Genomic DNA, 57671 nt, shown 5'->3' on the forward strand with positions numbered 1-57671 from the left:
GTCTACAATCTGCGGTCAAGCGTTAATTACGCTTTTGTTGCAGTGGGTGCTTTTTTAGTAATAAGTCGGGGGATTCGGCGCGCCACTGGCGGTACACGCAGTACCAGAAGCAACGCACCTATAGAAGCATAGATAGCCCATTCCTTCAGATCAGCTCGCACGATCCACAGCATGTGCAACAGACCAAGCCCAAGAATCACATACACCAGCCGATGCAGCTTCTTCCAGCGACTACCCAGTCGGCGTTGGCTATAGCGATTAGAAGTCACCGCCAACACAAACAAAGACAAGAACCCCAGCGCCCCCACAATAATGTAGGGCCGCTTACGCAGCTCCACACCCAATTGCGACCAATCCAGCCCCAGGACAAACACACAGTAAGCCGCTAAATGCGCCACTACATAAGCAAAGCACCACAATCCAAGCTGCCGGCGCACCGCGATCCACCCCGCCCAACCGCTCAGTTTCTGCAGCGGCGTCATTCCAAGGGTAATCAGCAAGAGGATCAGGGTACCCAGGCCAAGCCGATCAACCAGCACCTTGCCCGGATCCGGCCCCAAGGCAAAACTCCATGCCTCATACAGCCATAATAACGGCCACACTGCCGCAGCTATAAAAACGCCAATGCGCCAGATGGGGTAACGCATCAGTAGTTCTTCCGCAGATCGAGGCCTGTATATAAAGAGGCAACCTCATCCGAGTAGCCATTGAACATCTGCGTCTCACGCACATTGGGACTGAACAGCCCACTTGGCAGACGACGCTCCCGCGCCTGGGTCCAGCGGGGATGATCCACCGTAGGGTTCACATTCGCATAGAAGCCATATTCATCCGCCGCAATACTCTGCCAAGTGGTTTTGGGCTGCTCGCTTACAAGACTGATACGCACGATGGATTTCACGCTCTTGAAACCGTACTTCCAAGGTACGACCAGACGTAACGGTGCACCGTTCTGATTGGGCAACTCGCGCCCATACATGCCAACGGCCAGAATCGCCAAAGGGTTCATCGCTTCATCCAGACGCAGCCCTTCTACATAAGGCCAGTCGATCAAGCCAAAACTCGAACGCTGCCCAGGCATGCTCTTGGCATCCTGGAGGGTTTCAAAGCGGATGTATTTGGCCTTGGAGGTCGGCTCAACCTGCTTGAGTAAGGCAGAGATCGGAAAACCCATCCACGGGATGACCATCGACCACGCCTCGACACAGCGTAAACGGTAGATCCGCTCTTCTAATTGATAGGGCTTCATGAAGTCTTCAAGGGCGTAACGCCCCGGCTTTGCGACCTCACCATCGATCACCACACTCCAGGGCTCGGTCTTGAGCGAGCCCGCATTTTTCGCAGGATCGCCCTTGTCTGTACCGAACTCGTAGAAGTTGTTGTAGTGGGTTGCGTCCTTGAACGGGGTGATGGGCTCATCCTTGACCGTCACCGCCTGCCATTTCGTTGCCGGCAATTTTTCGGCAAACCAATTGGGCGCCTTGCCAGGCTCAACATCGGGATAACGCGCGGCCTCGTCAGCACTGGCCCAACGCGGCAGGCTGCTGGCAGCAATGCTGGCAAGCGCACCACCGAGCAAGCTACGGCGAGAAAGGTAGAAGGATTCAGGCGTGACATCCGATTCTTGGCAATCGGACGCTTTGGGCAATTTGATTAACATGGCAACTCCGCAGCATTGGAGAACTGATGCACCAATAGACTGCGGAGTATGGGGGAAATTACATTAAGGCAACGTTTTGTCCCGACGCATATGCAGCAAGTACTGAATCGGCCCCGAAGCGGCGTAGACCAGGAAGGCCAATAGCAGGATCCGAGGAGGATCACTGAAGACCACCGCGAACACCAATACCACTGCCAGGATCGCCACGAAAGGCACACGCCCTTTGAGATCAAGCTCCTTGAAGCTGTTGTACTTGATGTTGCTGACCATCAGCATACCGGCCGCAGCAACCATCAACGCCACCAGGAACGACATTTTTGAACCCTGGATGCCGTAGTCACTGAACGCCCAGACGATACCCGCGACCACGCCCGCTGCCGCCGGACTGGCCAGACCAATGAAGTAACGCTTGTCAGCAGTACCCACCTGGGTATTGAAGCGCGCCAGACGCAACGCCGCACCCGCGACATAGATGAAGGCGACCATCCAACCAACCTTGCCCATGTCCCCCAGCGCCCAGGCGAAGGCCAGCAGTGCAGGCGCAACACCAAAGGCAACCATGTCCGATAGCGAGTCATACTCGGCACCGAAGGCGCTTTGGGTGTTGGTCATGCGCGCCACGCGACCATCAAGGCCGTCCAGCACCATGGCCACAAAGATTGCGATGGCAGCAAAGCCGAAATACTTGCTGGCGCTCGCCGCATCACCCGCCGCCAGGGCACTTTGGGCACTCATTGAGTTGATGATGGAATAGAACCCGGCAAACAGGTTTGCCGTAGTGAACAGATTGGGCAGCAAATAGATGCCACGATGCCGGACCTTACGGCCTTCAGCGTCATGCCCTTCTTCGACATGTTCATCGATCGGTAGCAGGCTTTCGGCGTCAGAAGCCTGGCTTGGCTCTTCGGGACGTTCGCTCATGGACTTTACCTTGCAACGGTGTGAAAAAAATTCGACCAATACTTGCGGCGAGTGTTCGCCCGCAAACGATGCAGCTTTATACCAGAACCCGCCCCTCAAACGAAAAAACGCGGCCTAAGCCGCGTTTTCTGTTGATACGTACGACTTAGTTTTTGGCTTTGTCGACGATCTTGTTGGCACCGATCCACGGCATCATGGAGCGCAGTTGCTCGCCGATGACTTCGATACCGTGAGCAGCGTTGTTACGACGCTTGGCGGTCATCGAAGGGTAGCCGGTAGCACCTTCGCTGATGAACATTTTGGCGTACTCGCCGTCCTGAATACGTTTCAGGGCGTTGCGCATAGCTTGGCGGGACTCGGCGTTGATCACTTCCGGGCCAGTCACGTACTCGCCGTATTCGGCGTTGTTGGAGATCGAGTAGTTCATGTTGGCGATACCGCCTTCGTACATGAGGTCAACGATCAGCTTCAGTTCGTGCAGGCATTCGAAGTAGGCCATTTCCGGCGCGTAGCCAGCTTCAACCAGGGTTTCGAAACCGGCTTTAACCAGCTCAACGGTACCGCCGCACAGAACGGCCTGCTCGCCGAACAGGTCGGTTTCGGTCTCGTCCTTGAAGGTGGTTTCGATGATGCCGGTACGACCGCCACCTACGCCGGCAGCGTAAGACAGCGCAACGTTCTTGGCATTGCCCGAAGCATCCTGGTAGATCGCGATCAGGTCAGGGATACCACCGCCTTTGACGAACTCGGAGCGTACGGTGTGGCCCGGTGCTTTCGGCGCAATCATGATCACGTCGAGGTCAGCGCGCGGTACAACCTGGTTGTAGTGGATCGCGAAGCCGTGGGAGAAGGCCAGGGTGGCGCCCTTTTTGATGTTCGGCTCGATTTCGTTCTTGTACAGCGCGGACTGGAACTCGTCCGGGGTCAGGATCATGACCAGGTCGGCTGCAGCAACGGCGGAAGCAACGTCAGTCACTTTCAGGCCGTGAGCTTCGGCTTTGGCAACGGTGGCCGAGCCTTTACGCAGGCCAACAGTCACGTCAACGCCGGAGTCTTTCAGGTTGCAAGCTTGCGCGTGCCCCTGGGAGCCGTAGCCGATGATGGCGACTTTCTTGCCCTGGATGATCGACAGGTCACAATCTTTATCGTAATAAACTTTCATGAGGTTCCTCTATATATCCAGGCCGTAAGGCCATTCGCTAATTTGGGTTAGATGCTGAGTACTTTGTCGCCACGGGCAATCCCGGTGACACCACTGCGTACCGTTTCCAGAATCGAGGCCGTCCCGATCGACTGGATGAAGCTGTCCAGCTTGTCGCTCGTACCGGTCAGTTGAACGGTATAAACACTGGCGCTCACATCGACGATCTGCCCGCGATAAATATCGGTAGTGCGCTTGATCTCGGCACGTTGAGCACCCGTGGCCTTGACCTTGACCAGCATCAGCTCGCGCTCGATGTGGGCGCTTTCCGACAGGTCGACCAACTTGACCACTTCGATCAGCTTGTTGAGGTTCTTGGTGATCTGCTCGATCACCTCATCGTGGCCCACGGTGGTCAACGTCAGGCGCGACAGGGTCGGGTCTTCGGTCGGTGCCACGGTCAGGCTTTCGATGTTGTAGTTGCGTTGCGAAAACAGGCCGACAACACGAGACAGAGCGCCGGGTTCGTTCTCCAGAAGCAGGGAGATAATGTGCCGCATGATTAAGTACGCTCCGTCTTGTTCAGCCACATATCGCGCATGGAGCCGTCTTTGATCTGCATCGGGTAGACGTGCTCGCTGGTATCCACTTGAATATCGAGGAACACCAGGCGGTCCTTCATGGCGAACGCCTCTTCCATCTTCGGCTTCAGATCTTTCAGATCAGTGATGCGAATGCCGACGTGGCCATAGGCTTCAACCAACTTGATGAAATCCGGAAGCGATTCCATGTAGGAATGGGAGTGACGGCTACCGTAGCTCATGTCCTGCCACTGACGAACCATACCCAGCACACCGTTGTTCAAGCACACGATTTTCACCGGAAGACCGTACTGCAGGCACGTCGACAGTTCCTGGATGTTCATCTGAATGCTGCCTTCACCGGTGACGCACGCGACGTCAGAGTCCGGGAAACTCAGTTTCACACCCATAGCTGCTGGGAAACCAAAGCCCATCGTGCCCAGGCCACCGGAGTTGATCCAGCGGTTAGGCTTGTCGAACTTGTAATACTGCGCGGCGAACATCTGGTGCTGGCCCACATCGGAGGTCACAAAGGCGTCGCCCTTGGTCACTTCGCAGAGGGTCTCGATCACGGTTTGTGGCTTGATGATGCTGCCGTCACCCTTGTCGTAAGGAAACAGGCCGCGGTCACCGCGCCATTCGTCGATCTGCTTCCACCAACTGGCAACGGATTCCTTGTTCGGCGTCTCACCGATGTCCTTGAGCGCAGCAACCATTTCGGTCAATACACTTTCAACAGGACCTACGATCGGCACGTCGGCCTTGATGGTCTTGGAGATGGACGCCGGGTCGATGTCGATATGGATGATCTTGGCATTCGGGCAGAACTTGCTCGCGCCATTGATCACGCGGTCATCGAAACGTGCGCCCACTGCCAGGATCACGTCGGCATGGTGCATGGTCAGGTTGGCGGTGTAGCTGCCGTGCATGCCCAGCATGCCCACGAACTGACGGTCCGTACCCGGGAATGCGCCGAGGCCCATCAGGGTGTTGGTGACCGGCAGGTTGAGCAGCTTGGCCAGTTCGGTCAGCGGTGCAGAACCGCCGCCCAGGATCACGCCACCACCTGAGTACAACACGGGACGCTTGGCCGCCAGGAGCATTTCTGCCGCCTTGCGGATTTGGCCCGAGTGCCCACGAACGGCCGGGCTATAGGAACGCAGCTTGGCTTTCTTCGGGAAAACGTATTCGAATTTTTCAGCCGGGTTGGTCATGTCTTTCGGGATATCGACCACGACAGGACCCGGGCGACCGGACTGCGCGAGGTAGAAGGCCTTTTTCATGACGTCCGGAATTTCCGAGGCATGCTTGATCATGAAGCTGTGTTTCACGATCGGCCGGGAGATACCGATCATGTCGGTTTCCTGGAACGCATCGGTCCCCACCATGGTGCTTGGCACCTGGCCGGAAATGATCACCATCGGGATGGAGTCCATATAAGCAGTCGCGATGCCAGTAATGGCATTGGTTGCGCCTGGACCGGACGTTACCAGTACCACACCGGCTTTACCGGTGGCACGGGCATAACCGTCAGCCATATGGGTCGCGGCCTGTTCGTGGCGAACCAGGATGTGGGTAACAGCCGGTTCCTTGAACAGTGCGTCGTAAACATGCAGCAGAGCACCACCTGGGTACCCGTAGATATAGTCGACGCCTTCGTCACGCAAAAAGCGGACGAGCATCTCACCGCCAGATAAAAGCTCCACGTTGTTCACCTCTAAAACGCCAGAATACCGTCCGTTTAAAACCGACGGGTCTTAATAGGTTTACTTCTCAACAGAGCATGAGCGACGGTGGTCGCCGACTACGTCAGCACTGACTGAGCAAGTATTGGGATCGTCCCAAGTGTTGCGGGCTTTTCCCACCCAGCGCGAGGTAACGCGTTGCGGGTGTAACAGGTCGGCGCGGATGTGCGCCTCATGATCTGCTGAGCGGGCCTGCTTCTGGCAGTCCCGATACAGCGGACTTTGGATTCTTCTGTTTCAGGCCTCTCAAGTCAAGCAATAATTGCGCTTTTTTCCAACTAAGCGCATGAGAACGTAGAAGAAAGGGCTTTGAGGAGGGATAAAACTCGCCTGAATGTCGTCAAGCGGTAGAAATGTGCGCAAGACTGCCGGAAAAACCGGCAGCCAGGCAATTAACGAGCGTCGACGATCAGTTGATCGAACTTTTTCAGCGCGTTACGTAAACCAAGACTCTCCTGAGGCCGATCGGCATAGACCATCTCGGCCATTTCGAGAATGCCTGACGCATTGGGCAACGGCAGGTCCTCTTCGAGAATCTGTTTCATGCGCACCAGAAAAATCCATTGCAACCACTGGTGGAAGTCCAGTGAGTCGACCGCAAACGGCTCGACGCTGCTGAGCGCCTCGGTGCTGGGGGACACTTCGTCCCACCAGCCCTGCACGCGCAATTCGCGCTCGATCAGCAATAACTGTTCGGCAATCGCTGGAAACCGAGCATCCATCAGAGGCTGACCTTGGCTTTTTGCCGAGCCTGGGCAGCGCCGGCGGCGTCACCTTGTGCCGCACGCGCATCGCCGATCAACGCCCACAGGCTGGCTTGCAGGTCGGGACGACCGTTGGCCAGCGTGAGACCACGACGAGCAAATTGTTCGGCCTGGGGCGCATCACCCTGGGCCATGCGCACCTGGGCAAGGCGATACAGCACTTGCGGCTCGCGCGGAGCAACACGTTGCGCACGCTCAAGGCTGGATGACGCACCATTCAAGTCACCACCCGCCTGCTGTTGCTGCGCGGTGGTCAGCAACGCCAGCACCGGGCCGTCCAATTGCTCGTCGGCTGACAAGCCGCCAGCGCTGGAGGACGATGGAATGCCGCTCGGCGTCGACGGCATGGTGTAGGTACCCTGGTTGATCGGCGCGGTCTGCATCGGCGCGGAATCGATCGGCCCGGAGGTGCTTGGCCCAGGCGTCCAAGGCTCGGCACTGATTGGCGCCGAGGTAGCTGCACCGCCGCCCGGCACCATCACGACCACACCCGAATCCTGCGGCACGGCCTGAGGCCTGGCCTGGGCCGGACGGTTGGTCACGGTTTGGCGGAAACCGCCATTGGCCGATATCCGGTCATTATTGGAGACAGCTGTACTCGAATCCACCACAGGAATAGAGCCGCGCTGCACGCTGGAGCAACCGCCGAGCAAAGCCAGAGCTGTAATAGCTGGAATCCACCACTTGTTCACTTGAAACCCTCTTTGCTTAATTCATCCAGCCCTTGACCCAATCCATCACCGATTCCGCATCTGCAGGGGCTCCGCCACCGCACGCAGCACCGGCTGGTGGTTCGCTGCCGCGAATATACGGCATCTGCACCGCGCCCGGACAGTTGGCATCGGAGCCCTGGCCGGTATGCGGATCAATCCAGGCCTGCACGATGTTATCCGGCTGCGGCATGTTCAGCGGCAGCGGGTCGGCCTTGCGCATGAAACTGGTCCAGACCTGCAATGCGCCAGTGGCGCCGGTGAATGGTGTCTTGCCATTATCGTCACGGCCCAGCCACACCACGGCGAGCACATCCTGGCCGAAACCGGCGAACCAGCTGTCACGGGAGTCGTTACTGGTACCGGTCTTGCCCGCCAGTGTCAGGTTGGAAGGCAAGACTTTATAGACCGAGCTGCCGGTACCTTCACGCATCACACGCTGCATGGCGTTCTGGATCAGATAGATGGAGCCCGCATCGAAACGCTGCTGAATCTGGAAAGGATAGCGCTTGAGCGGCTCCCCCTCCGCCGTCAGTACACTGCGGATCCCGCGCATCGGGGTGTTGAAGCCACCGTTGGCGAGGGTCTGGTACATGGTCGCCACTTCAATCGGCGTCATGGCACCGGCACCCAGCAGAATCGACGGGAAAGCCGGGAATTCGCGGGTGATGCCCAGGCGCGCGAGTGTCTTGAGGACATTCGGCACGCCAACCTCCAAGCCGAGCCGGGACGTGGAAATGTTGTAGGAATGGGCCAAGCCCTGGTACAGGAACACCGTGCCGTGGGAGCGGCGATCAAAGTTCTGCGGCGTCCAGACCTGGCCGTCCCCTCCTTTGACCGACAGTGGATCATCCGACAGCCAGCTGGTGAGGGTGTATTTGCTCGGTTTTTCCAGCGCCGTCAGATAGACCGCCGGCTTGACCAGCGAGCCGATCGGCCGCACGGCATCCAGTGCGCGGTTGAAACCGGCAAAGCTGGCCTGACGACTGCCGATCATGGCCTGGACTTCACCGGTTTCCGGGTTGGTCACCACCATGGCGGCTTCTACTTCGTCGGCGCCCTTACGGCCCGTCAGGCGCTTGAAGGTGTCGTTGACCGACGCTTCTGCCTTCATCTGCAGGATCGGGTCGAAACTGGTGAAGATCCGCAGGCCTTCTTCGGTCAAGTCTTCGTCGCGGTAGTCTTCACGCAACTGGCGCTTTACCAGATCGATAAAGCCTGGGAATGAACTGTCCGCCAACTTCCCGCGGGTTGTCACACCCAGTGGCATTTTCTTCGCCGCGGCCACTTGTTCCGCCGTGGCAACGCCTTGCTGTTCAAGCACATCGAGCACCAGGTTACGGCGCTCAAGCGCACGCTCCGGATTGCGACGCGGGTTGTAGTAGGAAGGCCCCTTGACCATGCCCACCAACAAGGCCACTTGATGCAGCTTCAACTCCGACAGCGGCTGACCGAAAAAGAACTGGCTGGCCAAACCGAAGCCGTGCACCGCGCGCTGACCATCCTGGCCGACGAATACCTCGTTGAGGTACGCCTCAAGGATCTCCTGCTTGCTGTAGTGCAGCTCGAGCAGCATCGCCATCATGGCTTCGGTGAGCTTACGGGTCAGGCTGCGCTCGTTGGTCAGGTAGAAGTTCTTCACCAACTGCTGGGTCAGCGTACTGCCGCCCTGGGTCATCCTGCCTCCGGATGTATTCACCCAGACAGCACGGGCAATCGACTTCGGCGAAACGCCCCAGTGACTATAAAAGTCGCGGTCCTCTACAGCCACCAACGTTTCCAGTAGATACGGCGGCACCTGATCAAGCTTGATCAGGATGCGATCTTCAAGGTTCTTCGGGTAAATCCCGCCGATCATCAGCGGTTCCAGGCGTACCACCGGCAACTTCGAACCGTTAAGGGAGGACAGTTCGGCCACGTAGTCGCCGGAGAAGCGCACGCGCACAGGCTGGGCTTTCTCCAGGCCTTCATAGAACTGAAAGCCGCGGGTATTGAGGTCGACGGTGTTGCCGCTGACCGCAGCCGCCCCCGGACCATTGCTCACGGGTTCGCGTCGATAGCCCAGGGCGTCGAGTTCGGTGAGGAAGTCATCCTTGCTCAGCTTCTGGCCGGTGAACAGTTCCAGCGGGCGTGCGTACACCTTGGCCGGGATAGTCCAGCGCTTGCCGGAGAACTTCTCCTGGACCACAGCGTCGAGGTAGACCGCAAAGCCAGCGAGCACCACAAGGCCTACCAGGCCGAGCTTGAGCGCCCAGCCAAGCCACGGGCGCAGGCCGCGGGAAGGAGGTTTTTTACGGGAACGGGGAGATCGGGTTCGAGTCATGGCGGCGGATTATACGCACTTTATTGATGATCAACATGAGCCGGACAGCGGTTTGCACGACCGCCCGTAGCAGCCATAATGCGCGCCATGATTTCCCCCCGACTCTGAAGGATCGCCCGTGAGCCAGTCACTGATCGCAGCCCTGCAAAACCCGGCTTTGTACCCTCATCCGGTTGAAGCGTTCCAAGTCATCGAAACGCATATTTCATGGGTCATCTTGACCGGCCCCTACGCTTATAAATTGAAAAAACCGATGAACTTCGGGTTCCTGGACTTCACCGACCTGGAGAAACGCGGGCACTTCTGCAACGAAGAGCTGCGCCTCAACCAACGCCTGACAACGGATCTGTATCTGGAAGTGTTGCCGATTACCGGCACTGCCGAAGCCCCACAATTGGGTGGCGACGGCCCGGTGATCGAATATGCCCTGAAGATGCGTCAGTTCCCGCAAAGCCAACTGCTCAGCACCCTGCAAGCCAATGGCGAATTGACCGCCGCGCACATCGATGAAATGGCCAGGCAGATCGCACGCTTTCACCTCGCCGCACCAAAAGTGCCGCAGGACCACGCGGCCGGCACCCCCGATGAAGTGATGGCGCCGGTACGGCAGAACTTCGACCAGATCCGCCCATTCCTCAGCGACAAGGCCGACCTGATTCAACTGGAAGCCCTGCAAGCCTGGGCCGAAAGCAGCTTCGAGCGCCTGAAACCGCTGCTGGCACAGCGCAAGCTCGACGGTTTCACCCGCGAGTGCCACGGTGACATCCACCTCGGCAACGCCACCTTGATTGACGGCAACGTGGTGATCTTCGACTGCATCGAGTTCAACGAGCCGTTTCGCTTCACCGATGTGTACGCCGACACCGCTTTCCTGGCCATGGACCTGGAAGACCGCGGCCTCAAGTCCCTGGCGCGGCGCTTTATCAGCCAGTACCTGGAACTGACCGGTGACTATCAGGGCCTTGAAGTGCTGAACTTCTACAAAGCCTACCGCGCCCTGGTACGTGCCAAGGTGGCGCTGTTCAGCATGCCGAGCGAGGCAAGCCCGGTGCAGCGCGCCACGACCCTGCGCCAATACCGCAACTACGCCAACCTGGCGGAAAGCTACAGCACCATTCCATCGCGCTTCCTGGCAATTACCCATGGCGTCTCGGCAGTGGGCAAAAGCCACGTGGCCATGCGCCTGGTGGAAGCATTGGGCGCTGTACGCCTGCGCTCGGACGTGGAGCGCAAGCGCATGTTCGGCGAGCAGCAGGTGGAAAACACGCCCCAGGCCGGCATCTATGCATCCGACGCCAGCGCCAGGACCTACGCTCGCTTGAATGACATCGCGGATACCGTGCTGCGCGCCGGCTTCCCGGTAGTACTGGATGCCACCTTCCTCAAACGCGAACAACGCGACGCCGCAGCCAAGGTGGCCGAAGCCACGGGGGCGCCGTTCCTGATCCTGGACTGCAACGCGCCACAGGCGGTTATCACCAGTTGGTTGGCGCAACGTCAGGCCGACAAAAACGATCCATCCGACGCGACCCTGAGCGTTATCGAAGAACAACAGGCCAACCGTGACCCACTGACCGCCGAAGAACTGTTGCTGAGTAAACGCGTCGAGACCAACCAAAGTGGAACCCTCGATGCGTTGGTCGCACAAATTCGCCAGCGGCTGCCAGGCCTGTAAGAAAAATTTCTTGGGCGTGTCGTCTACTTGGACGCACGCCCAAGAAATAGTGGCACTATAATGGCATCATAAATCCAACAGGAGTCGTTTTCATGAGTCAGCCCAAGCTTCTAGATACACCGCTCTACGCACTCCTGCATAAAGACGATATTCGTGGCTTCAATCAGGCACGCCCGGCAGGCGGCATTATCGACATGCGCGGCGGCGACTTCCGTGGGCTGGACTTGCGCGACCTGAACGCCACCGGCGTGGACTTCACCGACGCGTATTTCCGCTCCACCGACTTGCGCGGCCTGGATTTGCGCGACTGCTCAATGGAAGGCGCCAGCCTGGCCCATGCGCAGATTTCGGGCACCTACTTCCCGCCTGAATTGACTGCCGATGAGATCCTCATGTCGGTCAATTTCGGCACGCGCCTGCGCTACCGCACCAAGTAACATTCGATCCAAGCCCGACTACGCGCAACGCGTAGCGGGTGCTTCACGCCTGCCCAGCGTCAAAATCCCCGCGCCATTCTTATAAGCTTTTTGGCCGTTTCGGACCAAAGAACTACGCTTTTCCTACTGAGCGCTACACTGCTGTTCAGGCCTGCCTGGTCACGATACCCACCGCACCATTCGGCCGTCGCAAGGAGGCTTGATGAACGATGAGCTGCAACACCTGAAAAACCTTGGCAAGACGTCAGCGCAGTGGCTGCATGCGGTGGGCATCCACAGTGCATCCGACTTGCGTCGCCTGGGAGCGGTCGATGCGTATCGAGCCGTCAGGACTCGCGGGTTTCGCGCATCAAAAGTGTTGCTCTATGCGATCGAAGGGGCCCTGATGGACGTGCACTGGAATGATATTCCGGTCGAGCGTAAGGAGGCGTTGAACCGCCAGCTGGATGCCATTTCAGCGCGTCAGAAGAGCTAGGTCGTCGGCAAGGCCCAATGTTTACGCGCACTTCGAACGGACGTTTGAGGAAAACCGCAGATCCTTCAAAAACAACTGTTGACTCTCAAATGAGAATCGTTATGATTATCACAACTGGTCGCGAGATCAGCCGATAACTGAAAGACCATTGGTTCGGACTCTCAGATTATCTCCTCATCAGGCTAATCACGGTTATTTGACCCGGCTTTTGCCGGGTCTTTTTTTGCCTGTGAAAAAGCACGCCTCAGCGAGCAATGATTAACGGATGCCCACGCTCTGGGTGCGGCTGAACCAATACTTCCAAACCAAACACGGCCTTAAGCGGCTCGGGCCGCAGCACCTGCGCCGGTGTATCCAAGGCGTGGGGACGGCCCTGCTCCAGCAGCAAAATGCGATCACAGTAGCGCGCAGCCAGGTTCAGGTCATGGAGGATCACCAGCACCGCTGCACCACGATCGGCAAAGCGGCGGATCGCTTGCAGGGTCGTGTGCTGATGCAGGGGGTCCAGCATCGATGTCGGCTCATCCAGCAGCAATGTCTGCCCCGACTCACCTGGCCATAGTTGCGCCAGCACCCGCGCGAAGTGCACACGTTGACGCTCGCCGCCAGACAGCGCCAAGTAACTGCGACCTTTCAAGTGTGCGACGTCTGCCGCCAGCAAGGCTGCGTGGATAATTTCATCATCGCGCACACGCCCCGCCTGGTGGGGCAAACGGCCCATGCCGACCACCTCTTCGACACGGAACGCGAAGTCCAGGGTCGAGGTTTGTGGCAACACCGCCAGCCGCTGCGCGCGCTGCGGTCCGCTCCAGTCTTTCAACGCCTGCTGCCCCAACCACACCTCGCCCTGATCCGGATGCAACTCACCGCACAACGCCCCCAGCAACGTACTCTTACCCGCGCCATTGGGACCCAGCACACCGATCACTTCACCCGGCAACAACTCCAGAGTGACGTCCGCCAGCACGACCTTGTGGCCACGCCGGATCTGCAGGTCTTCAACACGCAGCATCAGGCACGCCCCCGTAACAACAGGTAAAGAAAAAACGGCGCGCCAATAAACGCAGTCACGATACCAATCGGCAATTCAGCCGGTGCCAAGGCCAGTCGCGCAACCAAGTCGGCAAACAGCAACAAACTCGCGCCCGCCAATATCGACGCCGGCAGCAGCACGCGGTGATCAGGCCCGGCCAGCAACCTGACCAGATGCGGCACCACCAGCCCGACAAAACCAATCATGCCCGCCGCAGCCACCGCAGCACCTACACCTAATGCGGTACAGAACACCAACTCGCGCTTGAGCCCTTCAACATCAATTCCCAGGTGATTGGCTTCGGATTCACCGAGCAACAGCGCATTCAATGCCTTGGCCCGGCGCGGCAACCAGAGCGCCACACCGGCACTGACCAGCAATAAGGGCCATAACCGCGAATAGCTCGCGCCGTTGAGGCTGCCAAGGTTCCAGAACGTCAGGGTACGCAGGGTGGCGTCGTCCGCCAGGTAGGTGAACAGGCCCACCGCCGAGCTTGCCAGTGCAGTGAGGGCAATGCCGGCAAGCAGCATCGTCGCCACATTGGTCTGACCGTTACGACGCCCCAGTCGATAAACCAGCGCGGTCACGCCCAGCCCGCCTAGAAACGCGCACAGCGACAGCACATAAGGCCCGAATGCCTCCGGTAACCCACCAAAAAATGCACCGCCGACAATGGCGATTGCCGCCCCCAGTGCCGCCCCGCTGGAAACCCCGACCAACCCCGGATCGGCCAACGGGTTACGAAACAACCCTTGCATGGCCACGCCCGACAACGCCAATACGCCGCCAACCGCCAAACCGAGCAACGTACGCGGCAAACGAATCTGCCCCAGGATCAACTCAGCCTGTTCCAGGCCTTGCGCCTCTATCGGCACGCCCATCAAGCGCAATGCCGCCTTGAGCGTATCCAGCAGCGGCAAGCTCACCGGCCCCAACGCCAACGAAAGCCAGGTCGCCAACAGGCATAACAGCGCCAGCCCGATGAACAGCGTTTTCGGTTTAACCAGAATGGTCATGGGGCGGGTTTAGCCTGTGACGGATAAAAGCCAGCCGAGAGCTTCACAAGACTTTGCGGCAGACGAGGCCCGAGCCCGCCAACCAGCAGGGTCGGGTCAAGCTCGAACACGCGGCCACGCTTGGCCGCCGGCGTCGAAGCCAGGATCGGATTCTCCTTGAACAACGCCGCGCGCGCCGCGTCCCCCGTGAGGGCGCGGTCGGCAAATACCAGCATATCCGGGCTCAACCCCGCCAACGACTCCACCGAAAACGGCTTGTAACCGCTGTGCGTGGCCAGGTTACGCCCGCCGGCCTGCTGCAACACCCAATCGCCCGCCGTGTCCCTACCGGCAATCAGCGGCTTGCCGCCAGCATGACCGATCAGCAGCAACACGCCAGGTGCCTTCTGCGAGGCCCGTGCCTTGGCGACCCAGCTTTTCTGCTGATCAAGCGCCTGTTCATATGCGGTAAACAATTCACTGGCCTTGGCCTCATCTCCCAGCAACTTACCCAAGTGCTGAAGATTACCCTTCAAAGTCGGCAAATCCGGCTGCGCCGAGAACATTTCCACTTGGACGCCCGCACTGCGAATCTGCGCCAGCACCGGCGGCGGCCCCATCTCTTCAGTCCCCACCAGCACCTGTGGGCGCAGGCTGAGAATGCCTTCGGCCGACAATTGCCGCTGATAGCCGATACTTGGCAACGCCTTGAGCGATTCAGGATGCTGGCTGGTGGTGTCCACGCCAACCAACTTCGGCTCACCGCCCAACGCCGTGACCCATTCCGACAGCGCCCCACCGGCACTCACCCAGCGTTGTGGCAGTTCAGAGGCTTGCGCCCCATGGTTGACCAGCAGTCCGACAACAAGCGCAATAGCGCTGGCACTCAGGCGCATAACAGGGTTTCCTTCCAAGGGCAGGGCCTTTCGAGCACCCATCGATGTGACAGATAACCCCTGCCGGGCATCGAACTGAGCACCCAGTCAGCTAACGGGCGAAGCCGGCATTTGATAATTGTTTGCATTTGAACGTCAAGGCACTTAAGGATTGAAATGAAGTTTCTCTGCCCCTCGGACACGCTCGCGCCCAACAGCAGCCTCGGATTTACGATGGATGGCACGCCGCTGCTGGCGGTACGCCGGGACGGCATCGCCTACTTCTATATCAACCGCTGCCCACATCGCGGCATTCCACTGGAGTGGCAACCCGACCGGTTCCTAGACGACAGCGCCAGCCTGATCCAGTGCGCCACCCATGGCGCGCTGTTCCTGATCGAAAGCGGCGAGTGCATTGCCGGCCCATGCGCAGGTAAAAGCCTCAAGGCCCTGCGCGGTCGCGAAGACGCGCAGGGCCTGTGGGTGGATCTCTAGTCGAGCAGCACGTCTAAACGACGGTCCACGCAAATCTCCTCGGACGTCACGCGCACCCCATACGCCAATACTTCCACCCCGGCGGCTTTAGCCTCGCGCAAGGCCGCACCATAGGCGGCATCGATTTCCAGCGCTGGGCGCACAGCGTCAATCCCCGAGAGGTTGACGCAATACAACTGCACCGCCCGTACCCCTTCACGCGCCAGATGCGCCAGTTCCCGCAGGTGCTTGGCGCCACGCTGGGTCACCGCATCGGGGAAAGCGGCAACCCGGGTGCCATCAAACCCCAGCGTGACACTTTTGACTTCCACATACGCCGCGCCGTCGGGATATTCGAGACGAAAGTCGATGCGGCTTTTCTCCTGGCCGTAAGGCACTTCCCGCTTCAACGCGGTGAAACCGTTGAGTTCAGTGATCACGCCAGCGCGCAACGCCTCCTCGACCAACGGATTGGCGCGTGCCGTGTTAACGCACGCCAAGCGGCCCTGGGGCGTTTCGGCAATTTCCCAGGTGCCGGGCAACTTGCGCTTGGGGTCATTGGAGCGACTGAACCAGACCTGCCCGCCTTCCACCATGCAATTGAGCATCGAACCGGTATTTGGGCAGTGAATAGTCAACAACTCGCCGGTAACGGTTTCGATATCGGTGAGAAAGCGCTTATAGCGGCGAATCAGCCGGCCTTCTTCGAGGGGAGGATAAAAACGCATCAGCCTTGCCAGCTCCGCAGGCCACGCTGGATTCGTTCCACCGCCTCCTGTAGTCGATCAAGGTTTTGCGTGTAGGCAAAGCGCACATGATGGCCCGCTTGATAGCGGCCAAAATCCAGACCGGGGGTAAAGGCGACATGCTCGGTTTCTAGGAAATGACGACAAAATGCGAAGGCATCTGTGCCGAACGCACTGATATCGGCATACAAATAGAACGCACCTTCCGGCTCTACGGCAATCCCGAAGCCCAACTCGCGCAAGGCGGGCAGCAGGAAATCGCGACGCCGGCCAAATTCGGCACGGCGCTCCTCCAGAATGCTCAGGGTCTGCGGGGTAAAGCAGGCGAGCGCGGCATACTGGGCCATGCTGGGCGCGCTGATATACAGATTTTGCGCCAGTTTTTCCAGGTCGCCGACCGCAGCTGGCGGCGCCACCAGCCAGCCCAGGCGCCAACCGGTCATGCCGAAATACTTCGAAAAACTATTCAGGACGAAGGCCTCATCGTCGACCTCCAGCACGCTGGCGGCGTCAGTGCCGTAGGTCAGGCCGTGATAGATCTCATCCACCACCAGATGGCCGTTACGCGCCCTGATTGCGTCGGAAAGCCCGGCTAATTCATCACGCGTGAGGATCGTGCCGGTGGGATTCGCCGGGGAGGCAACCAACGCGCCCACGCTGTCCTGATCCCAGTGTTTGGCCACCAGGTCAGCGGTCAGTTGATAACGCACGTCAGGGCCTACCGGCACCAGTTGCGCGGCACCTTCCACCAGGCGCAGGAAGTGCCGGTTACACGGGTAACCCGGGTCTGCCAGCAGCCAATGCTTGCCGGGGTCCACCAACAGACTGCTGGCCAGCAACAGTGCGCCGGAGCCCCCGGGAGTGATCAGGATACGCTCGGGATCGACGTTCAATCCGTAGCGCTGCTGGTAGAAACCGCTGATGGCTTCACGCAATTCCGGCAGGCCACGGGCCGCGGTATAGCGGGTCTTGCCATTGGCCAACGCCGCCTGGCCGGCCTGGATGATCGGCTCGGCCGTGGTGAAATCCGGCTCGCCGATCTCCAAGTGGATCACATCATGGCCTGCCGCTTGCAGCTCATTGGCTCGCGCCAGCAACGCCATGACATGAAAAGGTTCGATGGCGCGACTGCGCGCACTGTAGGGCTGAGCCATTAGCCTTCCTTAACGGTGAGGACAAAATCAGGATTCTACCGAACCCTCGCGGTAAAACATGCTCTATTGCCTGCCTGGCCGTCCAAGATGAACCCGGCAAGCGCTTGCAAAACGACTAAAATCAACATTCGAGACGATGCATACCCAGCCACAGCGGGCTGCTGCAGTTGGCAACCCCTGCGTGACGGGCGTCGACAACCGGGAGTGGCGCACCCTGAATCTATCTGGTAAGTTCGCCCGCTTGCAGCCGCAGGGCCGGCAGGTGTCGGTGACGTTGCAATCCTGCGCAATGGATTAGAAGAGTGAGAGGCGGTCTATTCATGTCCACCCAAGCAAAGCAACAGAGCATCAGCGGCTTCCAACCCTACGTTGAATCGAAGGGTGAGGAATACATGGGCAAGCCCATGCGCGAGCACTTCTCCAAAATCCTGAAGCAGTGGAAGCAGGACTTGATGCAGGAAGTCGACCGCACGGTTGACCATATGAAGGATGAAGCGGCCAACTTCCCGGACCCGGCAGACCGTGCCAGCCAGGAAGAAGAGTTCGCCCTAGAACTGCGCGCCCGTGATCGCGAGCGCAAGCTGATCAAGAAAATCGACAAGACGTTGCAACTGATCGAAGACGAAGAATACGGCTGGTGCGAATCCTGCGGTGTCGAGATCGGTATCCGTCGCCTGGAAGCCCGTCCTACTGCGGACCTCTGCGTAGATTGCAAGACCTTGGCTGAAATCAAGGAAAAACAGGTCGGCAAGTGATCCAGCCGAGCTGAACGAATGGGGCGTGCGAACGCCCCATTTTCGTTTCTGGGATTTACCGATTTTCCAGTAGTATCCGACCCATGACTGCCTCTACCTATATCGGGCGTTTCGCCCCCACGCCCAGCGGCCATTTGCACTTCGGTTCCCTGGTCGCCGCCCTCGCCTCCTACCTCGATGCCCGCGCCAATCACGGCCGCTGGCTGATGCGCATGGAAGACCTCGACCCTCCCCGCGAAGAGCCCGGCGCCCAGGCGGCAATCCTGCATGCCCTGGAGAGCTACGGTTTTGAGTGGGATGGCGAACTGGTCCGACAAAGCGAGCGGCATGACGCCTACGCCAAGGTACTGAACGATATGTTCAACCACGGCCTGGCCTACGCCTGTACCTGTTCACGTAAACAATTGGAGCCCTACGACGGGATTTACCCAGGCCTGTGCCGAAATGCCGGTCACGACCAGCAGGACGCCGCCATCCGCCTGCGTGTTCCCGAGTTGGAGTACCACTTTACTGACCGCGTACAAGGAGAATTCCGACAACACCTGGGCCGTGACGTCGGCGACTTCGTCATCCGTCGCCGCGATGGCCTCTACGCCTATCAACTGGCCGTGGTGCTCGACGATGCCTGGCAAGGGGTTACCGATATCGTGCGCGGCGCCGATCTGCTCGACTCCACGCCACGCCAACTGTACCTGCAGGAGTTGCTGGGCCTGCGCCAGCCGCGCTATCTGCACGTACCGTTGATCGTCCAGCCGGACGGTAACAAGCTGGGCAAATCCTATCGTTCCCCGCCGCTGAATCCCGACCAGGCCACGCCGCTGCTATTGAGAGCCCTGCGCGCCCTTGGCCAGCAGCCTGGCGACGAACTGCTTCATGCCAGCCCACGGGAGTTGCTGGATTGGGGCATTGTGCACTGGGATGCCAGCAGGATCCCACGCACACTGACCCTGGCCGAAGCGCAATTACGCTGAAGGCGCTTGCAGCCTGCCAGCCATCCGTTACCATCGCGTAGGAGCGAGCTTGCTCGCGAAAAACTCCCAGGCAACACGTTTATCCAGGATGTACGCGTTTAGGTTAGCGCCCTTCGCGAGCAAGCTCGCTCCTACAGAAAACCGTTGCATTACCGCACTCTCAATCAAAGGCCAACATGTACATCTATCGATTGGTCCTGCTGCTGGTCGTCGGGATCTACCTGTTTTCCCCCGCCATCATGGATTGGTGGATCGACGCCACGGGCGCCTGGTATCGCCCCTATCTGCTGTGGCTGATCCTGATCGTCGTGACCTTCATCCTGCAGAGCCAAAAAGATGCCGATGAGCTTTAGCCTCACTCAGATGCTGCTGATCAGCGCCGCTTACCTGGCCGCGTTGTTCGGCGTCGCCTGGATCAGTGAGCGCGGAATGATTCCGCGGGCGATCATTCGCCATCCGTTGACCTACACCTTGTCCCTCGGCGTGTACGCCAGCGCCTGGGCGTTCTATGGCACCGTCGGCCTGGCCTATCAATACGGCTACGGCTTTCTCTCCAGCTACCTGGGGGTGTCAGGTGCATTCCTACTGGCACCGGTGCTGCTGTACCCGATCCTGAAAATTACTCGCACCTATCAGCTGTCGTCCCTGGCCGACCTGTTCGCCTTCCGCTTCCGCAGCACGTGGGCCGGGGCATTGACCACGGTATTCATGCTGATCGGCGTGCTGCCCTTGCTGGCCCTGCAGATCCAGGCGGTGGCCGACTCCATCAGCATCCTGACCCGCGAGCCGGTGCAACACCGGGTCGCCCTGGCGTTCTGTGCGCTGATCAGCCTGTTTACGATTTTCTTCGGCTCACGCCACATCGCCACCCGCGAGAAACACGAAGGGCTGGTATTTGCGATTGCGTTCGAATCGGTGATCAAGCTGATCGCCATCGGCGGCGTCGGCCTCTACGCGCTCTATGGCGTGTTCGACGGCCCGCAACAGCTGGAGCTGTGGCTGCTGCAAAACCAGACCGCCCTCGCCGCCCTGCACACGCCGCTGCAGGAAGGCCCATGGCGCACGCTGTTGCTGGTGTTCTTCGCCTCGGCGATCGTAATGCCGCACATGTACCACATGACCTTCACCGAGAACCTCAACCCGCGCTCGCTGGTCAGCGCCAGCTGGGGCTTGCCGCTGTTCCTGCTGTTGATGAGCCTTGCGGTGCCGCTGATCCTCTGGGCCGGCCTGAAACTGGGGGCTACCACCAACCCCGAGTATTTCACCCTGGGTATCGGTATCGCCGCCAATAGCCAGGCGTTGGCGCTGCTGGCGTATGTCGGAGGTTTGTCTGCTGCCAGCGGGCTGATTATCGTCACGACGCTGGCCCTTTCGGGCATGGCCCTCAATCACCTGGTGCTGCCGCTGTACCAGCCGCCCGCCGAAGGCAATATCTACCGCTGGCTGAAATGGACGCGCCGCGCACTCATCGTCGCGATCATCATGGCCGGCTACGGGTTCTACCTGTTGCTCGGCGCCGGGCAAGACCTGGCCAACCTGGGCATTGTCGCGTTTGTCGCCACCTTGCAGTTTCTGCCGGGGGTGCTATCGGTGCTGTACTGGCCGACCGCCAATCGCCGTGGGTTTATCGCCGGGCTGCTGGCCGGGATCCTGGTATGGATCGTCACCATGCTGCTGCCGTTGGTCGGCAACCTGCAGGGTTTCTACATTCCGCTGCTGAACATGATCTACGTGCTGGACGACACCAGTTGGCACATGGCGGCGATTGCCTCGCTGGCCGCCAACGTACTGATGTTCACCCTGATCTCGCTGTTCACCAATGCCAGCCCGGAAGAGACCAGCGCCGCCGAGGCGTGCGCGGTGGATAACGTGCGTCGCCCGCAGCGCCGCGAACTGCACGCGGCCTCGCCCCAGGAATTCGCCACGCAACTGGCCAAGCCCCTCGGTGCCAAGGCGGCTCAGAAGGAAGTCGAGCAGGCGCTGCGCGATCTGTACCTGCCCTTTGACGAGCGCCGCCCGTATGCGCTGCGTCGCCTGCGCGACCGCATCGAAGCCAACCTGTCCGGCCTGATGGGCCCCAGCGTGTCCCAGGACATGGTGGAAACCTTCCTGCCCTACAAGGCCGGCGGCGAAAACTACGTCACCGAAGACATCCATTTCATCGAAAGCCGGCTGGAGGATTACCACTCACGCCTCACCGGCCTGGCGGCCGAACTCGACGCCTTGCGCCGTTACCATCGCCAGACCCTGCAGGAACTGCCGATGGGCGTGTGTTCCCTAGCCAAGGATCAAGAGATCCTGATGTGGAACAAGGCCATGGAAGAACTCACCGGCATCGCCGCGCAACGGGTGGTGGGCTCGCGCCTGAATACCCTGGGCGATCCGTGGAAAGAACTGCTCCAGGGCTTTATCAACCTGCCCGACGAGCATTTGCACAAACAGCACCTGGCCCTCGACGGCCAGACCCGCTGGCTCAACCTGCACAAAGCCGCGATCGATGAACCGTTGGCCCCCGGTAACAGCGGCCTGGTTCTGCTGGTCGAAGACCTGACTGAAACCCAGATGCTCGAGGACAAGCTGGTGCACTCCGAGCGCCTGGCCAGCATTGGTCGCCTGGCAGCGGGCGTGGCCCACGAAATTGGCAACCCGATCACCGGTATCGCCTGCCTCGCGCAAAACCTGCGGGAAGAGCGTGAAGAAGACGGCGAAATCATCGAAATCAGCGGGCAAATCCTCGAACAGACCAAGCGCGTCTCGCGCATCGTGCAGTCGCTGATGAGCTTTGCCCATGCCGGCGGCCATCAGAATCTGGATGAGGCAGTGTGCCTGGCCGAAGTGGCCCAGGATGCCATTGGGCTGCTCGCCTTGAACCGGCGCAATTTCGAAGTACAGTTCTTCAACTTGTGCGACCCCGACCATTGGGTCGACGGCGACTCACAACGCCTGGCCCAAGTGCTGATCAACCTGCTGTCCAACGCCCGTGACGCAACCCCGGCCGGTGGTGCGGTACGCGTCAAGACCGAGGCTTTCGAACATACCGTCGATCTGATCGTCGAAGATGAAGGCAGCGGTATTCCACAGAACATCATGGATCGATTGTTCGAACCTTTCTTCACCACCAAGGACCCGGGTGAAGGTACCGGTCTGGGCCTTGCACTGGTCTATTCCATCGTTGAAGAGCATTATGGACAAATCACCATCGACAGCCCGGCTGACACCGAAAGCCAACGCGGCACCCGTATTCGGGTGACCTTGCCGCGTCATGTCGAAGCGACGTCCGCTGTGAACTGAGACCGTCGAGAGAATTGAATCAATGCCGCACATTTTGATCGTCGAAGACGAAACCATTATCCGCTCTGCCTTGCGTCGCCTGCTTGAACGTAATCAGTACCAGGTCAGCGAAGCCGGCTCGGTGCAGGAAGCACAAGAGCGTTTCAGCATCCCCACGTTCGACCTGATTGTCAGTGACCTGCGCCTGCCGGGCGCGCCGGGCACCGAGTTGATCAAGCTTGGCCAGGGCACTCCGGTACTGATCATGACCAGCTACGCCAGCCTGCGCTCGGCGGTTGATTCCATGAAGATGGGCGCGGTGGACTACATCGCCAAGCCGTTTGACCACGATGAAATGCTCCAGGCCGTGGCCCGCATCCTGCGCGACCGCCAGTCTGCCAGCAGCGCGCCTGCCGAACAGCGCCCCGCCGGCAAGGCCACCAACGGCGCCGACAAACCGGGAGTCGACAACAGCAACGGCGAAATCGGCATCATTGGCTCCTGCCCGCCGATGCAGGACCTGTACGGCAAGATCCGTAAGGTCGCGCCCACCGACTCCAATGTATTGATCCAGGGCGAGTCAGGCACCGGTAAAGAACTGGTGGCCCGCGCCCTGCACAACCTGTCCAAACGCGCCAAGGCGCCGATGATTTCGGTGAACTGTGCGGCGATCCCCGAATCCCTGATCGAGTCCGAACTGTTCGGCCACGAGAAAGGCGCGTTTACCGGCGCCAGCGCTGGGCGTGCGGGCCTGGTGGAAGCGGCGGACGGCGGGACGCTGTTTCTTGATGAAATCGGTGAGTTGCCGCTGGAGGCCCAGGCGCGACTGCTGCGTGTGCTGCAGGAAGGTGAGATTCGACGTGTAGGCTCGGTGCAATCGCAGAAGGTTGACGTACGCCTGATCGCGGCCACCCACCGCGACCTCAAGAGCCTGGCCAAGATCGGTCAATTCCGTGAAGACTTGTATTACCGCCTGCACGTGATCGCGCTCAAATTGCCGGCCCTGCGTGAGCGCGGTGCCGACGTGAATGAGATCGCCAACGCATTCCTGCTGCGCCAGAGTGCACGCATCAACCGTACCGACCTGACGTTCGCGCCGGACGCCGAGCAGGCGATTCGGCATTACTCGTGGCCGGGTAACGTGCGGGAACTGGAGAATGCGGTCGAGCGTGCAGTGATCCTGTCGGAAAGCCCGGAAATTTCCGCCGAGCTGCTGGGTATCGACATTGAGCTCAGTGACTTGGAGGATGACGATTTCATTGGCCTGGCCCCGACACAGGGCGGCGCCAGCAATACCAGCCATGAGCCGACGGAAGATTTGTCACTGGAAGACTACTTCCAGCATTTCGTCCTTGAGCATCAGGACCACATGACCGAGACCGAGCTGGCACGCAAGCTGGGCGTGAGCCGCAAGTGCCTGTGGGAACGCCGCCAGCGCCTGGGCATTCCACGGCGCAAGACCGGGGTGGCCAGCGAAAGCTGAGGGTGCGCCTCCATAGGTAACACCCTCAGATGTGAAAAAACTGTTACCGCGGATATTTCGCGTAACAAAAGCCGGGGCTTACGGTAACGAAGCCCCGGCTTTTTTTTGCCCCTCAAAAACCCAAAACCACCTCAACCCCCCGGTTTTGCTGGGCGTCGCAAAAGTTGGCACGCACCCTGCTATATGCTTAGTACAAAAACAATAACAAGCTTTGTACAAGACAATAAAAATAAGACGAATCGACTCACGCATAACAAAAACAACACGGCGGAGGCGCAGCTAACTGATTCTTTTGGAGAGGCGTTGCATTTGGGGCTTGCCCCGCAACCAGGCCGAGAACAACAAAAACTGCCCTAAGGCAGAGCCTGAACTGGTTGGATCGTAGATCAGCAACACAGCGACCAAAGCAATCCGTTTGCTCTTGACTCCCAATTGGGAGTGTCATGAAGGTGAAGCTTCATGGCGAGGGCGATCAACAAAAACAAGAAGCCCGAAATCAATAATAAAAATAGAGCACGCAACTACTTCTGGGGGAGCTTCGGCTCCCCTTGTAGTTTCCGGGATTTGACGATTTAAGGCTTATGGCGCAACGCCGAAGCTTGTTCCTACACCATCCCCTGACTAAATGCTAGAATCCCCGCCCATCATGCGGTCATTCTTCGTTATGGCCGAACATTCCTTCAAACAGTGCATCCCATGCTGAAGAAGTTGTTCCAGTCATTCCGTTCTCCCTTGCGTCGTACGCAACACAAACGCAGCACGCCTGAAGTGCTCAACAGCAGCCAGCATTCGTTGCAGCGCGCTCAATTCAGCCGTTATGCGGTGAATATCGTCGAACGGTTGCAGAACGCCGGTTACCAGGCCTACCTGGTGGGCGGTTGCGTACGCGACATGCTGCTCAACATCACGCCCAAGGATTTCGACGTCGCCACCAGTGCCACGCCTGAGCAAGTGCGTGCCGAGTTTCGCAATGCGCGAATCATCGGTCGCCGCTTCAAGCTGGTGCATATCCATTTTGGTCGCGAAATCATCGAGGTCGCGACCTTCCGTGCCGGCCACCCGCAAAACGATGAAGAGGAAGACACCAATCAGTCTTCCCGCAACGAGAGCGGGCGTATCCTGCGCGACAACGTCTACGGCACCCTGGAAGAAGACGCGCAGCGCCGCGACTTCACCATCAATGCCCTCTATTACGATCCGGTCAGCGAACGCATCCTCGATTACGCCAATGGCGTACACGACATCCGCAATAACCTGATCCGCCTGATCGGCGACCCGACACAGCGCTATCAGGAAGACCCGGTGCGCATGCTGCGGGCCGTGCGCTTCGCCGCCAAGCTCAACTTCGGCATCGAAAAGCATACCGCCGCACCGATACGCGAGCTGGCACCGATGCTGCGGGAAATCCCGTCCGCGCGTCTGTTCGAAGAAGTGCTCAAGCTGTTCCTCTCGGGCTACGCAGCCGACACCTTCGAAATGCTGGTCGACCTGCAGTTGTTCGACCCACTGTTCCCGGCCAGCGCCGAAGCACTGGAGTACAACCCGACTTATACCCACACGCTGATCAGCGAAGCGTTGATCAATACCGACCTGCGCATCAAGCAGAACAAACCGGTCACGCCGGCGTTCCTGTTTGCCGCCCTGTTGTGGCCGGCCCTGCCCAAGCGCGTACTGCGTCTGCAGGAGCGTGGCATGCCGCCGATCCCGGCCATGCAGGAAGCCGCTCACGAGCTGATCGCCGAACAGTGCCAGCGCATCGCTATCCCGAAACGTTTCACGATGCCGATCCGCGAGATCTGGGACATGCAGGAACGCCTGCCGCGCCGCAGCGGCAAGCGCGCCGACCTGCTGCTGGACAACCCGCGCTTCCGTGCCGGCTACGACTTCCTGCTGCTGCGCGAAAGCGCCGGTGAGCAGACCGACGGCCTGGGCGAATGGTGGACCGACTATCAGGATGCCAATGACAGCCAACGCCGCGACATGATTCGCGAACTCGGCAGCAAGGGTGATGGCGAAGGCGCAGGGCCGAAGAAGCGTCGTCGCAGCGGCACCAAGCGCAAACGCAGTGCTGCCGATGCCTCGGGCGCTGCGGGCGAATAAACGTGGAACGCATCTACATCGGCATGGGCAGCAACCTGGCAGCCCCGGACCAGCAATTGCGCAGCGCTATCCAAGCGCTGGCGCAATTGCCAGACACTTGCGTCGCGGGTGTGTCCGCCTTTTACCAAAGTGACTCCCTGCTCCCGGGCCAGCCGCGCTACACCAACGCAGTTGCCGCCCTGGACAGCCGCCTTGCGCCACTTGACCTGCTGGACGCGCTGCAAGCCATCGAAAACGATCAGGGCCGCGAGCGCCTGGAGCGTTGGGGCCCTCGCACCCTTGACCTGGACATTCTGCTGTTTGGCGATCGCCTGATCGACGAACCGCGCCTGAAGGTGCCCCACTATCAGATGCACCTGCGTGCATTTGTGTTGTATCCGCTGGCCGAACTGGCACCTGCCGCATTGCAATTGCCGGATGGCAACCCCCTCAGTGCCCTGCTTGACGCCTGCCCGTTTGTCGGCCTGGAACGGCTCCCGGTTGCTGAATCGCGTCAGTAACAGCGGTAACACCGCCATCGTAACAATGCGGTAACACATCCAATTGACTTCCCGTGTCCTCCTCACGACTATAGGCGTCCCGCTGCCGCCAACCCGGCAATGAAGGGCGCAATCCAGGCCTTATAAGCACTGCTCTCAAGACAGTGCGCCTGTATAAACGAAGACTCACGCGCGTTACTCGCTGTTTCCAAGCGCCTGAACGAGGACCCTTTTCATGCCAGACATTACCCTGACCACCTTGCAGAGCCTCAAGCTCAAAGGTGAAAAAATCACCATGCTCACCTGCTATGACGCCACCTTCGCCCACGCCAGTTGCCAGGCCGGGGTTGAAGTGTTGTTGGTAGGCGACTCCCTGGGCATGGTCCTTCAAGGGAATGACAGCACCCTGCCCGTCACCACCGATGAACTGGCCTACCACACCGCCAGCGTCAAGCGCGGGAACGACGGCGCATTCATCATCGCCGACCTGCCGTTCATGGATTACGCCACCGTCGAGCAGACCTTCCTGAACGCCGGCAAACTGATGCGTGCCGGTGCACACATGATCAAGGTAGAGGGCGCCGTATGGCTCGCCGAGTCGATTCGCCTGCTGGCTGAACGCGGTGTGCCGGTCTGTGCACATATGGGCCTGACACCACAGTCCGTGAACATCCTCGGCGGCTACAAGGTGCAAGGCCGCAACGAAGCCCAGGCGCGCCAGATGCGCGCCGATGCCATCGCCCTGGAGCAGGCGGGCGTCGCGATGATCCTGCTCGAATGCGTGCCCAGCGAACTCGCGGCAGAAATCACCCAGGCCGTTAAGGTGCCGGTGATCGGTATTGGCGCGGGCTCGGCCACCGACGGCCAGGTGCTGGTGCTGCACGACATGCTCGGCCTGTCGATTACCGGCCGCGTGCCAAAGTTCGTGAAGAACTTCATGACTGGCCAGGACAGCATCCACGCGGCATTGAGTGCCTACGTCGCCGAAGTCAAAGGCGTGACCTTCCCAGGCGCCGAACACGGATTCTCTGCATGAACACCGTAAAAACCGTACGCGAACTCAGAGCCGCCGTCGCCCACGCCCGCAAGGCCGGCAAACGCATCGGCTTCGTGCCCACCATGGGTAACCTGCACAGCGGACATGCCAGCCTGGTCAGCAAGGCTGTGCAGCAGGCGGACTTTGTCGTGGCGAGTATTTTCGTCAACCCACTGCAATTTGGCGCCGGCGAAGACCTGGACAAGTACCCTCGCACCCTGGCCGCCGATCAGGAAAAGCTCCTGCAGGCCGGCTGCAACCTGCTGTTCGCGCCAACCGTCGAGGAGATGTACCCCGGCGGCATGACCGGCCAGACCCGCGTCAGCGTCCCGCAATTGTCCGAAGGCTTGTGCGGCGCCAGCCGTCCCGGGCATTTCGAAGGCGTGGCGACCGTGGTCAGCAAATTGTTCAACATGGTCCAGCCGGACATGGCTGTATTTGGCCAGAAGGACTACCAGCAACTGGCCGTGATTCGTGCCATGGTCCATGACCTGAACATGCCGATCCAGATTATCGGCGAGCCCACCGTACGCGCCGATGATGGCCTGGCGCTGTCCTCGCGCAACGGTTTTCTCAGCGAAGAACAACGTGCGATCGCGCCGGTGCTGTACCGCAGCCTCAGCCAGATTGCCGCAGCCATCAAAAGCGGTGATCACGACTTCGCCAGGCTGCGTGCCGAACAGGTGCAGCAGATCGAGGCTGCCGGGTTGCGCCTGGATTACCTCGAAGTGCGCCAGGGCCTGCACCTGCGGGCCGCTACGGCGGAGGATCGGGATATTGTGATTCTGGTGGCGGCCTTTCTAGGCACGACCCGCCTTATCGACAACCTGCATCTGACCCTCGACTGACCCCTCTGAACACCCCGCCGATTGCCCTGATCGCTGTGCCGGTATAAAAAAGTACCGGCCACAGCGCAGACAAAGCCAAGACATATCGACACGCTAGGTTTAATGTAATCGCCCTGCGCTATGGTTAGCGCTGTCTGGAACCCAATCCTTGAGATAAGACTGGATGTTCCGGGCTTTGAAGTGTCCTAAAGGCAGTCCCCGTAATAAAAGGAAACCCGCAGCGATGGCGTACTACCGCACCCCTCATGACGTTACCGCTCTGCCCGCCTGGCAAGCGCTCAACCAACATCGCCAAGCCATGCAGGATTTCAGCATGCGCGAAGCGTTCAATGCCGATCCCCAGCGCTTTTCCCAGTTCACCTTGAGCAGCTGCGGACTTTTCCTCGATTACTCGAAAAACCTGATCACCGGCGAGACCCGCGACCTGCTGGTGGGCCTTGCCAACGAAGTGGGTCTTAAAGACGCAATCAACTCGCTGTATGCGGGCGAGCCGGTCAACTCCTCCGAAGGCCGCCCTGCCCTGCACACCGCCCTGCGTCGCCCGGTGGGCGACAAGCTGTCGGTCAACGGCGTGAACATCATGCCGGACGTGCACAAGGTGCTGAACCAGATCACCGACCTGGTCGGCCGCATCCACGACGGCCTGTGGCGTGGCTACACCGAGAAGCCGATCACCGATGTGGTGAACATTGGCATCGGCGGCTCGTTCCTCGGCCCGGAACTGGTTTCTGAAGCGCTGTTGTCCTACGCCCACAAAGGCGTGCGCTGCCACTACCTGGCGAACATCGATGGCAGCGAGTTCCACGAGCTGACCATGAAGCTGCGCGCCGAGACCACGCTGTTTATCGTCTCGTCGAAATCCTTCAACACCCTGGAAACCCTGAAAAACGCCCAGGCCGCCCGCGCCTGGTACCTGGCCCAGGGTGGCTCGGAAGCCGAGCTGTACCGCCACTTTATCGCCGTGTCGAGCAACAACGCGGCAGCCGTGGCCTTCGGTATTCGCGAAGAAAACATCTTCCCGATGTGGGACTGGGTGGGCGGCCGTTATTCGTTGTGGTCGGCCATCGGCCTGCCAATCGCCCTGGCCATCGGCATGTCCAACTTCAAGGAACTGCTGTCCGGGGCCTACACCATGGACCAGCATTTCCAGAACGCGCCCTTCGAACAAAACATGCCGGTGCTGCTGGGCCTGCTGGGCGTGTGGTACGGCAACTTCTGGGGCGCACAAAGCCATGCGATCCTGCCGTACGACCACTACCTGCGTAACATCACCAAGCACTTGCAACAGCTGGACATGGAATCCAACGGCAAGAGCGTGCGCCAGGACGGCAAACCGGTGTCCACCGACACCGGCCCGGTGATCTGGGGTGGCGTCGGCTGCAACGGCCAACATGCTTATCACCAGTTGCTACACCAAGGCACCCAACTGATCCCGGCCGACTTCATCGTACCGATCGTCAGCTTCAACCCGGTGTCCGACCACCATCAGTGGCTGTACGCCAACTGCCTGTCCCAAAGCCAGGCACTGATGCTCGGCAAGACCCGCAGCGAAGCCGAAGCCGAGCTGCGCGACAAGGGCATCCCGGAAGACGACGTGCAGAAGCTGGCACCGCACAAGGTGATCCCGGGCAACCGTCCGAGCAACACGCTCGTGGTTGAACGCATCAGCCCGCGTCGCCTGGGCGCCCTGGTTGCGATGTATGAACATAAAGTGTTCGTGCAAAGCGTGATCTGGGGCATCAACGCCTTCGACCAATGGGGCGTGGAGCTGGGCAAGGAGCTGGGCAAGGGCGTATACAATCGCCTCACCGGCGCCGAAGAAACCTTGGCCGAAGACGCTTCGACCCAGGGGCTGATCAACTACTTCCGCGGCCGTCACCGCGGCTGATGCAGGCACCGCAAGGCCAACGTCCGTTTGGACGTTGGCCTTGAACCCTCTCCATACAGGGTGCATCTTTATGACTTGTCGCAAAAACAAGAATAAGGATCGCTCATGTTCGATATCAGCACGTTTCCCACCGCCGATGCCGTCCGCCGGGCTGCGCAACTCAGTCAAGAGGACTACCAGCGCCTCTATCGCCAATCCATCGAACAGCCGGACACGTTCTGGGCCGACCAGGCCAAGGGCTTTCTCGACTGGATAACACCGTGGCACACCGTCCAGCAATCAGACATCCAGACCGGTGCCGCCCAGTGGTTTGCCGGTGGCCAGTTGAACGTCAGCTACAACTGCATCGACCGTCACCTGGCGCAACGCGCCGATCAGCCGGCCTTCATCTGGGAAGGTGACGATCCTGCAAAATCTTCCAAAATTACCTACCGCCAACTGCACCAAAACGTCTGTCGCCTGGCCAATGTGCTGAAAAGCCGAGGCGTGAAAAAAGGCGACCGGGTGTGTATCTACATGCCGATGATCCCGGAAGCGGCCTACGCCATGCTGGCCTGCACGCGGATTGGCGCGGTGCACTCGGTGGTATTTGGCGGGTTCTCACCGGACGCCCTGCGCGACCGCATTCTGGACGCCGACTGCCGCACCGTGATCACAGCCGATGAAGGCGTGCGCGGTGGTAAGCCGGTGGCGTTGAAACAGAACGTCGACAAGGCCCTGGCCAGCTGCCCCGACGTCAGCACGGTGCTGGTGGTACAACGCACCGGCGCACCGGTGAGCTGGAGCGAAGGCCGCGACCTCAAGTATCAACAGGCCCTGGATGCAGCGAGCGACGATTGCCCTCCCGAACCGATGGACGCCGAAGCCCCGCTGTTTATCCTCTACACCTCCGGCAGCACCGGCAAGCCCAAGGGTGTGCTGCACACCACGGGCGGCTACCTGCTCCAGGCGGCAATGACCTTCAAGTACGTACTCGATTACCGCGACGGTGAGGTGTTCTGGTGCACCGCCGACGTGGGTTGGGTCACCGGCCATAGTTACATCGTGTACGGGCCGCTGGCCAATGGCGCGACCTCGCTGATGTTCGAAGGTGTGCCGAGCTACCCGGACAGTTCGCGCTTCTGGCAGGTCATCGATAAACACCAGGTGAATATCTTCTACACCGCTCCCACCGCCTTGCGCGCGTTGATGCGCGAGGGTCACGCCCCGCTGGAGACGACCTCCCGCGCCAGCCTGCGTCTGCTGGGCAGCGTGGGCGAACCGATCAACCCGGAAGCCTGGGACTGGTACTTCAACGCGGTGGGCGAACAGCGTTGCCCTATTGTCGATACCTGGTGGCAGACCGAGACCGGCGGCATCATGCTCAGCCCGCTGGTCAGCGCCCAGCGCATCAAACCAGGTTGCGCCACCCAGCCGATGTTTGGCGTGCAGCCCGTGCTGCTGGATGAACAAGGCAAGGTCATCAGCGGTGCCGGCAGCGGCGTACTGGCGATCAAGGCCAGTTGGCCGGGGCAGATTCGCAGCGTCTACGGCGACCCGCAGCGCATGGTCGACACCTATTTCAAACCCTACCCCGGTTACTATTTCACCGGTGACGGCGCGCGCCGCGATGAGGACGGTGACTACTGGATCACCGGGCGTATCGACGATGTGATCAACGTATCCGGCCACCGTATCGGCACCGCCGAGGTAGAAAGTGCGTTGGTACTGCATGACCAGGTGGCCGAGGCTGCCGTGGTGGGCTACCCCCACGATGTCAAAGGCCAGGGCATCTACGCCTTTGTCACCCCCATGAATGGCGTCGAACCCAGCGAGGCGCTGAAAAAACACCTGCTGGAACTGGTCAGCAAGGAAATCGGCAGCTTTGCCAAGCCGGAACTGATCCAATGGGCACCGGCCTTGCCGAAAACCCGATCCGGCAAGATCATGCGCCGGATTTTGCGCAAGATCGCCTGCAACGAACTGGACAGCCTGGGTGATACCTCGACCCTGGCCGACCCCAGCGTCGTCGACGGCCTGATCGACAAACGCCTGAACCGCTAGGAAACCCGAGTCGCCATGGAATTTATCCGCAGCCGTATCGAAACCCAGTTGATGAGCCTCACCGGCTTGTCACTGGGCCAACTGGACCTGGAAAACCCCAAGGGCGATCCGGGCCTGTTCGGGCCGGACTCGGTCAGTTGGCAAGTCCATGGTGACTTCAGCAGCATGCTCATCGGCGGCATCAGCGCCTTGATGCTGCAAGCCTTGCACCCATTGGCCCTGGCCGGCGTGTGGGACCATTCGAATTTTCGCCAGGACATGCTTGGGCGCCTGCGCCGTACCTCGCAGTTTATTTCCGGTACCACGTTCGGCGCGCGCAAAGACGCCGACTGGCTGATCGAAAAAGTGCGCACCATTCACCTGCAGGTGGTGGGTCATGCCCCGGACGGGAGGCCTTACGCGGCCAGCGATCCAGCGCTGCTGACCTGGGTGCATGTGGCGGAGGTGAGCAACTTTCTTGCTGCCCACTTGCGCTATCGCAACCCGCACCTCTGCGGCCGTGATCAGGACCGTTACTACAGCGAGATCGCCGTCGTCGCAGAACGGCTCGGCGCGCAGGATGTGCCGCATTCACGCCAGGAAATTTCCGATTACCTTGAGAATATCCGCCCGCAATTGCTGTGCGACGAGCGCAGCCGCGAAGTGCTGCGCCTGTTGCTGAACGCGCCCTCCCCCAGCCTGTTGGCCAAGCCTTTTGGTGCCTTGATGATGCAAGCCGGGATCGACCTGCTGCCGGACTGGGCCAGCACCCTGCTCGATCAGCACCAGGGCCCGCTGCAACGCCGGATGATCCGCGCCGGGGTCAAGCGCAGCGCGCCGTTGTTGCGCTGGGCGATGCGCAATGGTTCGGTGCAGCGTGCACACCGGCGGATGGGGTTGATGTAGGCAACGCGCCATAGCTGCTAAACTCCGCGCCCTCATTACCCCCATTTACCTAAGCAAGGCGCGCTCCATGTCCCCCTTGAATCAGGCGCTGCGCGCCGCCCTCGATCATCGCCAGGATCTGATCAGCGAACTGCACGCCCAGGGCACCGATTGCTATCGGCTGTTCCATGGCAGCCAGGAAGGCGCCGGCGGCCTGACCATCGACCGCTACGGCCCGCAGTTACTGGTGCAAAGCTTCCATCAGTCGCTGGAAACCGCCGACCTGCTGGAGCTGCACCAACTGGTCAACCAGCACATGGGCCTGGAGTTGCTGCTGGTCTACAACGACCGCTCCCGCGGCAACTCGCGGGTCGATCGCGAAGATTCGGTATACCGCGCCGAACCTGCCGCGCTGGAAGACCTGGTCGGCCACGAATGGGGCCTCAATTACCGTGTCCGTGGGCGCCACGCCGGCCAGGACCCACTGCTGTTCCTCGACCTGCGCAATACCCGCGGCTGGGTCAAGGGCCACAGCGCCGGCAAAAGCGTACTGAACCTGTTTGCCTACACCTGTGGGGTGGGCCTGAGCGCCGCTGCCGGGGGTGCGCGCGAGGTATGCAACCTGGACTTCGCCGAGGGCAACCTGGCGGTGGGGCGTGAAAACGGCCAGCTCAATCCACAGCTTCCTACCATGGAGTTCGTGCAATCGGACTACTTCCCGGCGATTCGCCAACTGGCCGGGCTGCCGATCACCCAGCGTCGCGGGCAAAAACTGCCGAGCTATCCGCGCCTGGAGCAGCGTCAATATGACCTGGTGTTGCTCGACCCGCCGGCCTGGGCCAAGAGTGCCTTCGGTACCGTTGACCTGTTGCGTGACTACCAGAGCCTGCTCAAGCCGGCACTGCTCGCTACAGCCGACAATGGCGTGCTGATCTGCTGTAACAACCTGGCAAAAGTCAGCATGGAGGATTGGCGTGAACAGGTGCTGCGTTGTGCGCAAAAGGCTGGGCGTCCGGTGCGGGACTGGAAAATCATGACGCCCGGCGCGGACTTTCCCTCACAAGATCAACAGCCACCGCTGAAGACTCTGATACTTCAACTGTAAGCAGCATCCTAAAGGCCCGGTTCTTCGGAACCGAAAACCCGTGCCATACTCCAAGGCACTCCTGTTTGACATAGATGGCGCCGCCCCATGCCCAAAGGATTGATTCGCGCCGCTGGCGCCTTGTTGACTGCCCTCGCGTTGTACAGCTTGCTGGGCTTTCTGATTTTGCCTGGCATCGCCCTTCGCATTGCCAACCAACAGTTGGCCAATTACGCCACAGTGCCGGCACACATCGAACGGATCGAACTTAACCCGTTCAGCCTGGAAGTAACGGTATGGGGCTTGAAGATCGGCGAGCCCGGTAAGGAACAGGTAGGTTTCGAACGGCTTTACGCCAACCTGCAGGCCGATAGCCTGTGGACCCGCGCCCTGCACCTGGCGGATGTGCAACTGGACAAGCCCAGGACCGAGTTGTTGTTCGACAAGTCAGGCCAGCTGAATCTGGCGCAGTTGTTCAAGCTGCCACCGAGCGAGCCGACCCCGGCAGACCCTGACGCCAAGCCGTTCCCGCTGCGTGTCGACAGCATCAAGCTGGCTGGCGGTTATTTGCATTTCCAAGACCTGCGTCCCAGCGAACCCATCGAATTCCTCTACGACACCCTCGACTTCGAACTGAAGAATCTCAGCACCCTGCCGGAAGACAATGCGGACATGACCTTGGTCGCCGCCGGCCCTGAAGGCGGGCAGATCGACTGGAAAGGCAACTTCAGCCTGGTGCCGATCACGTCCGAAGGTACGCTCAAAGTCACCGGCGGCAAGATGAAAGCCTGGTGGCCTTATGTGCGTGACGCCTTACCCCTGGTACTTGAAGACGGCGTGCTCAACTTCAGTACCGAATACAGGTTCAGCCTGGCCAAAGAGACCGAGCTGAACCTGACCAACACCGCCGCCAGCATCGCACCGTTCGCGATCAAGGCTCCGGATGGCCGGCCGTTGGTGCGCCTGGAGCGTTTGGACGTCAGCGAGACCACGGTGGACCTGGCCAAACAGCAGGTGGTGGTGGGCAAGATCCGCAGCAATAAACTCGAGACCTGGGCGGCTCGTGAAGCGGATGGGCAACTGGACTGGCAAAAACTGTTCGCCGGCCAGCCGAACAAACCGGCCAAGGCGCCGGAGCCTGCGACTGCACCCGCCACGGCCGACTCGCCAAAGCCTGCGCCCGTCGCCCCAAGCAAGCCCTGGCAAGTGCTGCTCAAGGATGTACAGATGCGCAACTACCAAGTGCACTTGGCCGACCGTCAGGCCAAACCTGCGGTGGCACTGGAGCTCGGCCCGTTGAACGTCGACGTGCAGAACTTCGACAGCCTCAACCAGAGCCCCTTTACCCTGAAGGTCGACACCGGCCTGGGCAAGCAGGGCAAGATCCAGGCAACCGGCACGGTTAACCTCAACCCGGTCAGCGCCAAGTTGAAGGTCAATACCAAGGACATCGACCTGCGGGTCGCCCAGTCCTATATCAGCCCGTTTATCCGCCTGGAACTGCGCAGTGGCATGCTTGGCAGCGACCTCGACGTGAACCTGAAAAGCACCGATCCCCTGGCGCTGCAGATCACCGGCCGAGCGCAGGTTGACCAGTTGCATACCCTCGACACCCTCAAGACCCGCGACTTCCTCAAGTGGCAGCGCCTGGTGCTCGAAGGCGTGAACTACCAACACGGCGACAGCCTGTCGATCGACAAGGTCAACCTGCTACAGCCCTATGCGCGGTTCATGATCAACGATGACCGCACCACCAACGTCGACGACTTGCTGATCCCGCAGCCGGCCGACAGTGGCGCCAAATCGTCAGCCAAACCTGCCGCGAGCAAAGACAAGCCGCTGGGTATCCATATCGGGCAGATTGCGATCAACGACGGTTCGGCCAACTTCGCCGACTTCAGCCTCACCCCCAATTTCGCCACTGCGATCCAACAGCTCAATGGGCAGATCGGCACCATCGACAGTCGCCAGGCCAAGCCGGCGAGCGTTGACATCAAGGGCAAGGTCGACCGTTATGCACCGGTGACCATCAAAGGCAGCGTGAACCCGTTTGACCCGATGGCGGCGCTGGACATCGCCACCAGCTTCAAACGTGTCGAGCTGACCACCCTGACGCCTTACTCGGGCAAGTTCGCCGGTTTCCGCATCCGCAAGGGCCGCCTCAACCTTGACCTGCATTACGTGATCACCAAGGGCCAGTTGAAGGCTGAGAACAAAGTGGTGGTCGAGCAATTGCAGCTGGGCGAAAAAGTCGACAGCGCCGATGCCGTGGACTTGCCGATTCGTCTGGCAATCGCCTTGCTCAAGGACAGCGACGGCAAGATCTCCATCGAACTGCCCGTATCCGGTGACCTGAATAACCCGCAATTCAGCGTGATGCCCATTGTGTGGCAAACCCTGCGCAATCTGGTGGTGCGAGCGGCCACTGCGCCGTTCAAGTTTATTGGCGGATTGGTCACCGGAGGCGGAGCGGAGGACTTGGGTAGCGTGTCGTTCGCGGCAGGCTCCAGCGAGTTGAACAAAGACGCCGAAGGCGCTCTCAACACCTTGGCCAAAGCCTTGAAAGAACGCCCTGCCCTACGCCTGGAAATCGAAGGCACGGCCGCAGCCAGCAGCGACGGCCCATTCCTGGCGGCCCAGCGGCTGGAGCGGGAATACCAATACAACTACTACAAAATGCTGCAGCGCCGTGGCGAGAAAGTCCCGGCCCAGGCGTCCTTGCTGGAAGTCCCTGAGAGCGAAAAAGCCCCCTTGCTCGAAGGTATTTACCGCACCCGCTTGAAACAGCAGCCTCCGGCAGAATGGAAGGACCTGAGCAGCAGTGACCGCACCGCCAAGTTGAAAGAGGGCGTGATCAAGTTCTGGAGTGGCAGTGACGTGCTGCTGCGCCAGTTGGGCCAGGACCGTGCAAGCACGATCAAGGACTACCTGGTGGATAAAGCCCAGCTGGAGGACGACCGGGTTTACTTCATTGACGCGCAACTGGGCCAGGCAGAGAAAGACGGTCGAGTGATAACGCCGATGCACCTGGATGCCGAGTAGGCGTCCACGGCAAGCCGCTACCGCATTACTTTCCCGCCCCAATAGAACAGGCCCCGACACAGAAGTGCCGGGGCCTGTAATGACCACATCCGTGTGGTCGGTCGCATGAAACTTAGAGGTGCATTGAGTGGATATCTAACTCACGCGCCGCCGCCGCTAGTTCAGACGAGTGCTTGAGCGTTACTCTGCTTTCAGGCCATCGGCCGATACAGCTTTAACGCCTTTGATTTTCTTGGTGATGTTCACCGCGGTCGTTTTCTGTGCCTCGGTCACAGCGACCGAAGAGGACAGGGAAACTACACCCTTGTTGGTTTCGACTTTAATGTCGGTGCCAGGAATGCCTTTCTCGGTGACCAGGTCAGCTTTGACTTTGGTGGTGATCCAGGTATCGGAGGTTGCGCCTTTGGCGTCAGCCGCTGCACCTTTGGTTTTGTCGATGTTGTCTGCCTTGGTAGCGCCGCCAGCCAACAGGCCGTCAGCCGAAACTGCGGTAACACCTTTGATTTTCTTGGTGATCGCTACGGCAGTTTCTTTCTGCGCGTCCGAAATGGCTACGGTCGAAGACAGGGAAACCACACCTTTGTTGGTCTCAACCTTGATGTCCGAACCAGGAATGCCTTTTTCGGTCAGCAGATCGGATTTAACTTTGGTGGTGATCCAAGTATCCGAAACGCTTTCTTTTGCCTTGGTGGCTTCACCGGCCGCCAGAGTCATTGGAGCTTGGGAAGTCTGGGCAAAGGCCACGTTAGCACCCATGGCCAGGGTCAGAGCGGTAGCAGTAGCGAGAGCGAACTTCTTCATACGAGTAACTCCTGTTTTATTAAAAGTCTGCAGTGTGTGAACCTTGATGCTGCAGCGTTAACAGGGTTATTGCAGGCAGTGTGCCAAGTCTCTAGCGCAGATTAAATACTTAAAAATCATATAGTTATCAAAATAGCCAAATTTCGGAATCGTGCAACTTGCATGAACCTGATCGTGCCTGCGTGCAAGTTGCGGCTTTTGCGATTTACTAAGCGTCTGATTTTTCGGCATTTTCCTTCAGGCGTAAAAAAAGGACTCCGAAGAGTCCTTTTTTTCAGCGTGAGCCTGGGGTAATTAAACGCCCGAAGCCTTGGCTGCTGCTACGTCCTTGATGGACAGCTTGATACGACCGCGGTTGTCCACGTCCAGTACCAGCACTTCCACTTCCTGGCCTTCTTTCAGAATGTCGGTGACTTTCTCAACGCGAGCGTCGCTCAGCATGGAGATGTGAACCAGACCGTCTTTGCCTGGCAGGATGTTGACGAATGCGCCGAAGTCGACGATGCGCTCAACCTTACCGACGTAGATCTTGCCGATCTCGGCTTCAGCGGTGATGCCCAGGACGCGTTGACGCGCAGCTTCTGCAGCTTCCTTGGTTTCGCCGAAGATCTTGATCGAGCCGTCGTCTTCGATGTCGATCGAAGCCTTGGTCTCTTCACAGATCGCACGAATGGTCGCGCCGCCTTTACCGATAACATCACGGATTTTGTCGGTGTCGATTTTCATCGCGATCATGGTCGGAGCATTTTCCGACAGTTCGGTACGGGACTGACCAATGATCTGGTTCATCTGACCGAGGATGTTCAGGCGCGCTTCCAGGGCTTGGCCCAGGGCGATTTCCATGATCTCTTCGGTGATGCCCTTGATCTTGATGTCCATCTGCAGCGCGGTAACACCTTTGGCGGTACCGGCCACTTTGAAGTCCATGTCGCCCAAGTGGTCTTCGTCGCCCAGGATGTCGGTCAGGATGGCGAACTTCTCGCCTTCCTTAACCAGGCCCATGGCGATACCGGCAACCGGCGCCTTCATCGGCACACCCGCGTCCATCAGCGCCAGGGAAGCACCGCAGACCGAAGCCATGGAGCTGGAGCCGTTGGACTCGGTGATTTCCGACACCACACGGATGGTGTACGGGAACACGTCAGCAGCAGGCAGCATGGCCTGGACCGAGCGACGGGCCAGACGGCCGTGACCGATTTCGCGACGACCAGCGCCACCCATGCGACCACACTCGCCCACCGAGAACGGCGGGAAGTTGTAGTGCAGCATGAACGGGTCTTTTTTCTCGCCTTCCAGGGTGTCCAGCAGCTGTGCGTCACGGGCAGTACCCAGGGTCGCAACGACCAGTGCCTGGGTTTCACCACGGGTGAACAGTGCAGAACCGTGAGTCTTCGGCAGAACACCGACTTCGATGTTCAGCGGACGAACGGTGCGGGTGTCGCGGCCATCGATACGAGGCTTGCCGTTAACGATGTTTTCGCGAACGGTGCGGTATTCGATTTCACCGAAGGCTGCTTTGACTTCGCTGGAAGAAGGCTGGCCTTCTTCGCCGGACAGCTTGGCAACAACCTGGTCCCTCAGCTCACCCAGGCGAGCGTAACGGTCGGCCTTGACGGTGATGGTGTAGGCATCGGAGATCGCAGTGCCGAACTCGGAGCGGATAGCGCCCAGCAGTTCGGTGGCTTCGGCTTGCGGAGCCCAGGCCCAGGTCGGCTTGGCAGCTTCGGCAGCCAGTTCTTTAACAGCGTTGATCACAACCTGGAACTCGTCGTGAGCAAACAGTACTGCACCCAGCATCTGGTCTTCGGTCAGCTCTTTGGCTTCCGATTCAACCATCAATACGGCTTCCGACGTACCGGCAACGACCATGTCCAGGCTCGATGCTTTCAGTTGCTCGTAAGTCGGGTTCAGCAGGTAACCGGTGCTTTCGTGGAAAGCAACGCGGGCTGCGCCGATCGGGCCATCGAAAGGAATACCGGAGATGGCCAGGGCAGCCGAAGTACCGATCATCGCAGCGACGTCAGGATCGGTTTTCTTGCTGGTGGAAACGACGGTGCAGACAACCTGCACTTCGTTCATGAAGCCTTCTGGGAACAGCGGACGGATCGGACGGTCGATCAGTCGGGAAGTCAGGGTTTCTTTCTCGGAAGGACGGCCTTCGCGCTTGAAGAAACCGCCAGGGATCTTACCGGCAGCGTAAGTCTTTTCCTGGTAGTGAACGGAAAGAGGGAAGAAGCCTTTGCTTGGGTCGGCGTGCTTGGCGCCAACAACGGTCACCAATACGGTAACGTCGTCATCAACGGTAACCAGCACTGCGCCGGAGGCTTGACGGGCGATACGGCCTGTCTCGAGGGTAACGGTCGACTGACCGAACTGGAATTTTTTGATAACCGGGTTCACGGTGTCCTACCTTCTTTGTGGCTCTTGGGGAACTTGTCTTCTTGCGAAATTCTTGGGCAATGTCGGGAATCGGCCCAACCCTTGTCCAGGGGTAAAACGTGTATCCAGATAAAACTTGAGGCTGGGAGCCTACCATGGGCCAGCGGGAATCCCACTGACACACGGCAGACAACCAACCTCTAGCGCAATCGCTGATTAGCGACGCAGACCCAGGCGACCGATCAGAGCCTGATAACGACCCAGATCCTTGCCTTTCAGGTAGTCCAGCAGCTTACGGCGCTGGTTTACCATGCGGATCAGACCACGACGGGAGTGGTGATCTTTACCGTTGGCCTTGAAGTGACCTTGCAGCTTGTTGATGTTGTGGGTCAGCAGTGCAACTTGCACTTCTGGCGAACCAGTGTCACCAACAGCTTGCTGGTAGTCAGCTACGATTTGTGCTTTTTCTTGAACGTCGAGAGCCATGAGGCAATCCTTTTTTCAGGAAACCACCCAAAGGGCAGTTTCAACAGGCCAGGGACAAATCCCTGTATCTAAAAATGAGTGTTGACCGTGCCTGTTAACAGCCACACTCGTTCGGTCATTCTGACCGAATCAGTCGACGTGGCGCGATGCGCCCGTCTTCGCTCACTTCACCGATACCGATAAAGCGACCGTTATGATCCTGTACCCGCACCATGCCGAACTTCGGGGCATCCGGGGCGCGTACCGGCTGGCCGTTAAGCCAGTAGAACGCGCTGTGTTCCGAAAAGTGCAGCAATGGCCAATCCAGCAAACCGCTGTCCGATGGCATCAGGAAGCGATCAACTGCTTCGTTGCCGCCCTCGGCATGCACGGCTTCCAACTCTTCCAGCGTGACCGTCTGGGCCAGGGTGAAAGGGCCAGCCTGGGTGCGTCGCAGTTCAGCTACATACGCGCCGCAACCGAGCTGTTCACCAATATCTTCCACCAGGGTACGGATATAAGTGCCTTTGCTGCAGTCTACGGCCAAGCGTGCGGTGTCACCTTCACAGGCGAGCAATTCCAAGCGCGCAATAGTAACAGAACGCGGTTCGCGCTCCACTACTTCGCCCGCACGTGCCAGCTTGTAAAGAGGCTGCCCGTCACGCTTGAGAGCCGAGTACATCGGCGGTATCTGACTGATTTGCCCACGAAAAGCAGGTAAAGCAGCTTCGATATCAGCACGACCAACGGTCACGTCGCGAACCTGCAAAACATCACCTTCGGCGTCTGCCGTGGTGGTGGTCTTGCCCAGTTGCATCAGGGTTTCGTAACCCTTGTCGGAATCGAGCAGGTATTGCGAGAACTTGGTGGCCTCGCCAAAGCACAACGGCAGTACGCCAGTAGCCAAGGGATCGAGACTGCCCGTGTGCCCGGCCTTCTCGGCATTGAGCAGCCAGCGGACCTTCTGCAACGCGGCATTGGAGGTAAAGCCAATGGGTTTGTCGAGCAGGATGATGCCGCTGACGTTACGACGGATACGTTTGACCTGAGCCACCGCTTACTCCTTGGCGTCTTCAGGTGTGGACGGATGCTGATTGTCTTCAGCCACGGCGCGCTCGATCAGGGCCGACAGGTGCGCACCACGCACGACGCTTTCGTCGTAGTGGAAGTGCAACTGGGGCACGCTGCGCAGCTTCATCTCACGGGCCAACTGCATCCGCAAAAAACCTGCGGCGGAGTTGAGCACCTTGATGCTTTGCGCGATCTCTTCGCTGTTGTCCTGGCCCATCACGGTGATGAAGATCTTCGCGTGACCGACGTCACGGCTCACTTCTACAGCGGTGATGGTGACCAGGCCAACACGCGGGTCTTTGACTTCGCGACGGATCAGTTGGGCCAGCTCACGCTGCATCTGATCGCCGATACGTTGGGTACGGCTGTATTCTTTTGCCATGTCTTGTTACCTGTTACTGCCACACGGTGAAACCCGTGGGGTCTGAAAGCGGCAAACGCCCGGCCTGACAAAAGCCAGACCGGGCGTTGCGTTTAGAGTCCGCACGCTGCGCGGGGCATTTGCATGCCCACACGCGGCGTGGCTCCTGAAGTGCGCGAGTTAGAGGCTGCGAGCAACCTGAACCTTCTCGTAGACTTCGATCTTGTCGCCAGCCTTGACGTCGTTGTAGCTCTTGACGCCAATACCGCATTCCATGCCGGCACGCACTTCGGAAGCGTCATCCTTGAAGCGGCGCAGGGATTCCAGCTCGCCTTCGAAGATAACGATGTCTTCACGCAGTACACGAATTGGACGGTTACGGTACACGGTACCTTCGATAACCATGCAACCGGCGATCGCACCGAATTTCGGCGAGCGGAACACGTCACGAACCTCGGCGACACCCAGGATGTTCTCCCGGACGTCACTGCCAAGCATGCCGGTGAGGGCCTTCTTGACGTCTTCGATGATGTCGTAGATGACGTTGTAGTAACGCATGTCCAGGCCTTCCTGCTCGACGATCTTGCGAGCGCCAGCATCGGCACGCACGTTGAAGCCGAACAGTACAGCGTTGGAAGCCAGTGCCAGGTTGGCGTCGGACTCGGTAATACCACCGACACCGCCACCCACAACACGCACTTGCACTTCGTCGTTACCCAGGCCGTTCAAGGCGCCGTTCAACGCTTCGAGGGAACCACGGACGTCAGATTTGAGGACGATATTAAGCGTCTTCTTCTCTGCCTGGCCCATGTTCTCGAAGATGTTTTCCAGCTTGCCGGCGTGAGCACGGGCCAGCTTGACTTCGCGGAACTTGCCTTGACGGAACAGAGCCACTTCACGGGCTTTCTTCTCGTCCGACAGCACGCTCATCTCGTCGCCAGCGTCCGGGGTACCGTCCAGGCCGAGGATCTCGACAGGGATGGATGGACCCGCTTCCTTGATTGGCTTGCCGTTCTCGTCGAGCATGGCACGTACACGGCCATAGTTCGAACCGACCAGCACCATGTCGCCTTGGCGCAGGGTACCGTCTTGAACCAGAACGGTAGCAACCGGGCCACGACCCTTGTCGAGACGCGATTCAACTACAACACCACGACCCGGGGCCGATGGCGTTGCTTTGAGTTCCAGGACTTCGGCTTGCAGCAGGACCGCTTCGAGCAGCTCGTCTACGCCAGTACCGACTTTCGCCGAAACCGAAACGAACGGCGTATCACCGCCCCACTCCTCGGAAGTCACACCGTGAACCGACAGTTCGCTACGGATGCGATCGAGATCGGCGCCCGGCTTGTCGATTTTGTTCACGGCAACAACCAGTGGAACACCAGCGGCCTTGGCGTGCTGGACAGCTTCAATGGTCTGCGGCATTACGCCGTCGTCCGCTGCAACTACCAGGATCACGATGTCGGTCGCCTTGGCACCACGGGCACGCATTGCGGTAAACGCGGCGTGACCTGGGGTGTCAAGGAAGGTGACCATGCCGCGCTCGGTTTCAACGTGGTATGCACCGATGTGCTGGGTGATACCACCGGCTTCGCCGGCAGCTACCTTGGCACGACGGATGTAGTCGAGCAGCGAGGTCTTACCGTGGTCAACGTGGCCCATTACGGTCACGACTGGTGCACGGGAGAAGGTCTCGCCTTCAAACTTCAGGGACTCGGCCAGGGAGTCTTCCAGGGCGGTGTCGCTGACCAGGGTCACTTTGTGGCCCAGTTCTTCGGCTACCAGTTGAGCAGTTTCCTGATCAAGCACCTGGTTGATGGTCGCTGGAGTACCCAGTTTGAACATGAACTTGATGATTTCAGCAGCCTTGACCGACATCTGATTGGCCAGATCGCCAACCGTGATGGTCTCGCCGATCTGCACATCACGCACGACAGGCCCGGTTGGGCTCTGGAAACCGTGGGCGTTGCGTTTCTTCAGCTTGGCCTTGCCGCGACCACCACGACGGAAGCCATCGCTTTCTTCGTCGGTAGTGCGTGGCGCAACGCGTGGAGCAGGCGCTTTCTCTTTGACCGAGGCACGATGCGGAGCGTTTTTACGCTCGCCATCGCCACCACCACTGCGACGATTGTTATCGTCGGCACGTGGTTTGTCCGGACGACGAGGTTCGTCGCGCTTGCGAGCGTCAGCAGCAGGTGCTGGAGCAGCGGCAAGCGGAGCGGCCTCACGCACAGTTTCAACAGGCGCGCTAGGTGCAGCGACTGCGTCAGTAGCGGATTGCGCAGCAGCAGGCTGGCTACGCGCTTCTTCTTCGGCGCGACGCTTGGCTTCTTCTTCAGCCTTCTGGCGTGCAGCATTTTCTACTGCGCGACGTTCGTCCATCTCGCGTTTGCGCTCGGCTTCGATTTCTTCCGGGCTGCGCTGTACGAAGACTTTCTTCTTACGCACTTCAACGCTGATGCTCTTGCTACCAGCCACCCGCAGGGTGCTGGTTGTTTTGCGCTGCAATGTAATCTTGCGCGGTTCTTCCACTTTCGCCTTGTGGCTGCTTTTCAAGTGAGTCAGCAACGATTGCTTCTCACTGTCGCTCACATGTTCCTCGGCGGCGGTGTGCGGCAGACCTGCCTCACGCATCTGCTGCAACAGGCGCTCTACCGGTGTTTTGACCTCATCGGCCAGTTGTTTCACCGTGACTTGCGTCATGCACTTCTCTCCTCAGGCCGCGCCTAATTACTCGAACCAATGGGCTCGGGCGGCCATGATCAACTTGCCGGCACGATCATCGTCAATGCCGTCGATGTCGAGCAGATCGTCAATAGACTGCTCGGCCAGGTCTTCGCGGGTAATTACGCCGCGCACCGCCAGTTCCATCGCCAAATCCTTGTCCATACCCTCAAGCGAGAGCAGGTCTTCGGCCGGATGGGCGTCTGCCAGCTTTTCCTCAGTAGCGATGGCTTTAGTCAACAAACGATCCTTGGCCCGAGCGCGAAGCTCGTTGACGGTGTCTTCGTCAAAGCCGTCGATGTTGAGCATTTCTTCCAACGGTACGTAGGCAATCTCTTCCAGGCTGGTGAAGCCTTCATCTACCAGCACCTGCGCCAGGTCTTCGTCGACTTCCAACTCGTCGATGAAGTTGCGCAGGATGTCACCGGTTTCAGCTTGCTGCTTAGCCTGGATGTCCGATTCGGTCATCACGTTCAGGGTCCAGCCGGTCAACTGGCTGGCCAGACGCACGTTCTGACCACCACGACCAATGGCCTGGGCCAGATTGTCTGCGCCAACGGCGATGTCCATTGCATGGGCATCCTCGTCAACGATAATTGCCGCCACTTCAGCCGGCGACATGGCGTTGATCACGAACTGCGCCGGGTTGTCGTCCCAGAGGACGATGTCCACACGCTCACCACCCAATTCGCCCGACACTGCCTGGACGCGCGAACCGCGCATACCAATGCAAGCGCCTTGCGGGTCGATGCGTTTGTCCTTGGAGCGGACCGCGATCTTGGCACGCGAACCCGGGTCGCGGGACGCAGCCATGACTTCGATCAGGCCTTCGGCAATTTCCGGCACCTCGATACGGAACAGCTCAATCAGCATTTCCGGCGCAGTGCGCGACAGGATCAACTGAGGGCCACGGTTCTCGGTGCGGATTTCCTTGAGCAGCGCACGCAAACGCACGCCAACACGGAAGGTTTCGCGGGAGATGATGTCTTCGCGGGCCAGCAACGCTTCAGCGTTGTTGCCCAGGTCGACGATCACATTGTCGCGGGTAACTTTTTTCACGGTGCCGGAGATGATTTCACCCAGGCGCTCGCGATAGGCATCAACGACTTGAGCGCGCTCGGCTTCGCGAACCTTCTGCACAATGACCTGCTTGGCGGTCTGTGCAGCAATGCGGCCGAACTCGATGGACTCGATCTTTTCTTCAACGACATCACCGACCTGGGCGCCTGGGTGCGTTTCAGCAACCTTGCTTGGCCAGGTTTCGATGGCCGGATCATCAAGATCGGCTTCTTCGACGACCGTCCAGCGACGGAAAGTCTCATAGGCACCGGTGTGGCGGTTGATTTCCACACGCAGATCAACTTCGTCTTCAAAACGCTTTTTGGTAGCAGTGGCCAGGGCCAGCTCCAGCGCTTCAAAAATCACGTTTGCCGGTACGCCCTTTTCATTGGATACCGACTCAACAACCAGCAGTACTTCTTTGCTCATCGTACGCCTCGCCTTTCGCAAGCCATTGGATCCGCGGGATCCGCGTCTCAGTCAAAACTGGGAATAATGTTGGCCTTGTCGATCATATCGATCGGCAACAGGAACTCATGGTCTTCTACCTGCACCACGACATCCTGTTCTTCTACACCGCGCAGAAGGCCCTGAAAGTTGCGACGCCCTTCGAACGGGGATCGCAGCTTGATCTTCACTTGTTCACCGGCAAATTTTGCAAACTGATCAATAGTGAACAGTGGGCGTTCCATGCCTGGCGAGGAAACTTCGAGGGTGTATTCAACGGAGATAGGATCTTCAACATCCAGAACACCGCTGATCTGACGGCTGACAATGGCACAATCGTCCACCAGCACGCCGCCCTCTTTATCGATATAAACGCGCAACATTGAGTGGCGACCTTGAGCCGAAAACTCAATACCCCAGCATTCATAGCCTAGGGCCACGACCACCGGGGCCAACAAGGCCTGCAACTCTTCTAGCTTGCTCGACACCTGAACCCCCTCGTGCATGTATGTGCATGCTGTGCAAAATAAAAAAATGGGCGAAACGCCCATCCTTGAAACGCCGTCGAACAGCGGCGTTGAAAGTGTCCAGCTAACAAAAAGCCCCTTAAAAGGGGCTCCGCTAAAACTGGTTGCGGGGGCCGGATTTGAACCGACGACCTTCGGGTTATGAGCCCGACGAGCTACCAGACTGCTCCACCCCGCGACAAAGCTGGGGCGGAAGTATACGACCGATCCCTTACAGGGTCAATGTAACCTTCCACCTACAAGAAAGCCCGCAACAGCGGGCTCTCCTGATAATTGGTACCGAGAAGGGGACTCGAACCCCTACACCCTATGGGCACAACCACCTCAAGGTTGCGTGTCTACCAATTCCACCACCTCGGCAATACAGCGCTTACAACCCTTCTTACTTCTGCTCTTGAGCTGGAGGTACGTCAGTCGCTGGAGTAGCCGACTTTTGCTCTTGAAGCACCGGGACATCATCAGAAGCCGGTTTTGCTTTTGGCACTTCCAACACTGCTGGGTTTGGCAAACCTACTTGAGTCAGCACATGAGCTTTCTCTTTAGCAAAGTAACCTAACCCTAAGCTGGTTATGAAGAAACCGGCGGCAAGTATAGCAGTAAACTTACTAAGAAAGGTAGAGGAACCTTGGCTTCCGAACACAGTATTTGAAGCACCTGCACCGAAAGACGCACCAGCATCCGCACCTTTACCCTGTTGCAACAAAACCAGGGCAACTACGCCCAAGGCAGCCAACAGATGAAAAACGACTACGACTGTTTCCAGCATTTTTTCAGTTTCCCGCGGCGCGACAAATCGCACCGAACTCATCTGCATTCAGGGAAGCTCCACCAATGAGCCCCCCATCGATATCCGGCATGCCGAACAGTTCGACCGCATTGGCCGCCTTCACGCTGCCGCCGTATAGAAGCCGCACACCTTGTGCGACTTCAGAATTCTCTGCCGCTAACTGAGCACGGATGGCTGCGTGCACATCCTGCGCCTGTTGCGGTGTAGCAGTCAGCCCGGTGCCAATGGCCCAGACCGGCTCGTAAGCAATTACCGCCTTTGCGAACGCACCAACACCCAGCTCCTCGATGATGCTGCCAAGCTGACGCGAGACAACCTCAAGAGTCTTGCCCGATTCACGCTGCTCAAGGGTCTCCCCAATACACAACACCGGAATCAAGCCACAAGCCTGCGCTGCTGCGAACTTGCGATTGAGTGTCCCATCACGCTCGCCCATCATCTGACGGCGCTCGGAGTGCCCGACAAGCACATAGGAACAACCCGCATCAACCAGCTGACTCGGTGCAATCTCACCGGTCAACGCACCTTGCATGGCTTCCACCGCGGAGTTCTGCGCGCCGACCTGAATCGACTTACCTTTCAAGCCATCCACCACTTGGGTGATATGCAAGCAAGGCGGGAACACCGCGATATCAACACCGCTAGGCAAGGCCAAGTGACGAAGGCCATTGATCAGCTCAGCGACACTGGCGCGGGTACCGTGCATCTTCCAGTTACCAGCTACCATAGTGCGACGCATGCTGTACCTCGTCGGTCAAAGTGGGCGCAGATGTTACCCAACCACATCATCACTGGCAAGCCGAATTCAGGCGCAAACTTCAGTTACCAGTTTTGCCAGGTCTTCGGCATGGCCGCGAACCTGTATTTCGTCGTCACCTTCGACCATGACGCGCACCAAAGGCTCTGTGCCGGACTTGCGTAGCAATACCCGTCCACGACCAGCCATTGCCAGGGTCGCGCGCTCGCAAGCCTCTTTGACAGCAGGGTGCTCGATCGGGTTTTCCCCACCTGCGAAACGCACGTTCAGCAATACTTGCGGGCATTTGCGCAAAGCCTGACGCGCCTGGGCCAGGCTCTCTTCGCGGCGACGCAAAGCCAATAGCACCTGCAACGCCGCAATAATCGCGTCACCGGTGGTGGTGTGCTGGAAGCACACCACGTGCCCGGAGTTCTCACCACCTACCTGCCAGTTACGCTCCAGCAGCTCGGCGATCACATACCGGTCACCGACGTTGGCGCGAACAAAAGGAATACCCAGGTCTGCCAACGCCAGCTCAAGCCCCAGGTTGCTCATCAGCGTACCGACGACACCGCCTTGCAGCTTGTTACGCTCATGCAGGTCGCGGGCAATGATGAACAACAGATCATCGCCATCGACCACGGCACCCGTGTGGTCGACCATCAGCACACGGTCGCCGTCACCGTCGAAGGCAATCCCGAGGTCGGCATGCTCGGCCAGGACAGCGGCTTGCAACTGCTCCATATGGGTGGAGCCGCAGTTTTCGTTGATGTTCAATCCGTTGGGCTGAGCCGACAGCACTGTCACGTCTGCGCCCAACTCCTTGAATACGCTTGGCGCGACTTTGTAGGTCGCACCATGGGCGCAGTCGACAACAATCTTCAGGCCGGCAAAATTGGTGCTGGTTGGCACACTGCTCTTGCAGAACTCGATATAACGACCGGACGCGTCATTGATACGTGACACCTTGCCCAGCTTGCTGGACTCGACCACGGTCATCGGCGCATCCAACAATTCTTCGATCATCAGCTCAATCTCATCCGGCAACTTGGTGCCCTGGCCGGAGAAGAACTTGATGCCGTTGTCGTCGTGTGGATTGTGCGAAGCACTGATCACAATACCGGCCTCAGCGTGAAAGGTACGCGTCAGGTATGCAATCGCGGGCGTCGGCATTGGCCCCAGCAACATCACATCGGCGCCTGCGGCGGATAAGCCGGCCTCAAGCGCTGATTCAAACATGTACCCCGAAATCCGGGTGTCCTTGCCCACCAGGATGCGACACGCCCCCATGCTGCGGAACGCCATACCCGCCGCCCATCCAAGCTTGAGCATGAAATCAGGAGTAATCGGAAACTCGCCGACCCGACCACGGATACCGTCGGTGCCAAAGTATTTTTTAGTCATAAGTGCTCCATCATTCTTATTCGGCTGATTCCACAGCTGCAATCATGCGTACCACATCCACGGTCTCAGCAACGTCATGCACACGCAAGATGCGCGCACCCTTGGTCACCGCGAGCGCCGCCAGTGCAAGACCGCCGTACAACCGCTCACCCACCGGACGGCTCAATGCCAGCCCTATCATGCTCTTGCGCGAAACACCGACCAACAGGGGCCGACCAAGGGCGTGCAAGGACTCCATGTGCTTGAACAAACTCAAATTGTGTTGCAGGGTCTTGGCGAAACCAAACCCCGGATCAAGGATGATCTTTTCCGGCGCAATACCTACCGCGACGCACTGGGCAACGCGCTCGGAGAGAAAACCACTCACTTCACCAACCAGGTCATCATAGTGCGGGCTGTCCTGCATATTGCCGGGCTCACCCAGCATATGCATCAAACACACCGGCAAACCGGTAGCTGCGGCTGCATCCAGGGCACCGTCGCGCCGCAGGGACCGCACATCGTTGATCAAGCCGGCACCTAATCGCGCAGTCTCACGCATCACGGCCGGGGTGGAGGTATCAACCGAAATGATCACATCCAACTCTCGAGCGATGCGCTCGACAATCGGCGCCACGCGCTCCAACTCCTCCAAAGGAGAAACTGCGCGAGCACCAGGCCGAGTCGATTCACCGCCCACATCAATCAAGGTCGCGCCAGCCGCCACCATGGCTTCTGCGTGGCGCAATGCAGCATCAAGCTGGCTGAAGCGGCCACCATCGGAAAAGGAGTCAGGGGTTACATTAAGAATGCCCATGACATGCGTATGGGCCAAATCAAGAACCCGGTTGCCGCAAGGCAACCGGGGGGAGGACGAAGCAAAAGTCATTTCAAACCTTAATGGTCAGCTGCCGGGCCACCGATTGGGGTTTCAGGACGTTCGTTCTGAACCACTGGCGGGGTGCCCGAAGTACCCGAACCACCTTCCCAATCACGAGGCTCACGAGGCGCCCGACCGGCCATAATGTCGTCGATCTGGTCTGCATCGATGGTCTCGTACTTCATCAATGCATCAGCCATTGCATCAAGCTTGTCGCGATTATCGGTCAGGATCTGCTTGGCCGTGCCATAGCACTGGTCAATGATACTGCGCACCTCAGAATCGATCAGCTTGGCTGTCTCACCAGAGAAACTGGCGTTTTGACCGCCGCCGCCACGCCCCAGGAATACTTCACCTTCTTCCTCGGCGTACATCAAAGGACCGAGTTTTTCCGACAAACCCCACTTGGTCACCATGTTCCGCGCAATCTGGCTGGCGCGCATGATGTCGTTGGAAGCCCCAGTGGTCACGCCGTCGAAGCCCAAGGTCATTTCTTCAGCAATTCGACCGCCGTACAGCGAGCAGATCTGGCTGATCAGCGCACGCTTGGAGAGGCTATAACGATCCTCTTCCGGCAGGAACATGGTGACACCCAACGCACGACCACGAGGAATGATCGACACTTTGTAGACCGGGTCATGCTCAGGCACGACACGCCCCACAATAGCGTGGCCGGCTTCGTGGTAAGCAGTGTTCTGCTTCTCTTTTTCGGACATGACCATGGATTTACGCTCAGCGCCCATCATGATCTTGTCTTTCGCCAGCTCGAACTCTTTCATTTCAACGATGCGCTTGCCGGTACGGGCTGCAAACAGCGAAGCCTCGTTCACCAGGTTAGCCAGGTCAGCACCCGAGAACCCCGGGGTACCACGGGCAATCACAGCCGGTGCAACGTCGTCGCCCATTGGCACTTTGCGCATGTGCACTTTCAGGATTTGTTCGCGCCCACGGATGTCCGGCAGGCCAACCACCACCTGGCGGTCAAAGCGGCCTGGACGCAACAGCGCAGGATCCAGCACGTCCGGACGGTTGGTTGCCGCGATGACGATGATGCCGTCATTCATCTCGAAACCATCCATCTCGACCAGCAACTGGTTGAGGGTTTGCTCACGCTCATCATGACCACCGCCCATGCCAGCACCACGATGGCGACCAACGGCGTCGATTTCATCGATGAAGATGATGCATGGCGCATGCTTCTTGGCCTGTTCGAACATGTCGCGAACGCGGCTCGCACCGACACCGACGAACATTTCAACAAAGTCAGAACCGGAAATGGTGAAGAACGGTACCTTGGCTTCGCCGGCAATGGCCTTGGCCAGCAAGGTTTTACCGGTACCTGGAGGGCCGACCATCAGCACGCCGCGAGGAATACGGCCACCCAGGCGCTGGAATTTGCCTGGATCGCGCAAGAACTCAACCAACTCGCCGACTTCTTCCTTGGCTTCGTCGCAACCCGCTACGTCAGCCAGGGTGGTCTTCACCTGATCTTCAGAGAGCAGGCGCGCCTTGCTCTTGCCGAAGCTCATCGGCCCGCCCTTGCCTCCCGCACCGCCTTGCATCTGGCGCATGAAGAACATGAACACGGCAATGATCACCAGGATCGGGAAGCTTGCCACCAGGAGTTGAGTCCAGATGCTCTGCTGCTCAGGCTGCTTGCCTTCGACAACCACGTGGTTATCCACCAGGTCGCCGATCAGACCGTTGTCCTGAATTGCCGGACGAATGGTCTTGAAGCTATCGCCATCGTTGCGTTTGCCGGTGATCACGTAGCCATCAACCGCTACGCGCTCGACCTTGCCATCCTTAACTTGCTGGATGAAGTCGGAATAGTTGAGGGTCTGCGGCTCGTTAGGGCTGGAGAAGTTGTTCATCACCGTCACGAGGACAGCCGCGATGATCAACCACAGGATCAGATTCTTTGCCATATCGTTCAATTAACTACCCTCTGAAGCAAGCTCCGCTACTGGCGCGCGCTTCGCATGATATTCACCGGCCTAACTTACTACATTACCTACAACTCTGGCAGGCGCCGTCTGTAACCCTTTGTGAAACTTTGACTACACAATATTCGTAAAGCTTCGTGACGAAAGCGATATAAAAAAACCTATCGCCCTCCTCGAATTCCTCAAAAACGCTCTTCACTCGCCGCGCCTTCGACGCCACGGAAGCCGCGGCACAGCAGGTATTGCTCCCTGGACCGGTCCCGGGAAGAGTCTGGTTTACGCGTCTGCACCTTGTCGAACAACTTGCGGATGTTCTTGTGGTACTCGTCGAAACCCTCTCCCTGGAACACCTTCACCAGGAAATCGCCACCGGGACGCAACACCCGACCCGCCAAATCCAGCGCCAATTCGCAAAGGAACATGGCTCGTGGCATATCGACGGCCGGTAACCCACTCATATTGGGGGCCATGTCGGAAATCACAAGGTCTACCTGCGAATTTCCCACAGCCTCAAGGATCTGGGCGAGCACTGTGTCCTGGGTAAAGTCTCCATGAACAAAGGTCACGTCCGGGATGCTGTCCATTTCCAGGATGTCGGAAGCAATCAGGCGACCTTGACCACCAATCAGACGACTGGTCACCTGGGACCAGCCACCGGGGGCCGCGCCAAGATCGATGACGCTCATGCCTGGACGAATCAACTTGTCCTTGTCCTGGATCTCCAACAGCTTGTAGCTGGCCCGGGAACGATAGCCATCCTTTTGCGCCTTTTTGACGTAAGGATCGTTGAAATGCTCTTGCAGCCACTTAAGGCTAGTTTTGGAACGGGCCACGGGCCACCTCGAAAATAAAACGGGTCGTGATTAACTGGGCGGTCCCGGACTCGCTCGGGTAAACTGGCCGCCGCTTTTTACAAGATCAGACGCAGGGGTCAGATTATGCCGCTCACTCAAGAGCAGAAGAAACAGTACAAATCCATTGGCCACCATCTGAAACCAGTTCTGATTGTGGCAGACAACGGTTTGACTGAAGGTGTGTTAGCCGAACTTGAACGCGCACTGGGCGATCACGAACTGATCAAGATCAAGGTCAACATCCTTGACCGCGAAGCACGCCTGGCCGCCATTGCAGAACTGTGCAAGGTTGGCAAGGCGGACCTGGTTCAGGTCATCGGCAAGATGGCGCTGCTGTATCGCAAGAACTTCAGCGTCAACAAGCAACTGTCGAACGTACACCGCTTCAAGTAATACAAAGGGTCACGGGCGTGCTTCGCGCGCCCCGCCACTCCATCCCGGAGCAGGCTGTATAACCAGCACCAGGCCGGAGAACCCTAGCACAAGATAGCTGAATAGCTGCCAGCGCAACGCTTCCGGCAGCCAGACATGCACAATGCAATACATTGCACACGCATACAGCGCCATCAACAGCAGTTGGCCGCGAATATCCCGCCACAGACTCTCCAAGCCTTCAGCCTTGACCAGCACCAACGCCTGAAGCGCTACGCACGCCGCCGCGAAACCCACCAGCAGCGCACTCAGTAATCCATCGATTTCATCGATCAGCAACGGAGCCAGGCCAATCACGCCCAGCACCGGCAATACACCAAGATGTAACAACCATAGGCCGCCCACCCAAAGCATCTGGGCAAGCTGCCAAAGCATGGCGCCCGCACGAAGCGGGCGCCGCCTTTCAGATGTGACGAACTTCAACAATCTCGTACTCGATCACACCGCCTGGCGTTTTGACAGACACCACATCCCCCTCTTCCTTGGCGATCAAGGCACGGGCCAGTGGTGAGCCGACGGAGATCTTGCCGAGCTTGAAGTCAGCCTCGTCCTCTCCCACGATGTGGTAGACCACGCTCTCGTCAGTCTCGACGTTGGCGATCTCCACGGTGGTGCCGAAAATCACCTTGCCAGTGTGCGGAATAGTCGTGACGTCGATGATCACCGCATTCTGCATACGGCCTTCGATGTCACGGATCCGCGCCTCGACCATACCCTGCTGCTCACGAGCAGCGTGGTATTCGGCGTTTTCCTTCAAGTCACCCAGCTCGCGGGCCGTACCGATGTCCTGGCTCAGCTTTGGACGTACGACCTTGGTCAGATGGGCGTGCTCCTCTTCCAGGGCCTTGGCGCCCTGGACGGTCATTGGGTATTTGATCATGCCTTCAATCCTGCGTGTAGATCCTGCAAGCGACGCACGGTCTTTTCCGGACCGAACTTGAGCGCTTCGCAGATAGCTTCGCCAGCAGCAATAGTGGTGGTGCAGTAGATCTTGTGCTGCAAGGCATTACGGCGAATGGAGTAGGAATCCGCGATCGACTGGCGACCTTCGGTGGTATTGATGATCAGCGTGACTTCATCATTCTTGATCATGTCGACCACATGCGGACGGCCTTCCGTCACCTTGTTCACGCGGCGCACTTTCAAGCCGGCCGCTTCGATCAGCTTGGCGGTCCCGGCAGTTGCCACGATTTCAAAACCCAAGTTGATCAGATCACGGGCCACGCCTGCAACCAGCGGCTTGTCATCATCACGCACACTGATAAACGCAGTACCGCCGGTCGGCAGCACTTCGCTGGCGCCCATCTGGGCCTTGGCGAACGCTTCACCGAAGGTGTCGCCCACGCCCATCACTTCACCGGTGGACTTCATCTCCGGGCCCAGGATCGGGTCCACACCAGGGAATTTGGCAAATGGGAACACTGCCTCTTTCACACTGTAGAAGTTCGGAATGATTTCCTTGGTGAAGCCAATTTCCTTCAGGGTCTTACCAGCCATCACACGCGCAGCGATCATGGCCAGGGACACGCCGATGCACTTGGAAACGAACGGCACGGTACGCGAAGCACGCGGGTTGACTTCAATGACGTAGATGTCTTCGCCCTGCAGCGCCAACTGTACGTTCATCAGGCCGACAACACCCAACTCCAAGGCCATTTTCTTGACCTGCTCGCGCATCTCATCCTGGATATGTGCAGGCAACGAGTACGGCGGCAGCGAGCACGCGGAGTCACCGGAGTGAACGCCCGCCTGCTCGATGTGCTGCATGATCGCGCCGATGACCACGTCGGTACCGTCGCAAACTGCATCCACGTCCATTTCGATGGCGCAGTTGAGGAAGTGGTCCAGAAGCACCGGGCTGTCGTTGGACACTTTTACCGCATCACGCAGGTAACGCTTGAGCTCTTCTTCTTCGTAGACGATTTCCATGGCTCGGCCGCCCAGTACGTAGGACGGACGCACCACCAGCGGGTAGCCGATCTTGCTGGCTGCACGGATGGCCTCGTCTTCGCTGCGCACGGTAGCGTTTGGCGGCTGGCGCAGGTTCAGGCGCTCAACCATTTGCTGGAAGCGCTCACGATCTTCGGCACGGTCGATGGCGTCTGGGCTGGTGCCGATGATTGGCACGCCGGCAGCCTCAAGGGCACGCGCCAGTTTCAGCGGGGTTTGGCCGCCGTACTGGACGATCACACCTTTTGGTTTCTCGACACGACAGATTTCCAACACGTCTTCCAACGTTACCGGCTCGAAGTACAGACGGTCGGAAGTGTCGTAGTCAGTGGAAACAGTTTCCGGGTTGCAGTTGACCATGATGGTCTCGTACCCGTCTTCGCGCAGCGCGAGGGCGGCGTGTACGCAGCAATAGTCGAATTCGATACCCTGGCCGATACGGTTCGGACCACCGCCCAGGATGATAATCTTGTCGCGGCCCGACGGCGCGGCCTCGCACTCTTCCTCGTAGGTGGAGTACAGGTACGCAGTGTCGGTGGCGAACTCGGCGGCACAGGTGTCAACGCGCTTGTAGACCGGGAAGATCTCCAGCTTGTGGCGATGCGTGCGCAGGTTTTTCTCGGTCACACCCAGCAGCTTGGCCAGGCGCTGGTCGGAGAAGCCTTTGCGCTTGAGGCGGAACATCATGTCGCGGTCGATGCTGGCCAGCCCCAGGGTCTTGACCTTCTCCTCTTCCTTGATCAGATCTTCGATCTGCACCAGGAACCACGGATCGATCATGTTCATGCCAAAGATGTCTTCGACAGTCATGCCGGCGCGGAAGGCATCAGCCACATACCAGATACGCTCGGCGCCCGGTACGGTCAGCTCACGCTTGAGGATGCTCATGCTTTCCGGATTGCTCAGGTCGAGCTTCTCGTCCAGGCCGCAAACGCCCACTTCCAGGCCACGCAGGGCTTTCTGCAAGGACTCCTGGAAGGTCCGGCCGATAGCCATGACCTCACCCACCGACTTCATCTGGGTGGTCAGGCGCGCGTCGGCCTTGGCGAACTTCTCGAAGGCAAAGCGTGGCAGCTTGGTCACGACATAGTCGATGGACGGCTCGAAGGACGCCGGCGTAGCGCCGCCCGTGATTTCGTTTTGCAGTTCGTCCAGGGTGTAACCGATAGCCAGCTTGGCGGCGATACGCGCAATCGGGAAACCGGTCGCTTTCGATGCCAGCGCCGAAGAACGCGATACACGCGGGTTCATCTCGATCACGACCATGCGGCCGGTGTCCGGGCAGATGCCGAAC

At 59.0% G+C, this 57671-nt stretch carries 50 protein-coding genes and 2 tRNA genes (1 of these 52 running past the window's edge); 19 read left to right on the plus strand and 33 right to left on the minus strand.

What is annotated here, in order from left to right; all coding sequences use genetic code 11:
• Positions 1 to 26: 26 nt before the first annotated feature.
• The 9 genes from msrQ to mrcB all read right to left on the minus strand — a co-directional run bounded on the left by msrQ (position 27) and on the right by mrcB (position 9845).
• Positions 27 to 647, minus strand: a complete 621-nt coding sequence (msrQ, locus tag V3W40_RS20755; protein WP_065925288.1) for a protein-methionine-sulfoxide reductase heme-binding subunit MsrQ — start codon at positions 645 to 647, stop codon at positions 27 to 29.
• Positions 647 to 1660 (minus strand): protein-methionine-sulfoxide reductase catalytic subunit MsrP, encoded by a 1014-nt coding sequence (gene msrP / locus V3W40_RS20760; protein ID WP_065925289.1) that lies wholly within the window; start codon positions 1658 to 1660, stop codon positions 647 to 649. The genes msrQ and msrP overlap by 1 nt, the downstream gene beginning before the upstream one ends.
• A 63-nt stretch (positions 1661 to 1723) precedes the next feature.
• Positions 1724 to 2581: a CDP-diacylglycerol--serine O-phosphatidyltransferase gene (gene pssA, locus V3W40_RS20765; RefSeq protein ID WP_027605398.1), complete on the minus strand. Its 858-nt coding sequence runs from the start codon at positions 2579 to 2581 to the stop codon at positions 1724 to 1726.
• Positions 2582 to 2726: 145 nt separating this feature from the next.
• Positions 2727 to 3743: a ketol-acid reductoisomerase gene (gene ilvC / locus V3W40_RS20770; protein ID WP_003176099.1), complete on the minus strand. Its 1017-nt coding sequence runs from the start codon at positions 3741 to 3743 to the stop codon at positions 2727 to 2729.
• Between the two features lie 47 nt (positions 3744 to 3790).
• Positions 3791 to 4282, minus strand: coding sequence for an acetolactate synthase small subunit (gene ilvN, locus V3W40_RS20775; protein WP_003176102.1), 492 nt, complete (start codon positions 4280 to 4282; stop codon positions 3791 to 3793).
• Between the two features lie 2 nt (positions 4283 to 4284).
• Positions 4285 to 6009, minus strand: a complete 1725-nt coding sequence (locus V3W40_RS20780) for an acetolactate synthase 3 large subunit (protein WP_065925350.1) — start codon at positions 6007 to 6009, stop codon at positions 4285 to 4287.
• 431 nt (positions 6010 to 6440) lie between these two features.
• Positions 6441 to 6770, minus strand: a complete 330-nt coding sequence (locus V3W40_RS20785) for a YqcC family protein (RefSeq protein WP_065925290.1) — start codon at positions 6768 to 6770, stop codon at positions 6441 to 6443.
• Positions 6770 to 7504 carry a tetratricopeptide repeat protein gene (locus V3W40_RS20790; RefSeq protein WP_065925291.1) on the minus strand — a complete coding sequence of 245 codons (735 nt, stop codon included), beginning with the start codon at positions 7502 to 7504 and terminating at the stop codon, positions 6770 to 6772. The genes V3W40_RS20785 and V3W40_RS20790 overlap by 1 nt, the downstream gene beginning before the upstream one ends.
• Positions 7505 to 7520: 16 nt before the next feature.
• Positions 7521 to 9845, minus strand: coding sequence for a penicillin-binding protein 1B (mrcB, locus tag V3W40_RS20795; RefSeq protein ID WP_065938262.1), 2325 nt, complete (start codon positions 9843 to 9845; stop codon positions 7521 to 7523).
• A gap of 118 nt (positions 9846 to 9963) precedes the next feature.
• Here mrcB and V3W40_RS20800 point away from each other — a divergent pair, with 118 nt between their 5' ends.
• The 3 genes from V3W40_RS20800 to V3W40_RS20810 all read left to right on the plus strand — a co-directional run bounded on the left by V3W40_RS20800 (position 9964) and on the right by V3W40_RS20810 (position 12432).
• On the plus strand, positions 9964 to 11520 hold the full coding sequence (locus tag V3W40_RS20800) for a bifunctional aminoglycoside phosphotransferase/ATP-binding protein (RefSeq protein WP_330215571.1): 1557 nt from the start codon (positions 9964 to 9966) through the stop codon (positions 11518 to 11520).
• A 92-nt stretch (positions 11521 to 11612) separates the two neighbouring features.
• Entirely contained in the window at positions 11613 to 11957 is a 345-nt protein-coding gene (locus tag V3W40_RS20805) for a pentapeptide repeat-containing protein (RefSeq protein WP_330215572.1), read from the plus strand.
• 202 nt (positions 11958 to 12159) lie between these two features.
• Positions 12160 to 12432, plus strand: coding sequence for a TfoX/Sxy family protein (locus V3W40_RS20810; protein ID WP_027605391.1), 273 nt, complete (start codon positions 12160 to 12162; stop codon positions 12430 to 12432).
• 244 nt (positions 12433 to 12676) lie between these two features.
• Here the strand turns inward: V3W40_RS20810 and V3W40_RS20815 are convergent, their stop codons facing one another.
• The 3 genes from V3W40_RS20815 to V3W40_RS20825 are packed head-to-tail and all read right to left on the minus strand — an operon-like array spanning position 12677 to position 15356.
• Positions 12677 to 13444, minus strand: a complete 768-nt coding sequence (locus tag V3W40_RS20815) for a heme ABC transporter ATP-binding protein (protein WP_065925295.1) — start codon at positions 13442 to 13444, stop codon at positions 12677 to 12679.
• On the minus strand, positions 13444 to 14427 hold the full coding sequence (locus V3W40_RS20820) for a FecCD family ABC transporter permease (RefSeq protein ID WP_175539066.1): 984 nt from the start codon (positions 14425 to 14427) through the stop codon (positions 13444 to 13446). The genes V3W40_RS20815 and V3W40_RS20820 overlap by 1 nt, the downstream gene beginning before the upstream one ends.
• A 50-nt stretch (positions 14428 to 14477) precedes the next feature.
• Positions 14478 to 15356, minus strand: coding sequence for a heme/hemin ABC transporter substrate-binding protein (locus V3W40_RS20825; protein ID WP_065947697.1), 879 nt, complete (start codon positions 15354 to 15356; stop codon positions 14478 to 14480).
• A gap of 156 nt (positions 15357 to 15512) precedes the next feature.
• Between V3W40_RS20825 and V3W40_RS20830 the strand changes: the two genes are divergently transcribed.
• Entirely contained in the window at positions 15513 to 15830 is a 318-nt protein-coding gene (locus V3W40_RS20830) for a Rieske (2Fe-2S) protein (RefSeq protein ID WP_027605387.1), read from the plus strand.
• On the opposite strand, the gene sfsA is transcribed toward V3W40_RS20830, so the two are convergent.
• On the minus strand, positions 15827 to 16537 hold the full coding sequence (gene sfsA, locus V3W40_RS20835; RefSeq protein ID WP_065925299.1) for a DNA/RNA nuclease SfsA: 711 nt from the start codon (positions 16535 to 16537) through the stop codon (positions 15827 to 15829). The genes V3W40_RS20830 and sfsA overlap by 4 nt on opposite strands.
• Positions 16537 to 17709, minus strand: coding sequence for a pyridoxal phosphate-dependent aminotransferase (locus V3W40_RS20840; protein ID WP_330215573.1), 1173 nt, complete (start codon positions 17707 to 17709; stop codon positions 16537 to 16539). Before V3W40_RS20840 ends, sfsA begins: the two co-directional genes overlap by 1 nt.
• A 320-nt stretch (positions 17710 to 18029) precedes the next feature.
• On the opposite strand from V3W40_RS20840, the gene dksA reads away from it, so the two are divergent.
• From dksA to V3W40_RS20910, 14 genes are all read left to right on the plus strand, one after another.
• Positions 18030 to 18464, plus strand: a complete 435-nt coding sequence (dksA, locus tag V3W40_RS20845; protein ID WP_005791430.1) for an RNA polymerase-binding protein DksA — start codon at positions 18030 to 18032, stop codon at positions 18462 to 18464.
• An 83-nt stretch (positions 18465 to 18547) separates the two neighbouring features.
• Positions 18548 to 19435, plus strand: a complete 888-nt coding sequence (gene gluQRS / locus V3W40_RS20850) for a tRNA glutamyl-Q(34) synthetase GluQRS (RefSeq protein ID WP_137212046.1) — start codon at positions 18548 to 18550, stop codon at positions 19433 to 19435.
• A gap of 176 nt (positions 19436 to 19611) precedes the next feature.
• Positions 19612 to 19788 (plus strand): hypothetical protein, encoded by a 177-nt coding sequence (locus V3W40_RS20855; RefSeq protein ID WP_003176118.1) that lies wholly within the window; start codon positions 19612 to 19614, stop codon positions 19786 to 19788.
• A complete protein-coding gene (locus V3W40_RS20860; protein WP_330215574.1) occupies positions 19772 to 22726 on the plus strand; it encodes a sensor histidine kinase in 2955 nt (984 codons plus the stop codon). The genes V3W40_RS20855 and V3W40_RS20860 overlap by 17 nt, the downstream gene beginning before the upstream one ends.
• A 22-nt stretch (positions 22727 to 22748) precedes the next feature.
• Entirely contained in the window at positions 22749 to 24188 is a 1440-nt protein-coding gene (locus V3W40_RS20865) for a sigma-54-dependent transcriptional regulator (RefSeq protein WP_065925302.1), read from the plus strand.
• A 696-nt stretch (positions 24189 to 24884) separates the two neighbouring features.
• Complete coding sequence (locus V3W40_RS20870) at positions 24885 to 26288, plus strand: polynucleotide adenylyltransferase PcnB (protein ID WP_330215575.1); 1404 nt, start codon at positions 24885 to 24887, stop codon at positions 26286 to 26288.
• Positions 26289 to 26290: 2 nt separating this feature from the next.
• On the plus strand, positions 26291 to 26788 hold the full coding sequence (folK, locus tag V3W40_RS20875; RefSeq protein ID WP_074847623.1) for a 2-amino-4-hydroxy-6-hydroxymethyldihydropteridine diphosphokinase: 498 nt from the start codon (positions 26291 to 26293) through the stop codon (positions 26786 to 26788).
• Between the two features lie 214 nt (positions 26789 to 27002).
• Positions 27003 to 27803 carry a 3-methyl-2-oxobutanoate hydroxymethyltransferase gene (gene panB / locus V3W40_RS20880; RefSeq protein WP_065925304.1) on the plus strand — a complete coding sequence of 267 codons (801 nt, stop codon included), beginning with the start codon at positions 27003 to 27005 and terminating at the stop codon, positions 27801 to 27803.
• On the plus strand, positions 27800 to 28651 hold the full coding sequence (gene panC / locus V3W40_RS20885; protein WP_074847624.1) for a pantoate--beta-alanine ligase: 852 nt from the start codon (positions 27800 to 27802) through the stop codon (positions 28649 to 28651). The genes panB and panC overlap by 4 nt, the downstream gene beginning before the upstream one ends.
• Before the next feature lie 223 nt (positions 28652 to 28874).
• Positions 28875 to 30539: a glucose-6-phosphate isomerase gene (pgi, locus tag V3W40_RS20890; RefSeq protein ID WP_027605377.1), complete on the plus strand. Its 1665-nt coding sequence runs from the start codon at positions 28875 to 28877 to the stop codon at positions 30537 to 30539.
• Positions 30540 to 30644: 105 nt separating this feature from the next.
• A complete protein-coding gene (gene acs / locus V3W40_RS20895) occupies positions 30645 to 32582 on the plus strand; it encodes an acetate--CoA ligase (protein WP_330215576.1) in 1938 nt (645 codons plus the stop codon).
• A 15-nt stretch (positions 32583 to 32597) separates the two neighbouring features.
• Positions 32598 to 33467, plus strand: coding sequence for an oxygenase MpaB family protein (locus tag V3W40_RS20900; RefSeq protein WP_065925307.1), 870 nt, complete (start codon positions 32598 to 32600; stop codon positions 33465 to 33467).
• A 67-nt stretch (positions 33468 to 33534) separates the two neighbouring features.
• Positions 33535 to 34551, plus strand: coding sequence for a class I SAM-dependent rRNA methyltransferase (locus V3W40_RS20905; protein ID WP_074847625.1), 1017 nt, complete (start codon positions 33535 to 33537; stop codon positions 34549 to 34551).
• Between the two features lie 87 nt (positions 34552 to 34638).
• The gene (locus tag V3W40_RS20910; protein ID WP_330215577.1) at positions 34639 to 37572 is read left to right on the plus strand and encodes a DUF748 domain-containing protein; all 2934 of its coding nucleotides are present in this window, start codon (positions 34639 to 34641) and stop codon (positions 37570 to 37572) included.
• Positions 37573 to 37752: 180 nt separating this feature from the next.
• Here the strand turns inward: V3W40_RS20910 and V3W40_RS20915 are convergent, their stop codons facing one another.
• From V3W40_RS20915 to rlmE, 16 genes are all read right to left on the minus strand, one after another.
• Positions 37753 to 38373: a BON domain-containing protein gene (locus V3W40_RS20915; RefSeq protein WP_027605372.1), complete on the minus strand. Its 621-nt coding sequence runs from the start codon at positions 38371 to 38373 to the stop codon at positions 37753 to 37755.
• Between the two features lie 294 nt (positions 38374 to 38667).
• Positions 38668 to 40773 (minus strand): polyribonucleotide nucleotidyltransferase, encoded by a 2106-nt coding sequence (gene pnp, locus V3W40_RS20920; protein ID WP_330215578.1) that lies wholly within the window; start codon positions 40771 to 40773, stop codon positions 38668 to 38670.
• A gap of 195 nt (positions 40774 to 40968) precedes the next feature.
• On the minus strand, positions 40969 to 41238 hold the full coding sequence (rpsO, locus tag V3W40_RS20925) for a 30S ribosomal protein S15 (RefSeq protein WP_003176135.1): 270 nt from the start codon (positions 41236 to 41238) through the stop codon (positions 40969 to 40971).
• 115 nt (positions 41239 to 41353) lie between these two features.
• A complete protein-coding gene (truB, locus tag V3W40_RS20930) occupies positions 41354 to 42271 on the minus strand; it encodes a tRNA pseudouridine(55) synthase TruB (protein WP_003176136.1) in 918 nt (305 codons plus the stop codon).
• Positions 42272 to 42274: 3 nt separating this feature from the next.
• A complete protein-coding gene (gene rbfA, locus V3W40_RS20935) occupies positions 42275 to 42670 on the minus strand; it encodes a 30S ribosome-binding factor RbfA (protein WP_029298974.1) in 396 nt (131 codons plus the stop codon).
• 159 nt (positions 42671 to 42829) lie between these two features.
• On the minus strand, positions 42830 to 45352 hold the full coding sequence (gene infB, locus V3W40_RS20940; RefSeq protein WP_330215579.1) for a translation initiation factor IF-2: 2523 nt from the start codon (positions 45350 to 45352) through the stop codon (positions 42830 to 42832).
• A 27-nt stretch (positions 45353 to 45379) separates the two neighbouring features.
• Positions 45380 to 46861 (minus strand): transcription termination factor NusA, encoded by a 1482-nt coding sequence (nusA, locus tag V3W40_RS20945; protein WP_003212187.1) that lies wholly within the window; start codon positions 46859 to 46861, stop codon positions 45380 to 45382.
• Between the two features lie 47 nt (positions 46862 to 46908).
• Complete coding sequence (rimP, locus tag V3W40_RS20950) at positions 46909 to 47367, minus strand: ribosome maturation factor RimP (protein ID WP_003235029.1); 459 nt, start codon at positions 47365 to 47367, stop codon at positions 46909 to 46911.
• Between the two features lie 140 nt (positions 47368 to 47507).
• Positions 47508 to 47584: transfer RNA gene (locus tag V3W40_RS20955), tRNA-Met, on the minus strand.
• A 96-nt stretch (positions 47585 to 47680) separates the two neighbouring features.
• Positions 47681 to 47766, minus strand: a tRNA-Leu gene (locus V3W40_RS20960).
• A 22-nt stretch (positions 47767 to 47788) separates the two neighbouring features.
• A complete protein-coding gene (gene secG / locus V3W40_RS20965; RefSeq protein WP_010206600.1) occupies positions 47789 to 48172 on the minus strand; it encodes a preprotein translocase subunit SecG in 384 nt (127 codons plus the stop codon).
• Between the two features lie 4 nt (positions 48173 to 48176).
• Positions 48177 to 48932, minus strand: coding sequence for a triose-phosphate isomerase (gene tpiA / locus V3W40_RS20970; RefSeq protein WP_015885920.1), 756 nt, complete (start codon positions 48930 to 48932; stop codon positions 48177 to 48179).
• A gap of 66 nt (positions 48933 to 48998) precedes the next feature.
• Positions 48999 to 50336 carry a phosphoglucosamine mutase gene (gene glmM / locus V3W40_RS20975; protein ID WP_053137798.1) on the minus strand — a complete coding sequence of 446 codons (1338 nt, stop codon included), beginning with the start codon at positions 50334 to 50336 and terminating at the stop codon, positions 48999 to 49001.
• Positions 50337 to 50352: 16 nt separating this feature from the next.
• Positions 50353 to 51204 (minus strand): dihydropteroate synthase, encoded by an 852-nt coding sequence (gene folP / locus V3W40_RS20980; protein ID WP_074847627.1) that lies wholly within the window; start codon positions 51202 to 51204, stop codon positions 50353 to 50355.
• Between the two features lie 8 nt (positions 51205 to 51212).
• Positions 51213 to 53123, minus strand: coding sequence for an ATP-dependent zinc metalloprotease FtsH (ftsH, locus tag V3W40_RS20985; RefSeq protein ID WP_027605365.1), 1911 nt, complete (start codon positions 53121 to 53123; stop codon positions 51213 to 51215).
• Between the two features lie 200 nt (positions 53124 to 53323).
• Positions 53324 to 53974, minus strand: coding sequence for a 23S rRNA (uridine(2552)-2'-O)-methyltransferase RlmE (gene rlmE, locus V3W40_RS20990; protein WP_015885924.1), 651 nt, complete (start codon positions 53972 to 53974; stop codon positions 53324 to 53326).
• 105 nt (positions 53975 to 54079) lie between these two features.
• Between rlmE and V3W40_RS20995 the strand changes: the two genes are divergently transcribed.
• On the plus strand, positions 54080 to 54388 hold the full coding sequence (locus V3W40_RS20995) for a YhbY family RNA-binding protein (protein ID WP_017139256.1): 309 nt from the start codon (positions 54080 to 54082) through the stop codon (positions 54386 to 54388).
• Positions 54389 to 54397: 9 nt separating this feature from the next.
• On the opposite strand, the gene V3W40_RS21000 is transcribed toward V3W40_RS20995, so the two are convergent.
• The 3 genes in view from V3W40_RS21000 to carB are tightly spaced (at most 28 nt apart) and all read right to left on the minus strand, a layout consistent with a single transcriptional unit that may run on beyond the window.
• Positions 54398 to 54802: a hypothetical protein gene (locus V3W40_RS21000; protein WP_027605364.1), complete on the minus strand. Its 405-nt coding sequence runs from the start codon at positions 54800 to 54802 to the stop codon at positions 54398 to 54400.
• A gap of 28 nt (positions 54803 to 54830) precedes the next feature.
• Complete coding sequence (gene greA, locus V3W40_RS21005) at positions 54831 to 55307, minus strand: transcription elongation factor GreA (protein ID WP_053137809.1); 477 nt, start codon at positions 55305 to 55307, stop codon at positions 54831 to 54833.
• A protein-coding gene (gene carB, locus V3W40_RS21010) for a carbamoyl-phosphate synthase large subunit (RefSeq protein WP_027605362.1) crosses the window boundary here: on the minus strand, positions 55304 to 57671 show its 3' portion. The gene runs 854 nt beyond the window's last position; 2368 of the gene's 3222 nt are visible here — the last part of the coding sequence; its start codon lies beyond the right edge, outside the window — the gene reads right to left on this strand; its stop codon occupies positions 55304 to 55306. Before carB ends, greA begins: the two co-directional genes overlap by 4 nt.

The organism is Pseudomonas sp. AM8, assembly GCF_036346475.1.
GTDB lineage: Bacteria > Pseudomonadota > Gammaproteobacteria > Pseudomonadales > Pseudomonadaceae > Aquipseudomonas > Aquipseudomonas marginalis.

Excerpts from the sequence above, each read along its gene's own strand:
- panC (WP_074847624.1), top strand. The coding sequence starts at position 27,800 with ATGAACACCGTAAAAACCGTACGCGAACTCAGAGCCGCCGTCGCCCAC.
- V3W40_RS20830 (WP_027605387.1), top strand. The coding sequence starts at position 15,513 with ATGAAGTTTCTCTGCCCCTCGGACACGCTCGCGCCCAACAGCAGCCTC.
- V3W40_RS20910 (WP_330215577.1), top strand. The coding sequence starts at position 34,639 with ATGCCCAAAGGATTGATTCGCGCCGCTGGCGCCTTGTTGACTGCCCTC.
- ftsH (WP_027605365.1), bottom strand. The coding sequence starts at position 53,123 with ATGGCAAAGAATCTGATCCTGTGGTTGATCATCGCGGCTGTCCTCGTG.
- sfsA (WP_065925299.1), bottom strand. The coding sequence starts at position 16,537 with ATGCGTTTTTATCCTCCCCTCGAAGAAGGCCGGCTGATTCGCCGCTAT.
- panB (WP_065925304.1), top strand. The coding sequence starts at position 27,003 with ATGCCAGACATTACCCTGACCACCTTGCAGAGCCTCAAGCTCAAAGGT.
- V3W40_RS20870 (WP_330215575.1), top strand. The coding sequence starts at position 24,885 with ATGCTGAAGAAGTTGTTCCAGTCATTCCGTTCTCCCTTGCGTCGTACG.
- mrcB (WP_065938262.1), bottom strand. The coding sequence starts at position 9,845 with ATGACTCGAACCCGATCTCCCCGTTCCCGTAAAAAACCTCCTTCCCGC.
- ilvN (WP_003176102.1), bottom strand. The coding sequence starts at position 4,282 with ATGCGGCACATTATCTCCCTGCTTCTGGAGAACGAACCCGGCGCTCTG.
- V3W40_RS20900 (WP_065925307.1), top strand. The coding sequence starts at position 32,598 with ATGGAATTTATCCGCAGCCGTATCGAAACCCAGTTGATGAGCCTCACC.
- msrP (WP_065925289.1), bottom strand. The coding sequence starts at position 1,660 with ATGTTAATCAAATTGCCCAAAGCGTCCGATTGCCAAGAATCGGATGTC.
- greA (WP_053137809.1), bottom strand. The coding sequence starts at position 55,307 with ATGATCAAATACCCAATGACCGTCCAGGGCGCCAAGGCCCTGGAAGAG.
- V3W40_RS20815 (WP_065925295.1), bottom strand. The coding sequence starts at position 13,444 with ATGCTGCGTGTTGAAGACCTGCAGATCCGGCGTGGCCACAAGGTCGTG.
- V3W40_RS21000 (WP_027605364.1), bottom strand. The coding sequence starts at position 54,802 with ATGCTTTGGCAGCTTGCCCAGATGCTTTGGGTGGGCGGCCTATGGTTG.
- gluQRS (WP_137212046.1), top strand. The coding sequence starts at position 18,548 with ATGACTGCCTCTACCTATATCGGGCGTTTCGCCCCCACGCCCAGCGGC.
- msrQ (WP_065925288.1), bottom strand. The coding sequence starts at position 647 with ATGCGTTACCCCATCTGGCGCATTGGCGTTTTTATAGCTGCGGCAGTG.
- V3W40_RS20915 (WP_027605372.1), bottom strand. The coding sequence starts at position 38,373 with ATGAAGAAGTTCGCTCTCGCTACTGCTACCGCTCTGACCCTGGCCATG.
- V3W40_RS20805 (WP_330215572.1), top strand. The coding sequence starts at position 11,613 with ATGAGTCAGCCCAAGCTTCTAGATACACCGCTCTACGCACTCCTGCAT.
- pssA (WP_027605398.1), bottom strand. The coding sequence starts at position 2,581 with ATGAGCGAACGTCCCGAAGAGCCAAGCCAGGCTTCTGACGCCGAAAGC.
- pgi (WP_027605377.1), top strand. The coding sequence starts at position 28,875 with ATGGCGTACTACCGCACCCCTCATGACGTTACCGCTCTGCCCGCCTGG.
- V3W40_RS20855 (WP_003176118.1), top strand. The coding sequence starts at position 19,612 with ATGTACATCTATCGATTGGTCCTGCTGCTGGTCGTCGGGATCTACCTG.
- V3W40_RS20995 (WP_017139256.1), top strand. The coding sequence starts at position 54,080 with ATGCCGCTCACTCAAGAGCAGAAGAAACAGTACAAATCCATTGGCCAC.
- V3W40_RS20860 (WP_330215574.1), top strand. The coding sequence starts at position 19,772 with ATGCCGATGAGCTTTAGCCTCACTCAGATGCTGCTGATCAGCGCCGCT.
- V3W40_RS20825 (WP_065947697.1), bottom strand. The coding sequence starts at position 15,356 with ATGCGCCTGAGTGCCAGCGCTATTGCGCTTGTTGTCGGACTGCTGGTC.
- V3W40_RS20785 (WP_065925290.1), bottom strand. The coding sequence starts at position 6,770 with ATGGATGCTCGGTTTCCAGCGATTGCCGAACAGTTATTGCTGATCGAG.
- tpiA (WP_015885920.1), bottom strand. The coding sequence starts at position 48,932 with ATGCGTCGCACTATGGTAGCTGGTAACTGGAAGATGCACGGTACCCGC.
- V3W40_RS20840 (WP_330215573.1), bottom strand. The coding sequence starts at position 17,709 with ATGGCTCAGCCCTACAGTGCGCGCAGTCGCGCCATCGAACCTTTTCAT.
- rpsO (WP_003176135.1), bottom strand. The coding sequence starts at position 41,238 with ATGGCTCTCGACGTTCAAGAAAAAGCACAAATCGTAGCTGACTACCAG.
- ilvC (WP_003176099.1), bottom strand. The coding sequence starts at position 3,743 with ATGAAAGTTTATTACGATAAAGATTGTGACCTGTCGATCATCCAGGGC.
- V3W40_RS20905 (WP_074847625.1), top strand. The coding sequence starts at position 33,535 with ATGTCCCCCTTGAATCAGGCGCTGCGCGCCGCCCTCGATCATCGCCAG.
- dksA (WP_005791430.1), top strand. The coding sequence starts at position 18,030 with ATGTCCACCCAAGCAAAGCAACAGAGCATCAGCGGCTTCCAACCCTAC.
- V3W40_RS20810 (WP_027605391.1), top strand. The coding sequence starts at position 12,160 with ATGAACGATGAGCTGCAACACCTGAAAAACCTTGGCAAGACGTCAGCG.
- secG (WP_010206600.1), bottom strand. The coding sequence starts at position 48,172 with ATGCTGGAAACAGTCGTAGTCGTTTTTCATCTGTTGGCTGCCTTGGGC.
- infB (WP_330215579.1), bottom strand. The coding sequence starts at position 45,352 with ATGACGCAAGTCACGGTGAAACAACTGGCCGATGAGGTCAAAACACCG.
- glmM (WP_053137798.1), bottom strand. The coding sequence starts at position 50,336 with ATGACTAAAAAATACTTTGGCACCGACGGTATCCGTGGTCGGGTCGGC.
- folP (WP_074847627.1), bottom strand. The coding sequence starts at position 51,204 with ATGACTTTTGCTTCGTCCTCCCCCCGGTTGCCTTGCGGCAACCGGGTT.
- V3W40_RS20865 (WP_065925302.1), top strand. The coding sequence starts at position 22,749 with ATGCCGCACATTTTGATCGTCGAAGACGAAACCATTATCCGCTCTGCC.
- nusA (WP_003212187.1), bottom strand. The coding sequence starts at position 46,861 with ATGAGCAAAGAAGTACTGCTGGTTGTTGAGTCGGTATCCAATGAAAAG.
- rbfA (WP_029298974.1), bottom strand. The coding sequence starts at position 42,670 with ATGGCAAAAGAATACAGCCGTACCCAACGTATCGGCGATCAGATGCAG.
- acs (WP_330215576.1), top strand. The coding sequence starts at position 30,645 with ATGTTCGATATCAGCACGTTTCCCACCGCCGATGCCGTCCGCCGGGCT.